Source organism: Acinetobacter sp. (assembly GCF_039596015.1).
In the GTDB taxonomy this organism is placed as follows: Bacteria; Pseudomonadota; Gammaproteobacteria; order Pseudomonadales; family Moraxellaceae; genus Acinetobacter.
In genome coordinates, this window is sequence record NZ_JBCNKN010000013.1 from 1 (window position 1) to 57,671 (window position 57,671).

At 40.8% G+C, this 57,671-nt stretch carries 52 protein-coding genes (1 of these 52 running past the window's edge); 37 read left to right on the top strand and 15 right to left on the bottom strand.

Annotation, left to right across the window (positions count from 1 at the left end; all coding sequences use genetic code 11):
• Positions 1-269 precede the first annotated feature (269 nt).
• Positions 270-794 (bottom strand): peptide deformylase, encoded by a 525-nt coding sequence (gene def / locus ABDV70_RS11285; protein WP_343597825.1) that lies wholly within the window; start codon positions 792-794, stop codon positions 270-272.
• Between the two features lie 128 nt (positions 795-922).
• On the opposite strand from def, the gene ABDV70_RS11290 reads away from it, so the two are divergent.
• The 3 genes from ABDV70_RS11290 to ABDV70_RS11300 are packed head-to-tail and all read left to right on the top strand — an operon-like array spanning position 923 to position 3,802.
• Positions 923-2,071, top strand: coding sequence for a LysM peptidoglycan-binding domain-containing protein (locus tag ABDV70_RS11290; RefSeq protein ID WP_343597827.1), 1,149 nt, complete (start codon positions 923-925; stop codon positions 2,069-2,071).
• A 9-nt stretch (positions 2,072-2,080) separates the two neighbouring features.
• Positions 2,081-3,208 carry a DNA-processing protein DprA gene (gene dprA / locus ABDV70_RS11295; RefSeq protein ID WP_343597828.1) on the top strand — a complete coding sequence of 376 codons (1,128 nt, stop codon included), beginning with the start codon at positions 2,081-2,083 and terminating at the stop codon, positions 3,206-3,208.
• 24 nt (positions 3,209-3,232) lie between these two features.
• Positions 3,233-3,802, top strand: coding sequence for a Sua5/YciO/YrdC/YwlC family protein (locus ABDV70_RS11300; RefSeq protein ID WP_343597829.1), 570 nt, complete (start codon positions 3,233-3,235; stop codon positions 3,800-3,802).
• Positions 3,803-4,184: 382 nt separating this feature from the next.
• Here ABDV70_RS11300 and ABDV70_RS11305 read toward each other — a convergent pair whose 3' ends face one another.
• The 3 genes from ABDV70_RS11305 to gshA all read right to left on the bottom strand — a co-directional run bounded on the left by ABDV70_RS11305 (position 4,185) and on the right by gshA (position 7,451).
• On the bottom strand, positions 4,185-5,168 hold the full coding sequence (locus tag ABDV70_RS11305) for an aliphatic sulfonate ABC transporter substrate-binding protein (RefSeq protein ID WP_343597890.1): 984 nt from the start codon (positions 5,166-5,168) through the stop codon (positions 4,185-4,187).
• A gap of 197 nt (positions 5,169-5,365) precedes the next feature.
• On the bottom strand, positions 5,366-5,857 hold the full coding sequence (locus ABDV70_RS11310) for a disulfide bond formation protein B (protein WP_343597830.1): 492 nt from the start codon (positions 5,855-5,857) through the stop codon (positions 5,366-5,368).
• 19 nt (positions 5,858-5,876) lie between these two features.
• Positions 5,877-7,451 (bottom strand): glutamate--cysteine ligase, encoded by a 1,575-nt coding sequence (gshA, locus tag ABDV70_RS11315; protein WP_343597831.1) that lies wholly within the window; start codon positions 7,449-7,451, stop codon positions 5,877-5,879.
• A 370-nt stretch (positions 7,452-7,821) separates the two neighbouring features.
• Here gshA and ABDV70_RS11320 point away from each other — a divergent pair, with 370 nt between their 5' ends.
• The 8 genes from ABDV70_RS11320 to ABDV70_RS11355 all read left to right on the top strand — a co-directional run bounded on the left by ABDV70_RS11320 (position 7,822) and on the right by ABDV70_RS11355 (position 16,045).
• A complete protein-coding gene (locus ABDV70_RS11320; RefSeq protein ID WP_343597832.1) occupies positions 7,822-8,397 on the top strand; it encodes a hypothetical protein in 576 nt (191 codons plus the stop codon).
• On the top strand, positions 8,394-9,701 hold the full coding sequence (locus ABDV70_RS11325; protein ID WP_343597833.1) for a DUF445 domain-containing protein: 1,308 nt from the start codon (positions 8,394-8,396) through the stop codon (positions 9,699-9,701). Before ABDV70_RS11320 ends, ABDV70_RS11325 begins: the two co-directional genes overlap by 4 nt.
• 165 nt (positions 9,702-9,866) lie before the next feature.
• A complete protein-coding gene (locus tag ABDV70_RS11330) occupies positions 9,867-11,021 on the top strand; it encodes a methionine aminotransferase (RefSeq protein ID WP_343597834.1) in 1,155 nt (384 codons plus the stop codon).
• A 78-nt stretch (positions 11,022-11,099) separates the two neighbouring features.
• Positions 11,100-12,464 (top strand): MATE family efflux transporter, encoded by a 1,365-nt coding sequence (locus ABDV70_RS11335; RefSeq protein ID WP_343597835.1) that lies wholly within the window; start codon positions 11,100-11,102, stop codon positions 12,462-12,464.
• Positions 12,465-12,636: 172 nt separating this feature from the next.
• Complete coding sequence (gene phoB / locus ABDV70_RS11340; RefSeq protein ID WP_343597837.1) at positions 12,637-13,341, top strand: phosphate regulon transcriptional regulator PhoB; 705 nt, start codon at positions 12,637-12,639, stop codon at positions 13,339-13,341.
• A gap of 14 nt (positions 13,342-13,355) precedes the next feature.
• On the top strand, positions 13,356-14,720 hold the full coding sequence (gene phoR / locus ABDV70_RS11345) for a phosphate regulon sensor histidine kinase PhoR (protein WP_343597838.1): 1,365 nt from the start codon (positions 13,356-13,358) through the stop codon (positions 14,718-14,720).
• An 80-nt stretch (positions 14,721-14,800) separates the two neighbouring features.
• The gene (locus ABDV70_RS11350; RefSeq protein WP_343597839.1) at positions 14,801-15,151 is read left to right on the top strand and encodes a hypothetical protein; all 351 of its coding nucleotides are present in this window, start codon (positions 14,801-14,803) and stop codon (positions 15,149-15,151) included.
• A 456-nt stretch (positions 15,152-15,607) separates the two neighbouring features.
• Positions 15,608-16,045, top strand: coding sequence for an Ivy family c-type lysozyme inhibitor (locus ABDV70_RS11355; RefSeq protein ID WP_343597840.1), 438 nt, complete (start codon positions 15,608-15,610; stop codon positions 16,043-16,045).
• A 159-nt stretch (positions 16,046-16,204) separates the two neighbouring features.
• Here ABDV70_RS11355 and asd read toward each other — a convergent pair whose 3' ends face one another.
• The 3 genes from asd to pncB all read right to left on the bottom strand — a co-directional run bounded on the left by asd (position 16,205) and on the right by pncB (position 19,264).
• Complete coding sequence (asd, locus tag ABDV70_RS11360) at positions 16,205-17,056, bottom strand: archaetidylserine decarboxylase (protein WP_343597842.1); 852 nt, start codon at positions 17,054-17,056, stop codon at positions 16,205-16,207.
• Complete coding sequence (locus ABDV70_RS11365) at positions 17,053-17,901, bottom strand: rhodanese-like domain-containing protein (RefSeq protein WP_343597844.1); 849 nt, start codon at positions 17,899-17,901, stop codon at positions 17,053-17,055. The genes asd and ABDV70_RS11365 overlap by 4 nt, the downstream gene beginning before the upstream one ends.
• 136 nt (positions 17,902-18,037) lie before the next feature.
• On the bottom strand, positions 18,038-19,264 hold the full coding sequence (pncB, locus tag ABDV70_RS11370) for a nicotinate phosphoribosyltransferase (RefSeq protein WP_343597846.1): 1,227 nt from the start codon (positions 19,262-19,264) through the stop codon (positions 18,038-18,040).
• Between the two features lie 204 nt (positions 19,265-19,468).
• Here pncB and dtd point away from each other — a divergent pair, with 204 nt between their 5' ends.
• Complete coding sequence (gene dtd, locus ABDV70_RS11375; RefSeq protein WP_343597848.1) at positions 19,469-19,909, top strand: D-aminoacyl-tRNA deacylase; 441 nt, start codon at positions 19,469-19,471, stop codon at positions 19,907-19,909.
• Positions 19,910-19,963: 54 nt separating this feature from the next.
• On the opposite strand, the gene ABDV70_RS11380 is transcribed toward dtd, so the two are convergent.
• From ABDV70_RS11380 to serB, 3 genes are all read right to left on the bottom strand, one after another.
• A complete protein-coding gene (locus ABDV70_RS11380) occupies positions 19,964-20,443 on the bottom strand; it encodes an SCP-2 sterol transfer family protein (RefSeq protein WP_343597849.1) in 480 nt (159 codons plus the stop codon).
• A gap of 151 nt (positions 20,444-20,594) precedes the next feature.
• Positions 20,595-20,912 carry an AciT family ciprofloxacin tolerance protein gene (gene aciT / locus ABDV70_RS11385; RefSeq protein WP_343597850.1) on the bottom strand — a complete coding sequence of 106 codons (318 nt, stop codon included), beginning with the start codon at positions 20,910-20,912 and terminating at the stop codon, positions 20,595-20,597.
• Between the two features lie 413 nt (positions 20,913-21,325).
• Positions 21,326-22,549, bottom strand: a complete 1,224-nt coding sequence (gene serB / locus ABDV70_RS11390) for a phosphoserine phosphatase SerB (RefSeq protein WP_343597851.1) — start codon at positions 22,547-22,549, stop codon at positions 21,326-21,328.
• A 77-nt stretch (positions 22,550-22,626) separates the two neighbouring features.
• Here serB and ABDV70_RS11395 point away from each other — a divergent pair, with 77 nt between their 5' ends.
• From ABDV70_RS11395 to glmS, 8 genes are all read left to right on the top strand, one after another.
• Positions 22,627-23,892 carry a hypothetical protein gene (locus tag ABDV70_RS11395; RefSeq protein WP_343597852.1) on the top strand — a complete coding sequence of 422 codons (1,266 nt, stop codon included), beginning with the start codon at positions 22,627-22,629 and terminating at the stop codon, positions 23,890-23,892.
• A gap of 280 nt (positions 23,893-24,172) precedes the next feature.
• The gene (gene ribBA / locus ABDV70_RS11400; RefSeq protein ID WP_343597853.1) at positions 24,173-25,294 is read left to right on the top strand and encodes a bifunctional 3,4-dihydroxy-2-butanone-4-phosphate synthase/GTP cyclohydrolase II; all 1,122 of its coding nucleotides are present in this window, start codon (positions 24,173-24,175) and stop codon (positions 25,292-25,294) included.
• An 11-nt stretch (positions 25,295-25,305) separates the two neighbouring features.
• Entirely contained in the window at positions 25,306-25,776 is a 471-nt protein-coding gene (ribE, locus tag ABDV70_RS11405) for a 6,7-dimethyl-8-ribityllumazine synthase (RefSeq protein ID WP_343597855.1), read from the top strand.
• Between the two features lie 3 nt (positions 25,777-25,779).
• The gene (nusB, locus tag ABDV70_RS11410) at positions 25,780-26,223 is read left to right on the top strand and encodes a transcription antitermination factor NusB (protein WP_343597857.1); all 444 of its coding nucleotides are present in this window, start codon (positions 25,780-25,782) and stop codon (positions 26,221-26,223) included.
• Between the two features lie 14 nt (positions 26,224-26,237).
• Positions 26,238-27,164 (top strand): thiamine-phosphate kinase, encoded by a 927-nt coding sequence (thiL, locus tag ABDV70_RS11415; protein WP_343597858.1) that lies wholly within the window; start codon positions 26,238-26,240, stop codon positions 27,162-27,164.
• A gap of 22 nt (positions 27,165-27,186) precedes the next feature.
• Positions 27,187-27,678 (top strand): phosphatidylglycerophosphatase A, encoded by a 492-nt coding sequence (locus tag ABDV70_RS11420; protein WP_343597892.1) that lies wholly within the window; start codon positions 27,187-27,189, stop codon positions 27,676-27,678.
• Between the two features lie 6 nt (positions 27,679-27,684).
• Positions 27,685-29,049: a bifunctional UDP-N-acetylglucosamine diphosphorylase/glucosamine-1-phosphate N-acetyltransferase GlmU gene (gene glmU, locus ABDV70_RS11425; RefSeq protein WP_343597859.1), complete on the top strand. Its 1,365-nt coding sequence runs from the start codon at positions 27,685-27,687 to the stop codon at positions 29,047-29,049.
• 12 nt (positions 29,050-29,061) lie between these two features.
• Positions 29,062-30,903: a glutamine--fructose-6-phosphate transaminase (isomerizing) gene (gene glmS / locus ABDV70_RS11430; RefSeq protein ID WP_343597860.1), complete on the top strand. Its 1,842-nt coding sequence runs from the start codon at positions 29,062-29,064 to the stop codon at positions 30,901-30,903.
• Between the two features lie 188 nt (positions 30,904-31,091).
• Here glmS and ABDV70_RS11435 read toward each other — a convergent pair whose 3' ends face one another.
• Both ABDV70_RS11435 and ABDV70_RS11440 read right to left on the bottom strand, forming a co-directional pair.
• Positions 31,092-31,985 (bottom strand): LysR family transcriptional regulator, encoded by an 894-nt coding sequence (locus tag ABDV70_RS11435; RefSeq protein ID WP_343597861.1) that lies wholly within the window; start codon positions 31,983-31,985, stop codon positions 31,092-31,094.
• Positions 31,986-32,636: 651 nt separating this feature from the next.
• Positions 32,637-33,827, bottom strand: coding sequence for an MFS transporter (locus ABDV70_RS11440; RefSeq protein ID WP_343597862.1), 1,191 nt, complete (start codon positions 33,825-33,827; stop codon positions 32,637-32,639).
• A gap of 329 nt (positions 33,828-34,156) precedes the next feature.
• Here ABDV70_RS11440 and ABDV70_RS11445 point away from each other — a divergent pair, with 329 nt between their 5' ends.
• The 8 genes from ABDV70_RS11445 (at position 34,157) to ABDV70_RS11480 (ending at position 43,813) form a co-directional block, all read left to right on the top strand.
• Complete coding sequence (locus ABDV70_RS11445; RefSeq protein ID WP_343597863.1) at positions 34,157-35,221, top strand: alpha/beta hydrolase; 1,065 nt, start codon at positions 34,157-34,159, stop codon at positions 35,219-35,221.
• 475 nt (positions 35,222-35,696) lie between these two features.
• Positions 35,697-36,626: a LysR family transcriptional regulator gene (locus ABDV70_RS11450; RefSeq protein WP_343597865.1), complete on the top strand. Its 930-nt coding sequence runs from the start codon at positions 35,697-35,699 to the stop codon at positions 36,624-36,626.
• 269 nt (positions 36,627-36,895) lie between these two features.
• On the top strand, positions 36,896-38,209 hold the full coding sequence (locus tag ABDV70_RS11455; protein ID WP_343597866.1) for an MFS transporter: 1,314 nt from the start codon (positions 36,896-36,898) through the stop codon (positions 38,207-38,209).
• An 86-nt stretch (positions 38,210-38,295) separates the two neighbouring features.
• Positions 38,296-39,090, top strand: coding sequence for a substrate-binding domain-containing protein (locus ABDV70_RS11460; protein ID WP_343597868.1), 795 nt, complete (start codon positions 38,296-38,298; stop codon positions 39,088-39,090).
• 131 nt (positions 39,091-39,221) lie between these two features.
• Positions 39,222-40,151, top strand: coding sequence for a LysR substrate-binding domain-containing protein (locus ABDV70_RS11465; RefSeq protein WP_343597870.1), 930 nt, complete (start codon positions 39,222-39,224; stop codon positions 40,149-40,151).
• A 103-nt stretch (positions 40,152-40,254) separates the two neighbouring features.
• A complete protein-coding gene (tcuA, locus tag ABDV70_RS11470; protein ID WP_250374756.1) occupies positions 40,255-41,661 on the top strand; it encodes an FAD-dependent tricarballylate dehydrogenase TcuA in 1,407 nt (468 codons plus the stop codon).
• Positions 41,651-42,781, top strand: a complete 1,131-nt coding sequence (tcuB, locus tag ABDV70_RS11475) for a tricarballylate utilization 4Fe-4S protein TcuB (protein ID WP_343597873.1) — start codon at positions 41,651-41,653, stop codon at positions 42,779-42,781. The genes tcuA and tcuB overlap by 11 nt, the downstream gene beginning before the upstream one ends.
• A 363-nt stretch (positions 42,782-43,144) precedes the next feature.
• A complete protein-coding gene (locus tag ABDV70_RS11480) occupies positions 43,145-43,813 on the top strand; it encodes a DUF6585 family protein (protein ID WP_343597875.1) in 669 nt (222 codons plus the stop codon).
• Between the two features lie 321 nt (positions 43,814-44,134).
• Here the strand turns inward: ABDV70_RS11480 and ABDV70_RS11485 are convergent, their stop codons facing one another.
• Positions 44,135-45,832, bottom strand: a complete 1,698-nt coding sequence (locus ABDV70_RS11485) for an NAD-dependent malic enzyme (protein ID WP_343597877.1) — start codon at positions 45,830-45,832, stop codon at positions 44,135-44,137.
• Positions 45,833-46,026: 194 nt separating this feature from the next.
• Complete coding sequence (locus ABDV70_RS11490) at positions 46,027-46,284, bottom strand: type B 50S ribosomal protein L31 (protein ID WP_343597878.1); 258 nt, start codon at positions 46,282-46,284, stop codon at positions 46,027-46,029.
• Positions 46,285-46,492: 208 nt separating this feature from the next.
• Here ABDV70_RS11490 and argS point away from each other — a divergent pair, with 208 nt between their 5' ends.
• From argS to ABDV70_RS11505, 3 genes are all read left to right on the top strand, one after another.
• Positions 46,493-48,283, top strand: coding sequence for an arginine--tRNA ligase (gene argS, locus ABDV70_RS11495; protein ID WP_343597879.1), 1,791 nt, complete (start codon positions 46,493-46,495; stop codon positions 48,281-48,283).
• A gap of 79 nt (positions 48,284-48,362) precedes the next feature.
• A complete protein-coding gene (locus ABDV70_RS11500) occupies positions 48,363-48,953 on the top strand; it encodes an SPOR domain-containing protein (protein ID WP_343597880.1) in 591 nt (196 codons plus the stop codon).
• 323 nt (positions 48,954-49,276) lie between these two features.
• Complete coding sequence (locus tag ABDV70_RS11505; RefSeq protein WP_343597894.1) at positions 49,277-50,281, top strand: linear amide C-N hydrolase; 1,005 nt, start codon at positions 49,277-49,279, stop codon at positions 50,279-50,281.
• Between the two features lie 250 nt (positions 50,282-50,531).
• Here ABDV70_RS11505 and ABDV70_RS11510 read toward each other — a convergent pair whose 3' ends face one another.
• Complete coding sequence (locus tag ABDV70_RS11510; RefSeq protein ID WP_343597895.1) at positions 50,532-51,473, bottom strand: DMT family transporter; 942 nt, start codon at positions 51,471-51,473, stop codon at positions 50,532-50,534.
• A gap of 168 nt (positions 51,474-51,641) precedes the next feature.
• On the opposite strand from ABDV70_RS11510, the gene ABDV70_RS11515 reads away from it, so the two are divergent.
• The 6 genes from ABDV70_RS11515 to ABDV70_RS11540 form a co-directional block, all read left to right on the top strand.
• Positions 51,642-52,514, top strand: a complete 873-nt coding sequence (locus tag ABDV70_RS11515; protein ID WP_343597882.1) for an AraC family transcriptional regulator — start codon at positions 51,642-51,644, stop codon at positions 52,512-52,514.
• A gap of 65 nt (positions 52,515-52,579) precedes the next feature.
• Positions 52,580-53,965 carry a multidrug transporter subunit MdtD gene (mdtD, locus tag ABDV70_RS11520; protein ID WP_343597883.1) on the top strand — a complete coding sequence of 462 codons (1,386 nt, stop codon included), beginning with the start codon at positions 52,580-52,582 and terminating at the stop codon, positions 53,963-53,965.
• A gap of 123 nt (positions 53,966-54,088) precedes the next feature.
• Positions 54,089-54,787, top strand: a complete 699-nt coding sequence (locus ABDV70_RS11525; RefSeq protein ID WP_343597896.1) for a GH25 family lysozyme — start codon at positions 54,089-54,091, stop codon at positions 54,785-54,787.
• Positions 54,788-54,796: 9 nt separating this feature from the next.
• Complete coding sequence (dinB, locus tag ABDV70_RS11530) at positions 54,797-55,858, top strand: DNA polymerase IV (RefSeq protein ID WP_343597886.1); 1,062 nt, start codon at positions 54,797-54,799, stop codon at positions 55,856-55,858.
• A gap of 379 nt (positions 55,859-56,237) precedes the next feature.
• Positions 56,238-57,536: a shikimate transporter gene (gene shiA / locus ABDV70_RS11535; protein ID WP_343597887.1), complete on the top strand. Its 1,299-nt coding sequence runs from the start codon at positions 56,238-56,240 to the stop codon at positions 57,534-57,536.
• A gap of 19 nt (positions 57,537-57,555) precedes the next feature.
• Positions 57,556-57,671 carry the 5' portion of a RidA family protein gene (locus ABDV70_RS11540; protein ID WP_343597888.1) on the top strand. The gene runs 238 nt beyond the window's last position, so the window shows 116 of its 354 coding nt (coding positions 1-116); the start codon lies at positions 57,556-57,558; its stop codon lies off the right edge, out of view.

Below are 57,671 nucleotides of genomic sequence, written 5' to 3' on the forward strand. Positions count from 1 at the left end.
ATTTTTTAAAACTCATCCAATCAATCTAAAAATTTAACTATCAAGCTAAATCCTTGTTAATCAACAAGTTTTTATCTGCATCACCGCCGATGGATGTGCATTCTACAGTATTCTCATCCCAATACAAGCTTTTTATAAATTTTATTTTATCGTCTGATCTTTTTTAATACAGATATTTATTAAGTTTATGTTTTTTATATTGTTTTATTTTTACATTTTTGCACTGAATAATTGGGTATTATTTCAGTGCATCATGTATTTGTTCTGTTTTAGCGCTTTACAGCTACTTTTTCTCGTTGACGCACAACTTTTTCTACTTTTTCTCGTGCACGTTGACGTTTTAGGGGAGATAGGTAGTCTACAAAGAGTTTGCCATTTAAGTGATCCATTTCGTGTTGGATACATACGGCAAGTAAACCTTCTGCATCTATCTCTATTTTTTCACCCGACAAATTCAATGCTTCGATTTTGACACGTGACGGGCGTTCAACTTTGTCGTATATTTGTGGAACAGATAGACAACCTTCTTCATAAGGCTGTTTTTCTTCTGTTAATGGGGTAAGTTTGGGGTTAATAAAAACAAGAGGCTGATCTTTATTTTCAGAGATATCCATAACGATAAGCTGAATATGTTGATCAACCTGTGTTGCAGCTAGGCCAATGCCTGGAGCTTGATACATAGTTTCAAACATATCTGCAACGAGTTGACGAATTTCATCCGTGATTTCTTTCACAGGTTGTGCAATGGTGCGTAGACGTGGGTCTGGGAAACTTAAAATGGGTAATAAGGCCATAATGCCCTCCTCTACAGATTTCTTTCATTTACAGCTGATGAAGAACTAGGAACGATGCTTCATAGAAAAATGCTATATAAGTTCGTTATTATAGCGCAATTACAAATATCCATTTAGGAAATATGATAATGAAAAAGGTTTTATTGGGGAAAAACCATTTCTCGGGTTTAAGCGTAAAAAGGCACTTGGCTGCTTTAATGTTAGGGGTGAGTTTAAGTACTGCTTTTATTCATCTTTCACATGCTTCTCCCAATATTACGCCAACGGTATTAAGGGCAAATGCGCCGCATGTTTATGTAGTGCGTAAGGGCGATACCTTATGGGAAATTGCTGGAAAGTTTCTGAAAAATCCTTGGCGCTGGCCACAAATCTGGGCCAATAATCGCCATATTAAGAATCCACACTGGATTTATCCTGGTGATCGTCTTTTGCTTTGTTCATATCAAGGGCGTCCTTTGATTGGTAAAGATGAAGGCGATGGTTGTGAAGGGATTATTCGTCGTCATTTAGGTGCAGTGAATTTAAAACCTCAAGTTCGTGTTGAGTCGCCCAATGATGCGATTTCGGTTATACCATTAAAAAATATTGAAGTTTGGTTAAAACGCGCGACGATTTTGACACCTGATTCGCTGCAAAGTACACCTTATATTGTTGGTGCTGCTGACGAGCGATTACTCGCTGGGGCTGGCCAAACTATTTATGCGAAAGGGAATGGTTTAGTTGTTGGTCAGCGTTATGGTGTTTATCGTGAAACAACACCATATACATCTGTTGATGCCAATGGAAAAACCAATACCATTGCAATTGAGCTTTTAGAAGTTGCGCGTGGTGTTTCAACGAATCAAGATGGTCAGATTACCACACTAGAACTTGATAAGTCTTATGATAAAGAAGTTCGACGTGGTGATGTTGTCTTACCTGAACTTGAAGCTGATTTACCAAGTTATTTTTATACCAGTGCGCCAAATCAGGTTACAGCAGGTGGAAAAATTATTCGGGTACTTGATAACCTTGATTCTGCCACAAAGCACAGTGTTGTCACCATTGACCGTGGTCGCTTAGATGGGGCTCAATCGGGTCAGGTGTTTAATGTTTACCAACAAGGCAGCACCGTATCTGATGTAAAAACAGGTGAAAAAATTACGCTTCCAAAAGAGCAGGCAGGCACGATTATGATTTTACGTAGCTTTGATCATTTAAGTTATGCCTATGTTCTAGAAAGTGCTTTGCCAATTAAGATGGGTGCATCTATTGCTCCACCTACTGCATCTGAATAAGGGTTGGTTATGTTGAATCAACTATCAGTCGAACATTTATCTTGTATAAAACTCTGGTATTTGGTTCAACATTCAATCGTGGCTTATCGGAAACTTATTCAATATTTTGGGCATGCAGAAAATGCAACATCATCGCAAAATTTATTGCGATGGTCTGAGCTAAATATTCATAAAAATCATATTGATCGGGCAAAGAATTTTTCTTCTCCCCAAGAACAACACCTTTTTGCAACCATTATTGCTTCCATACAGCAGCATTGTGATTTTATTTGTACATCTCAGGATGAAAGCTATCCCTCTCAGTTACTGCCTTATGATGACCACCCTCCTATTTTATTTGGACAGGGAAATGTGTTTCATTTAAGTCAGCCTCAGGTTGCTATTGTTGGTAGTCGAAAAGCATCTTCGCATGGTTTACAGATTGCCTATGATTTTGCTTATTATCTGGCTGAAAAAGGATTTTATATTACCAGTGGTCTGGCATTGGGAATTGATGAAGCAGCGCATTCTGGTGGTTTGCAACATAGTAGAACCATTGCGGTGATGGGGACAGGCATAGACCAAACCTATCCGCCTTCACATGTGTCTTTGCGTCAAAAAATTTTGGCCCAAGGTGGCACTATTATTACGGAATTTCTACCTCAGACGCCGCCGCTTGCAAGGTATTTTCCCCGTAGAAACCGTATTGTCAGTGGTTTGAGTTTAGGGGTTATTGTGGCTGAAGCTGCATTAAAGAGTGGTTCAATTTCTACCGCACAATCTGCCGCAGCGCAAGGTAAAGTTATTTTTGCAATTCCTGGACATATTTATCAGGATCAAAACCGAGGTTGCCATCAATTGATTCGCGAAGGGGCGATTTTAATTGATCATCCTGAACAGGTCATTGAAGATTTGGCATTACCCACGCAATGGCAGATGCAACAACAGCAACCCTCTGCTGCCCCTGAACAACATGTGCCTGAGCATTTGGTTGCTATCTATCAGCAACTGGATTGGGTCGGCACCGATCTGGATCAACTTGCGGTTCGTTTAAAGCGCCCTGCACATCAGCTTTCTGCACATTTAATGGAGCTTGAACTCTTGGGCTTGTGTTTACAGCAAGCGGGGCGTTATAGTCGCTGTCACCCATCCATGTAAATCCATTCTCAGTAGTAAAAAGACATGATTACCTCATCGGTTGCTCAGGCAGCTCAACTTTTAAAACAAGGTCAGGTTTTAGCTTATCCAACTGAAGCCGTTTGGGGATTAGGTTGTGATCCGTTCAATGAAGATGCCTTTTCTCAAATTTTGGCCTTAAAGCAACGCCCGATTGAAAAAGGGGTGATTTTACTGGCCAGTTCAATTGCTCAAATAGAACAATTACTGAGCCCTTTAGATGCGGCGATGCAGCAACGTATTATTGAAAGTTGGCGTAACCGTAAAGAACAAGATCAGGGTATCACGTGGTTATTGCCTAGTCAGGCAAGTATTCCGCACTGGATTACAGGTCAGCATCCAAGTGTTGCAGTTCGGGTAACACAACATCCTTTATGTCAGGAACTCTGTAATCAGTTAGGACATTTTATTGTGTCAACCAGTGCAAATCCTGCTGGTTTGGAGCCTGCACGTAGCCGACAACAAGCTCAGGATTATTTTGCAAATCAAATCTCGTATTTAGAAGGTCATTTAGGTTCGAGTGCGCAGCCAAGTAAGATTATTGACGCACTGACAGGTAAGGTAATTCGCGAATAATGTAGACAAAAAAAAGCTCAGTCAAAAGAGGTTGCGACTGAGCGAAACTGAGTCCGAGGTATCATAAGTTTACAGCCAATTATGATAGCTTTTACGACCTTAGTCTTAGAAAGGCAGCCATTATGGATAAATTATTTTAAATTTAAAAATAGTTTTTACGTCTTAATAAAACTTAATAAAATAGCCAGAACACTATAAATTACAACCATTGTTAAAAATCAATATGTTACATAATTTCTATTAATTTAAAAATGTATTTATTTTACATTTTTCACCGAAAATATTTTTTCTTAAGGGGCTTATTCACATTTTATATCAAAAAAAGAACCTTTCTTTTTGGGAAAAGTTCTTCGATTTGGCGTCATTTTGAAAGTATAGAAAATTATTTACCCGACCAAACAGCTTTTTGTACATTGACAGAGTTTGGAATAATTTTCAGTTCAGAAAAACGATTTGCCAAAACCTGTTGGTACTGAACCACTTGTTGATTGAGTGGTGCAGCATTGGATGGTTTTGGACGGCGCTGTATAAATGCCAAACTTACATTGGGTTTTAAACCAATGCTGGTCGCAAATGCATCTGCTGTTGCCTTTTGGTGATATTGAACCCATTTATCTGCAAGATTGATTTGTTCAATCAATTCTTTGACTGCTTTGGGATTTTGTTTCGTAAACTGTGGTGAGGCCAAATAAAAAGTGTAGTTTGGACTTAAGCCATTTCCTGTGGTGAGCACACGGGCACGGTCTTCGAGTTGTGCTGAAGCATAGTAAGGATCCCAAATCGCCCATGCATCAACTGCACCCTTTTGAAAAGCTGCTCGTGCATCGGCTGGGGCTAACCAAATCGGTTGTATATCGCTCCAGTTCAGTCCAGCTTTTTTCACAGCCTGCACCAATAAATAATGCGAGCTAGAGCCTTTTTGTAAAGCAATACGTTTACCTTTTAAGTCTTTGATCTGACGAATATTTGAATGATTTGGAACCAATATGGCAGAGGCAAATGGCTTTGCAGCTTCATACGCAATGTAATAAAACGGTTTGTTGACTGCTTGAGCATAGACTGGTGGTGTATCACCTGTTACCCCAACATCAATCGCACCAACGGCCAAAGCTTCTAGAATTTGCGGCCCTGCTGGAAATTCATTCCAAGTAATTTTTGCATTTGGAAACTCTTTTTCAAGTAGCTTTTGTTGTTTGGCAATTGCGAAATTCACCGAACTTTTCTGGAACCCGATACGCAGTTGTTTAAGGTTCGGATCCACCGCCCATGCCGTATTAACTACGGCTATTGCCAAAATGCTAGTGACTGTGAGTTGTAAGCAACGAGAACCGATTTTTATTTTTAAATGTAATTGTTTTTGAAGCAGATTCAACCTATTAGAATTATTTGAATAGGTCTTATTTTAAACATGAGTCTGATCAGAAATAAATAATAAAAATTGATTTCAATGTATTCAGAAAAGATAATTTTATATGTTGAATCAATATAGTTATGCGAGAAAGAGATAATGGTCTAAAAGAAATAAGAAACCATCTGATGATGGCTTCTTGAATAGCGAATTTTTTAATAACGGCGGAAAATTTGCCAAATGGACACCAAAAGTAATCCACTAAAGAAGGCTAAAGACCACACAGGTAGCGATTGCCCTAGAAATGACCAGTTAATTTTGGCACATTCACCTGAACCTGTAAGCACTTGAGAAAGCACTTCTTTCCACGGTAATACATCAACCAAATAGTTTAAACCCGGCCCACAGCTTGGAACCTGATCGGGTGGAAGATGCTGAATCCAAACATGACGTGTAGCAACCCCTGCTGACCACAATATCCCTAGACCCGCCAGTGCCGCATAAATTCGTTTCATTACATTCGATGCTGGATTATGAATGAGGGCAATGAGTGCGAATAGCCCCATTGCCATCAAACCAACACGCTGAAAAATACACAAAGGACAAGGTTCTAAGCCTTTGTAATGTTCAAGATACAAAGCAAAAGACATACCGATAATACTGCACAGCAGTAAAATGGCATTCACAAGGCGATAACTCAATTGCAAGGTTCTACCCCTCTTTCGTTTAACGAAATTGTTTTAAATATTCCAGAAAATTCTGTTGTGTTTGTTGCTCTAACTGTTGTTGCGTCTGAATCGACTGCCGAGCCAGTTCGGTAAAATAATGCTGTTTTTCAACTGAAAGTCCATGTTGTTCAAAGTTTTTCGAATGCGCTTTTGCAAAATAGCTGCCCATATTCCATGTTCCACCCAAATTCAGCATATCCTCAATGACCCGTGCTGAAAGGGTTTCACTCTGGTCTTTAGCCCGAACAAACATCAAATCTAACGCTTCTGTATACAATGTTGTTTGATAACTGGCATCAAATAATGTCGCAATCGATTGCATTGCTTTTAACTGTTCATTGAGCCACTCTGCAATAGGATAATTTGCCTGAGCAATTTTAATTGTTGCATTTGGCGCACGTCCACGCTCTACAACTTCAGCCTGATTTTGCTCAATTTGTGTTTGTTCTTCATCCGTGATTTCTGGGCTGTCCTGTAATAAACAATACAGCGCCAAGATCTCTAAAAATGCAGCACTTTTTTCATCTATCCCAATTGGACTATATGGATTAACATCAACTGCACGTAATTCGACATAGGCAACGCCACGCTTTTGAAGTGCCTGTGACGGTGTTTCATTGCCTTGTGGCACTTGTTTTGGTCGAACCAAACTGTAGTATTCATTTTCAATTTGCAGCACATGGTCATTGATTTGAATTGGCTCGCCTTCGGCATCTTCCAAACCTAAACGAGTAAATTCAGGATATGGCGTTTTGACTGCGCGCTGTAAACCCTCTAAATAACCATGTAAATTGTTATAGTGAATGCCCAGTTGTTTCTGAGTCGAGTTTTGATAGCCGTGTTTCCCCATACGCAAAGCCGTTGCATATGGTAAATGTAACGTCCCACCTGTTAATGGCAATAAATGATGCTCTCGGCCAATCAAAAAGCTTCGACAGACCGCTGGGCTTGCACCTAACAGATACATCACCATTGGGGTTAAACGAATAAAATTGCGAATCATGCCAAAGTAACGATGGCTACGATAATCCTGCAAACTCAGTTGTTTAAGCTGTTCATCGCTTTCATGTTGTTGTAGTTCGACAAACAGATGGTCAGGGAAGGAAATATTATAATGCACCCCTGCGATGGTTTGCATACGACGTCCATAGCGCACCCCTAAACCATGTCGGTAGAGCGTTTTAAACAGACCAATATTGGATGAGCCATACTGCGCCAATGGAATCTGATCTTCGTCCTGATCGAGCATACACGGCATCGACATCGGCCATAATTTTTCACCTTCAGCCAAATGCTGGTTTACCACAGCGTGGATGTCAGTTAAATACGCCAGTGCCGACTGAATAGAGTCTTGTGGTGGTGTAATAAATTCGAGTAAAGCTTCTGAATAATCTGTCGTAATATGCGGATGTGTTAATGCTGAACCCAGTGTTTTTGGATGAGGTAATTGCGACAAATAGCCGTCTTGCTGCATGCGTAGACTTTCACGCTCAATCCCACGCAATGTTCCTTGTAAAAAGGATGCGTCTACCCAAGTTGGTACTACAAAAGATTGGGCATTGAGTTGACTCATACAGATATACTCACTTGAATTTTAAGGGTTAGATCTTATCCATTGTCTGCCCAAACTGATCAGACAAACGCATCTAGCTTACAACTTCCTGCCAGTTGCGCAAGATTGTAACCATAATTATTCAGGATAAAATATCTTAATTTTGTGCTTTTATAAAAATAATCGCTGAAAGATCACCACAATCCATGAAAATAGAAGCTCAAAATCCAGCTTTTTGATACCTTCAAAATTGCTCTGGATTCTTTCAGATCATTCCTACTTTAATTACCTTATTTTTCTACAAAATTACAACGCGATACTAATTATTGAATGATCTTTTTTTATTAGAAAATATAGAAAGAACCGACATCTTTTTTGTCAGGAGTTAATCATGAAAAAGCCTGTGCTTTGTATCGCTTTTGCTATGGCAATGACCCTTTCTGCCTGTAGTACGCTGCCCACTAAACCACGTACGTTCGACCAGCTTGGTCAATTTACCAGTTACCCCTTAAATACACACAGTTTCCGCATCGGCTTTAAAACCAATTTGGATATAAGTTATGGTACTGCTGAAGAAATCACTTTGGTTAAAGCCGCACAGACAACGGTTAAACAAGGTTTCCGTTACTTTAAAGTCCTGAATGACCCAAGTAACCAAACCCAACGCCCACCGCGTCAAGCCGTTGTTTACCCTGCACCTGCACCGATGTTCTATCCGTATGGTCCATATCGTCATGGTGGTTTCTGGAACGATCCTTTTTATAATATGCCACAGGTCGTCACTCTTGACCCAACTGAGGTGTCTTATACCATCGAGTGCTTTAAGGATCAGCAAAAAATACCTGCCGATGCTTTCGATGCAACCCTGATTTTGAAATCATTAGGTGCTAAATATGGCTTAACGCCTTTTGGTGATATTCTACTGCCTCAAGCACCGACCACAACTCAACCTAGGACGGCACAATGAGTTTAAACACTCAAACTGATTCCCCTAATTTACAACGCAGTAAACGCTTTGCCACCATTGCACTCATTATTGCGGTGATCATTTGGCTTGGTCTGATTATCTCTGCCAAATTTTTCCCGCATGACACGCAGCTCATTCATATTTTAATGTTAGGTGCGGAGGCAGGCGTGGTCGGTGGACTCGCCGATTGGTATGCGATCACCGTATTATTTCGCAATCCTTTTGGCAAAATGCCAATTCCACGTTTTTTACGTGACCACACCGAGATTATTCCGCGAAATAAAGCTCGTATTGCCGAATCTATGGGACGTTTTGTTCAAGAAAATTTTCTATCTCCACAGATTGTCCAAAAAAGCCTGCAACAAATCGATATCAGCATGAGTATTGGTCGTTGGTTAGCATCCTCGCAAAATAGTCAGCAAGTTACGTTAATGATGCAACAGACCTTACCCAAGGTTTTTGACTTTGTTGGCCAAGAGCAAATTGCCAGTTTTATTCAAAGTAACAGTGTGCAATGGGTACGCAATACGCAAATTAATACCCTCGCCAGTGAAATGTTACGTGCTGTTTTAGAAAATGATTTCCATCAGGACATGTTGCAGCATGGACTAGATGTCGCGCATGAATGGGTGTTGACGCACCCTGAGCAAATGCGTGAAGTGACTGAAAAATTATTTAAAGAACTTGGGGTTGGTAAACTTGCCAAAGGCTTTCACTGGATTGGGATCGATATGCAACAGCGTACCATCGACAGTCTGCTGGAAAAAGTTGAAGCCATGCTGGCCGATCCAGAACATCCGTGGCGACAACATGTAGAAACCTATGGGCACAACCTGATGCGGGCATTGGCTGATACCAACAGCTCCGCCAGTATCCGTCTCAATGCCACTAAAAATGCATTGCTTGAAAGCCCTCAAATGTTGAACTTTATTAGTGGTGCAGTAGTAATTTTATGCCAAGCTATTAAACAGGATTTACAAAAAACGCATTCTGGCATTGCGATGAATGTACGTGCTGCGATTGAATTATTGGGGCAAAACCTGATGGAAAATTCCGAAGTCCGTCAACTACTTAACCAGCGTTTAAGTAGTGCAGCAATTCAATTGAGCGATCAATATAGCGATAAAGTGATTCGCTTTATCAGTCAACGGATTCATGAATGGGACTCTACCGAAATGATTGCCAAAATTGAAAATGAAGTTGGCGGTGATTTACACATGATTCGAGTGAATGGTGTCGTGGTTGGGGCATGTATTGGACTTATTCTGGGTGTGATTCGAGCGAGCATAGAAGTTTTGTTGTAACGCATGATTTTAACAAGTAAAAAAATAAAAACTGTTGCAGTACGCTCCTGTAACGGTTACAGGAAAAACCCGACACCCATTGCAAAAAATACGCATTGTGCGCAAATCTGAACGTGTTATTTTAAATATTAATTTCTAAACAACCGATCATAGCAGAGTTGTCTCATGCTGAACTTCCCGTCCAAACTGCCACAACAAGGCATCACAATTTTTAGTCAAATGTCTGCTTTGGCACAACAACTGAATGCACTTAACCTGTCACAAGGGTTTCCTGATTTTCCAGCACCCACAGCGCTGATTGAACATTTGGCAGAAGCAACCCGAGCAGGATTTAACCAGTACGCAGCAGGTGATGGATGGTTGGCTCTCAGAGAACAAGTAGCACAACTGTTTCAGCAACGTGATGGGATTACACTCGACCCGATTCATGAAATAACCATTACCCCGGGGGCAACCATTGGACTTTATGCCTCTATTCAGGCGTTGATCCGTGCGGGTGATGAAGTCATTATTTTTGACCCAAGCTATGACAGTTATGCACCTGCGGTACAGCTTGCTGAAGGAAAATCAATACACATCCCTCTACTTGCACCTGATTTTAAAGTGGATTGGCAACGTGTTGCCGAACAGATTTCTGAACGTACACGCATGATTATCGTCAATACCCCACACAACCCGACAGGAACGATTTGGGGAAAACAGGATTGGCTCAATCTCATTGCACTCATTCAAGATAAAAATATTGTCGTCCTTTCAGACGAAGTCTATGAGCATCTTATTTTTGATGGTCAGCGCCACTACTCTGCCTTATCGTTTCCAGAATTACGTGACCGCAGCATTGTCGTTGGTTCGTTTGGGAAAACTTTCCATGTCACAGGCTGGAAAACTGGTTATTGTGCGGCCTCACCAATGCTGATGAAACTGTTCCGACAAGTGTACCAGTTTGCCAATTTTTGTGGTGTTACGCCATGTCAGGTGGCACTCACACATTATATGCAGCAGCACCCTGAACATATTCAGCAACTTTCCAACTTTTACCAAAGCAAACGCGACCAGTTCATCACGGGCTTACAACAGTCTGCGTTTCGCTTTACCCCCGCACAGGGAACCTACTTTCAAACAGTCGATTATCAGGATATTCGACCCGATTTAAACGATATCGAAATGTGCCAGTTTCTTGCCGAACAACATAAAATTGTTGCAATTCCAATTTCTGTGTTCTATCAGCAAACTCCTCAAAACCTACGCATGCTCCGCTTCTGTTTTGCAAAAACGGAACAGACCCTGACCCATGCCTGTGAAATTTTAGCGGACGTCTAACTTTTATTTACATCAATCACACTGGTGTAAATTTAAACAACCTGTAGAATACCGCCTCACTCTGATATTGGGTCATTTATGAAACAGCGTTTGGTTTTTTCTGAAGAACATTTATGGAAGACTTTTTTCGTATTTTTACTTCCTTTAGTGGCAACCAATATTTTGCAAAACCTGTCTGGAACCATTAATACTGTCTTTGTGGGACAGTTTCTTGGGGTCGATGCCATTGCCGCTGTTTCTGTTTTTTTCCCAATTTTATTTTGTCTGATGGCCTTTGTCATTGGTCTATCCGCAGGTACGACTATTTTGGTTGGGCAGGCTTGGGGCGCTCAAGATATCGAAAGAGTACAACAGGCGGTGGGAACAACACTCTTTATGACGTTCTTTGGTGGCTGCTGTATTGCTGCTTTTGGAATTGCATTTGCCCCGCATCTATTAGCACTGCTTGGAACAGATAGTAAAATTCTACATCTTGCCGTTCCTTATGTTCGCAGTATGCTTGCGGGTAGTCCATTACTGTTTGTTTATATCATCTATACCTCAGTACTTCGTGGTGTTGGTGACAGCATCACACCATTAATTGCACTGTCCATGACCAGCTTACTCGGCTTGGTAATTACTCCCGCCTTTATTGAAGGCTATTGGGGATTACCCAAACTGGGGATTGTGGCACCTGCAATTGCGGCAATTGTCGGAAATATCAGTGTTCTGATTTTTCTCACTATTTATCTCAACCTGAAAAAACATCCACTGCGCCCCAACCGACAGTTAATTGCCCATTTTCATTTTAAACCCGAACTCAGCAGAACGATTTTAAAATTAGGGATTCCAACAGGTATCCAAATGGTCACAACTTCACTTGCTGGCCTTGTGGTGGTCAGTCTGGTCAATCATTATGGCGCACATGCCACCGCCGCGTATGGCGCAGTCAATCAGGTATTAAACTATATTCAGTTTCCAGCCCTTTCAATTGCGATTGCGGCTTCAATCTTTGCAGCTCAGGCTATTGGTGCGGGGAAAGCAAATTTGCTTTCTAAAGTCATGCGTACCGCAATGGGGATGAATCTGGTCATTACAGGTAGTTTAATTGTGTTGGCCTATTTATTTTCACGACATTTAATGACTTTATTTATCACAGACCCTAATGTCATTATTTTAGGACAAAAATTATTATTTATTGTTTTATGGGCGATTTTATTTTTTGGTGCAAATGCCATTTTTGCCTCAATCATGCGCGCGAGTGGTACAGTTACTCTGCCAATGCTCATTAATATCGGTTCTATTTTATTGATTGAAGTCCCATGTGCTTGTTTATTCAGTCATTTGTGGGGACTAACAGGTATCTGGATGGCATATGCTTTGGCATTTGTCAGTTTATGTCTTTTACAGGGCAGTTATTATCATTTTATCTGGAAGAAAAAAACCATTCATCGCTTGGTTTAAAATAGGCACACGATATAATTTTCATTATTTTGTCATATCATGATCAAGATTTTGTCACAAATATTTTTTAAAATCGCTGCCTGTCGCAATCATTGAAATGATATTGTCATAATTAAGCTTTGTAATAACCAACATCACACCATTAAAAGCATTCAAACAGGATAGGAAATTTGTGAAAGAGGATTATATTTTAATTGTTGACGACGAATTACCGATTCGCGAAATGATCCATACTTCACTTGATATGGCAGGATTTCAATGTCTTCAGGCTGAAGATGCGAAACAAGCACATCAAATGATTGTCGATCAACGTCCTGCACTTATTTTACTGGACTGGATGCTGCCTGGTGGAACCAGTGGTGTAGATTTATGCCGACGTTTAAAACGCGATGAAAACCTCTCCGAAATTCCTGTCATCATGTTAACTGCACGTGGCGAAGAAGATCATAAGGTACAAGGGCTTGATGCTGGTGCCGATGATTATATGACCAAGCCTTTTTCAACACGTGAACTGGTTTCTCGTATTAAAGCTGTTTTACGACGCTCAAATGCCTTAAGTGGCGAAAAAACCATTGATGCAAACGGTTTAATGCTTGACCCTGTAAGCCAACGTGTTAGTTTCTCCGACACAATATTGGACATGGGGCCAACCGAATACCGTTTACTGGCATTCTTTATGACCCATCCAGAACGTGCTTATACACGCGCACAACTGCTTGATCAGGTCTGGGGCGGCAATGTTTATATTGAAGATCGTACTATTGATGTTCACATTCGTCGATTACGCAAAGTTCTGGAACCTTATGGTGTCGACCGTTTCGTACAAACGGTGCGAGGAACAGGCTACCGTTTTTCGACCCGTGCAGATGTCTGCTAGGATAAATTTGTTGTATGTATGAACCCTATCCAACCCCTGAACTGAGCCATGAACACAAAAACTATCGTTATAGCAGTTTATGGCACTATGCAAAACAGGATGTAAGACAGTTCCTTTTCTTTATCTTGGTTGCAGTTTTGGTTGGTGCTGGCATTGGCTATATTTGGGTATGCATCGCAATTGCCTGTTTTATTTTTTTTAGTCTACAACTTTATTCACTGTACCTCGTCAACGACTGGATTGCACACCGCCCCTACGATACCCCACCCAATTTAGAGGGAATATGGGGGGCGTTATTGTTTAATATCTATCGTTCACAACGTCAGGAACGTGTGGTGCAAGCAGAAATGGTCGGGCTGATTGACCGTGCCCAGTCCTCCTTGGTCGCACTTGCCGAAGCGGTTGTCTTAACCGATGAATTACAACAAATTGAATGGTGGAACCCTGCCGCAGCACGCTTACTGGGTATTCAGGAATTAGATCGTGGACGCAACATTCTCAGTATTTTGCGCCAACCTGCCTTTGTAGAATATTTTCATAATTTAGAACAACAACCTGATGGCATTAAATTAAAACTTTCCTTACAAGAAGAACGCTACGTCCAAGTCAAACTGACCCGTTTTGGCATGGAAAGTCGACTACTGGTTGCCTATGACGTGACCCGTGTACATAATTTAGAACAAATGCGAAAAGACTTTGTCGATAACATTTCTCATGAGTTACGCACACCACTGACCGTTCTGAGTGGTTATCTGGAAATGTTTACCGATCAGGATGATTTTAATCCTCGCTGGAAACGCCCTTTTGAACAAATGCAGGCACAAACCAAACGCATGAATGCTTTGGTCAACGACTTACTGCTGTTATCCCGTCTGGAAAATGATAAGACCATTGCCAAAAACCAGATTGTGGATATGCCAAGTTTAATGAATCAGCTATTTGATGATGCGCAAGCCTACAACGCAGACTATGGTCATATCCTGAATCTGGATATTGATAGCCACTGTGACCTCATTGGCTCGGATATTGAACTGGCAAGTGCCTTTGGTAATTTGATTACCAACGCCATTAAATATACGCCAAAAGAAGGTGGGGTCATTACTATTGGCTGGCATGATGACCATGACCACGGATATTTTACCGTTCAAGATAATGGAATAGGCATTGACCCGAATCATCTCCCACGTTTAACTGAACGCTTTTATCGGGTAGATACGGCACGTAGCCGCCAGACAGGGGGGACAGGCTTAGGGCTGGCAATCGTGAAGCATGTTTTGATGCAACACAATGCTCATTTGGAAATTGAATCTCGCCCAAATCAAGGCTCTTGTTTTAAAGCAGTTTTTCCGAAAGAACGACTCTATCAGGCTGACAATTAAATGTCTGATTGTACTTTACCTGATGGTAGAAACTAGAATTTCTCTTGATTTTTAACCATCAAACCCACTATTGTGTCGCCATGAAAAAATTGTCTATCTTTTTGGGTCTATGTGCGCTTGTTCTTGTCATATTTACCAACATCAAAATCCAGCAACCATCTCAAAATGAGATTGAACACTATCAGGCATTGCTATGCTTTATTGTACGCCAACCCAATCCTCCTCAGGATGATGCACATTTCATGCAAGAAATGGAAAAGTACCAGCAAGGCAGTATTTCTGATTATGCAGTACAACATCCCGACTTTCGTAAAGAACTTGCAAAAGAGTGGATTGACCGTTACAACAGTTTGAGCCCTGAGCAAAAGCAGCACGCGAGACAAGACTACAAACCTTGTATTGATGCCTTAAAGAAAACCAAAACTTCATAATGGTTAAAACATATCTGCCACAGTCATAAAAAGCCATTCTGGTCGGTGTATTGCTAGAACGGCTTCCACTTCTACTCTCTCGACATCTCATATTTGAGTTGCATTGTTCGTAAAACAATTGAAAGACATACTCGACCCAAATAACATCCCGCGAAAGTGCCCATACGCAAACGTATGTCTTTCACCGCAAATCATATGCAACCAATCCTTTATCGTGCTGCAAAGATTAAGGCGAATAAAAAAACATCAATTTTTTTATTTACAATCAAATTAAATCAATTATTATATATAAATATATTTTATTAATTTAATAAACATATCACTACAAATCAATGATGAAACATGACTTAATTCACAATTTTTAAATAATCAGAAACAAATTACATATAATTTTTATCTATATCGACGTTTCATCAATATCTATAATCCTTCTATAAAATACAAAAAGGTGATTTTATGAAAAAAGTAATATTTTTAGGTGCACTCTCTCTTATTTGTGCCGCTACTGTAAACGCAGCACAACCACGAGAAATTTCCTCAGATAAAGTTGCTCAAGCCGAATTTAAAAAGATGACTTTAAATAAAAATTTACCTGCGTGGGTAAAACAAGGCGGAACAACTTCTGAAACCAAGTCAGTCACAATTGCAGGTAAGCAATATCTGGTTTTCAGTTCATGCAAACCACATGATTGTGCAAGTGAACAGATTGCAACATTGTATTCACCGACAACGAAGGCAATGTCGTCCGTCTATTCTGTCGTCAACGACAAAACAGCGACGCAACAATTAAAATGGATGACAAACCAACCTGAAATTTCTATTGCAGGGAAAACCGTTTTATTGGCGGCATTGACAGGTGCTTTAGAGAACTATCCACAAAAATTTAATTTCTAACCCATCTTTCAAATGGTTTTAGGGTTTGTTGGCTTTTCACGAATGTCTGCTGAAATGCTGACAAACCCACATAAAAAAACAGCTCACTTGAACTGTTTTTTTATTGATTGCTAAAAATGAATCACTTCATGGAAGGTCATTTTCCTCGCAACAGAAAAACTAACCTATCACGCCTAAACGCTCACCCATGTTCACCACAGATTCAGCTTTAAATTGTGCATCCCAATGCATGGCATTCGGTTCAAATAAAACGATAGCAGTTGAACCTAAATAAAAACGACCAAGTTCATCACCTTTCGCCAAAGCCAACTGGTGCTTTTGAAGTTCTAAACGTCCTGTAGGCTTCACTTTGCCTGTCGCGACTGTTTCAATCCCCGCCACAATCATTGCACCGACCAACACCACCGCCATACGACCAATTTCGGTGTCGAATAAACACACCATACGTTCATTTCGTGCAAATAAACTTGGTACGTTTTCTGCGGTAACCTGATTTACCGAAAACAGCTCGCCCGGTACATAAAGTGTTTCCGTAAGCGTTCCTGCAAATGGCATATGCACACGGTGATAATCTTTTGGAGACAGATAAACCGTTGCAAACTGTCCATTACGAAATGGTTCTGCAAGTTGAGGGTCAGCAACCAACTGCTCTACAGAAAAATGCTGTCCTTTGGCTTGAAAAACCTCACCTTCTACAATGTTTCCGATCTGTGAAATCATACCATCTGCAGGACTCACAATACTGTGCACATTGGCATCGACTTCACGGACGCCTTGCTGCAAACCACGCGTAAAGAACTCATTAAACGATTTATACGCCAACGCATTTTTTTGTTGAGCAATCGATAAATCAATTTGATATTTCGATTTAAATGCCTGAATTGCAATATTTTTAACAATTGGATTTTCACTTGCAGCAACCTTACCCACAACACGGCTAAGTTGATGTTGCGGCACAATACGCTGAGCCTGTAAAAAAAGCTGTTTCTTTAATTGATCTGTGAGGCTCAAAATGGATTCTCTCCCGTAACAATTGGACTGTCGGGGCGATTTCCCCACTCACTCCACGCGCCATCATATGCTCGAATCTGCCAGTTCAATAAACGCCCTACAATATAAGCCAAACCTGAACGGTGATGTGACTGGCAATACACCACAACAGGTTGTTCCAAATCAAAACCTATCTGGTGTAATCGTTGCTGTATGCGCTCGAAGTCGTGTAATTTTAAATGATTTTGCCGATTTAGGGCAGTACTCCATTCATAATGCAATGCACCAGGAATATGTCCACCACGGCGAGCCGCCAGTCGGAGTCCTGTATATTCATCTAGCGTTCGGCAATCCCAAAGCTGTACAGAACCTGCTTGTACCTCGGCACATAAATCTTGATATTCCACCCGAACAGCCTTTGCATGTAGGGTATCCACTTGCAATAGCGGTGAAGAAGAAATGGGTTGAGGGATTTCTATCGAAGTCGGGTATTTCGCTGCAATCCACGCATGAATACCACCATTTAATAAACTGGTTCGATAAAAACCAAGGCAGTGTAAATTCCAAATGAAACGCCCTGCCCAACCACCACCTTCATCGTCATAAACCACGACATGTTGTTCAGGTGTGAGTTGAAGTGTTTCAATCAGTTGTTGTAATTGCTGTTCATCAGGCAATAACCCTGATGTCAGCCCTTGCTGTCTGACCAGTTGTTGTGGTTTGACATGAATGGCATGCGGAATATGCAACTGCTCATAAACCGAAGCTCGACTTAAATCGATGATCTTTAGATGTGGATTGCCCAAATGTGGCACAAGCTCTTCAGCTTCGATCAATAAGCCAAAGTTAAATTCAGATATAGCCATAGAGTTTTTGAAATCTCAATTCTGCCAAGTTTGATCTTAGCATAGCCAATTTATTCACTATTCTGATTTTTTGTACTACTCATCACAAAATTTCAGATTTAAGCGTTTCTATTGATGTACAAGTTTTATGCCTATCCTAAGCCCGTTCTAACCCGACCTGTTCAGGCTCGTCAATGTCAAACACCTGACGCAAATAAGCCAAAAAGGTATTGTTATCGGTCATGGTTTTGCCTGGACTATCTGAAATTTTTGCCACAGACTGACCATTGCATTCCACCAGTTTGAGTACAATATTTAAAGGTTTTAAGCCCATATCATTGGTCAGATTCGTCCCAATCCCGAAGCTGACTTTAAAACGGTCTTTAAAGTATTGATGTAAATCCCATGCACGGTTTAAATCTAACCCATCACTAAAAGTGAGCATTTTGGTTTTACTGTCAATTTTTAACTTTTGATAATGTGCGTAGGCTTTATCGCCCCATTCATACGGATCACCACTGTCATGACGCAAACCGTCGAATAATTTGGCAAAATACAAATCGAAGTCACGCAAGAACGCATCCATTCCGACCACATCGGTCAATGCGATGCCCAAATCTCCACGGTACTCTTGTACCCACGCCTCTAAAGCCGCTTTCTGGAAATTGCGTAACCGTACATCCAGTGCCTGAAATGCCTGTAAAAATTCATGCGCCATTGTCCCAATTGGAGTAATCCCCATTTCCTTGGCCAACATGACATTACTGGTTCCACGGAAAATATTCGGTGCAGTACGATGAAATTCTTCAACAATATGTTGATGCCATGCCAAACTATAGCGACGGCGTGTGCCAAAGTCTGACACTAAAAATGGATTATTTTGTGGTTGCTGCTGCTGTCCTAATTGTTTTAACAACGCCAGTTTGGCTTGTAAACGACGTTCGCCTTCGGCAAGCACAGCGTCTGAATGAATCCGTTTAAAATACAACTCATTGACGATAGACAACACAAAAATTTCAAACATTAATGCCTGAACCATTGGCCCTTCGATATGAATATCTAAACGTCCTTGGCGATCAATACTGGCATGAATAAAGCGGCGTTTCAGTTGGAATAATTCTAGATAATCAACAAAATCACTTTTAATAAAGCGCAAATTACGCAAGTAAAGTAATTCATCGTCCTGAAAGCGTAAATTACAAAGATGGTCTAATTGTTCATTTAAGTCGTCTAAAATATCGCTCAGTGGATAAACAGTATCTTCGAGGTTACGACAACGAAATTGGTAGACACTGTGCGTCTGAGGAAATTTGTGTAACACCACCTGTAACATGGTGAATTTATATAAATCCGTATCGAGTAGAGATCGTATTATTGGTTCCATATTGAATATAGATCTTTCTTAACTCAGGGCATTAAACCATATTTTTAGATTGAAACACCCTAGATTTCGTAAATTCCCTCTAAAAATTCATCTTAAAATCCTTTTATTTCATCGTAAAGTCATCCATTTCAGGCAGTGATTTCATTTTCAAAAAGCCATGTCTGCTTTATAGTGCTTATATTTTTCAGAAATAACCTGTTCATTATGCGTGCTTTATTACAACGTGTACAACAAGCCAAAGTCGTGGTCGATGACCAGATTACAGGCGAAATTGGCACTGGTTTATTGGTATTCCTTGGAATCGCCAAAGAAGATAATTTAGACATTGGGAAAAAACTGCTCGATAAAATTTTTAAATATCGAATTTTTGATGATGAGCAAGGCAAAATGGGCTGGAATGTCGCTCAGGCACAAGGCGGTGTTTTACTGGTTTCCCAATTCACCCTCATGGCGCAAACACAAAAAGGTTTACGTCCCGATTTTGGCCCAGCCATGCCACCAAACGAAGCGAAAGCACTTTATGAGCAACTCGTTGAGTATGCCAAAAGCCAATATCCACAGGTTGAAACGGGGATTTTTGCCGCCGATATGAAAGTTCATCTGGTCAACGATGGGCCAGTTACTTTTAATCTGGAAGTAAATTAACCCATAAAAAAAGCCCTCGTCATTTTACGAAGGCTTTTTCATTTCATGCCAAGATTATTTACCAAACTTATGGCGAACAAACTCACGTGCATGTTGTACTTTTTCTTCTACAGGTTTCGGAAGTTTTGGTGGCAATAAACGTGCAACCTTATTAAACCAAACCAATAAAGTGAAATCGCCATCTGCTTTAATGCTACCGTCCTGAATACCAGTCATAAACGCAGCAGGACTCCCTTTTAACAAGGTTTTAACTGCCTGATCACTGTTTGCAAACTGCAAAGAAAAATCAGCAGGTTGTTCTGAACCAGCGACTGTTTCAACTTGCCCTTGATTTACGATAATTTGTCGAGCAAATCCCGCTTCAGTTGAAATTTGAATACGTAACTGACGATCATGGATGAGTTCAATAAATTTAGGATTGGTTTTCGCCAACTGCTTCATCCGCAGGGCAACCCCGACCAACAATAAATCGAGTGGATCTGTACTTACATTTACTAAAGGTAATTTTACGACAGGAATCGCAGAAAGCTTCATGTGCATTTAGCCTATTGTCATTTTGTCTTGATTTGAGTCATCGTATCATAACTTAATCGGGCTGCTACATTGCTTTGTATGATAATTTTTAAGAAAAAAAAGAAGGTGTATTTTTCAATACACCCGAGTTGAGTAAGCGCGAATCTTATTATTATTGTTCGTCATCATACACAGGGGTATGTTCAATCAGTTGGCGACGTGCCATTGCCTTTTGAGCCAATCGATCTGCTCTGAGTAAAACCAGTGTAATCACTGCCATTGCACAGCTTAATGCCGTTAAATAACTGTATGTCATTGGCCAATGAAATAGATGCTGCACACCAAAACGCACGATTTCGATCATGCCCCAAAACGCCATACCTGCAAACATAAACCCAAGCCAATGACGAAAGGGCGAAAAGAAAACAGCAACCAGTGCAATTAGAATCAAGCCAAGCCCCACAAAGCTGGCAAAATTTGCTGTTATCATAAAACCTCCGTCTATCACGCTCATGATGTGAGTGAAACGCTCAAAGCTATTTGCTGCTCAGTCGTTATTTGCATTTTGAATCGGACTTTTAAAAATGACCTTTGATTGCATTATGCAAAGTTTTTTCTAAAAAAAAAGGGGAATTTATCTCTTAAGCGACACATATTGTCGCAACATTATTTTGTCATTACAAAATTTTAGACCACAAAAATAAGCCAACGAAAGCATTTATCGCTGTTCGCGTGTCATTACAATTCATGACAGCATTTTGAAGATGATTTTTGAATTTTTTTCGCGGCTTTGAACCAAAAATATGTCTAAATTTTTCAGGCTTAAATCTTTCATTTTTATTAAAATAATATGACAAAAGTGCAATCCTGAAATTGCACTTTTATTTAGGCTTACAGCGTCAATTAAAGTTGCTGAATTTCCTGATCATGCATCCCCAAAAGATACAACACACCATCTAAACCAACATTAGAAATTGCATGGTCTGCTGTTTGGCGAACCAATGGCTTCGCTTTAAATGCTACGCCCAAACCAGCCAAAGCCAGCATCGGTAAGTCATTGGCACCATCACCAACCGCAATGGTTTGTGCCAAAGAAATGCCGAGTTTCTCTGACAATTCTTGAAGTAGTTCTGCTTTACGGGCAGCATCCACAATCTGACCTGAAACTTCACCTGTGACTTTGCCATCAACAATATCGAGATGGTTGGCATGTACTTCATCAATGCCCAGTTTTTGTTGCAGATATTCTGCAAAATACTGGAACCCACCCGAAAAAATAGCCGTGTGATAGCCCAATGCTTTTAAGGTTGAAATGAGTCGTTGTGCGCCTTCATTGATGGTCAGACGTTCTGCAATTTCTGGCAAAATAGCAGCATCTAAGCCTTTTAATAAGGCAACACGGGCACGGAAACTTTGTTGGAAATCAAGTTCTCCTTGCATTGCACGTTCAGTGATTTCTGCGACTTGTTCACCAACACCCGCTTCACGAGCCAACTCATCAATCACTTCCTGACCAATCAGGGTAGAGTCCATATCAAAGCAGATCAGACGACGATTGGTGCGGTACACATCGTTTTCCTGAACTGCAACATCGATATTGAGTGTGTTTGACAAGTTCAAGTATGCCTTACGCATTGCTTGAAGATCTGACACCTGCCCTTTTACTTTAAACTCGATACATGCACGTGCAGGAACCTGTGTTTGTTCAGCATCGCGATGTAGACGTGATGAAAGTCGGGTCACGGTTTCTACATTTAAACCTTGTTTTGCGACTTCTTCAGTCAAGGCATGTAGATCGGATGCGGTCAATTCTGGCGCGAATGTCGTCACAATATAACGGCGCTGCCCACCTTCACTTACCCATTGATCATATTCTGCGTTGGAGATTGGTTTCAAACGCACAGTTAAACCAATTTCATGTGCTAAAATAAGCAGTTCTTTCATTGCCAGTGCAGTTTTGGCAGGGTCATCGGATGCGGTGACAAAACCCAAGGAAAGCTGGTTATAAATCACCGCTTGGTTAATATCCAGGATTTGCAATGAATGATGGGATAAAATGTGTATCAATCGATTGAGTAAGTTCGGTTGATCAGGTCCTAAAAATGATATAAGGGTGATTTCTCGCATGGATTGACTCTAGTCTGAGCTACAATTATTGTTGGAATCATAATCGAATTTGAACTGAATTGCCTTGGAAGTTTATCTTGAATGCACCTAGACAAGGGCTATTTGCTAGCCTATTAATTGTAAGCTTTGCATTGCAAACCATTTTGTTGGTGATTGCGACCACACATCAACTCAAAGAAAACCGTGCCAATCAGGGACAACTGGTTACATCGCAACTGGTCACAGATAGCTTACATGAAATGGATCCGCCAAATCGTGTGTCTTTGGCATTACTGGTTGATCGTTATAAAACCAATCCAAGCATTGCCTCTATTCGCATTTTAGATGCCAACAGCCAAGTACTTGCAACGGATGGTTTATACAAAACCCGTTCAGGTGAAGTCTTCACCCGCGATGCCCTGCAAAATGAAAAGAAAGTCGGAAGCGTTGAAGTTACACTCATCAAGCCAAGCATTGGGGAAATTTTACGTAGCGAATGGCTCGCCATCTTTTTATCGCTACTGCTGCATGCCTTACTCTGGGTTGCTTATCGTGCCATTGCTCGTCCAAGTCGTAGTGAATACTTGGCACGCATTAACAATGAAATGCGTCTTAAACATGAAATTCAAGAATTAACTCAGGCACTTGAACAAGAAAAACATCAAACAGCGATTGCAATCGCACAGGTACAACAACAACCGAAAAAACAAACCTTACATCATCCTGCCTTACAACCAACACAGGATATGAACGAACATCAAATTGCGCTCAATATTCAATTCTATGATCCAAAACAACTGCTCGATACGGTTAGCCAATCTGTTTCTATTCCATACTTCAATCTTTGCCAATTATTTTTAAAGAAAAGTACCGAACTTTGCGCCAAACACTATCAACTTAATAGTGCCGACTTTAAAGTTGAACAAGAATTTGATCATGAGGGCGCAACGCTAAGCACCACCACACAGCATCCAAAAGCCACCGAATGTTTACTGATGATTGGAACTGTATTCCAGTTATTGTCAGAGGTACTCTACAAGCGTTACCGTGAAGAAAAGCGTTTCGTTTTACAAACCCGTTCTGCTGTCGCGGGCATGGTGGAAGATATGCAGCTTGACGCAGCTCAGGCAGCGACCCGTTTGGCGCATCATCTTACTGCAAAAGAAAGCGCACTTTACCTCAGCAATGACCTGCTTAAAAAAGTCAGTGACTGCTATCAACTGGTGGCCTTGCCAAATCCAAGCAATGTCCTCACGCGCCATGCATTTATGATTAACGGCATGAATGCTGAATGTGCTGAACTGGCACAAAGTTTACGTACCGAAATTTTAAAAGGTAAAAAGCAGATTTCAACCGAAGCTTAATCCCCTTCTGCTCGTTCCAGTTAAACCCGTGCTTTGATCTGATCATTCGCACGGGTTTTTCATTTTCTGGAAATAAATAACAATATTCAAAATTCGACTGAAAGAGATTTCAAGCTACAGTTGATTTTATGCAACTTGCCATTATTAACAATTAGATATCCATGTTTGCGACACTGCGTCACATAGATAAACATAGGCAAATGCAATTAAAAGTTGCTAATATAAGTTTCATATAATGACAGGCACAGCATGTGTGCAAACTAAATTAAGGTGAAAATGGATGGCGCTCAATACGGTTGAAGAGCTAGTCGAGGATGTCCGCGCTGGTAAGATGGTCATCTTAATGGATGATGAAGATCGTGAAAATGAAGGTGATTTAATTATGGCTGCGGCACATGTTCGTGCTGAAGACATTAACTTTATGATCACCCACGCCCGTGGTCTGGTATGTTTAACTTTGAGTAAGGAACGCTGCGCCCAGCTCAACTTACCCCTCATGGTTGACCAAAATGGCGCACAGCACGGCACAAACTTCACCCTCTCCATTGAAGCTGCCGATGGCATTACCACAGGTATTTCTGCCGCAGAGCGTGCGCATACTATTCGTACTGCCGTTGCTGCTACAGCGAAACCAAGCGATATTGTTCAACCAGGTCACATTTTCCCACTTATGGCACAACCCGGTGGTGTATTGCACCGTGCAGGACACACCGAAGCAGGTTCGGATTTAGCCCGTTTAGCTGGTTTAGAACCCGCTTCTGTCATTTGCGAAATCATCAAAGAAGACGGCACAATGGCTCGTCGTCCAGATTTAGAAATATTTGCCGAGAAACATGGCTTAAAAATTGGTACAATTGCCGATCTCATCCACTATCGGATGACCAACGAACAAACCGTTGAACGATTAAGCAAAGAAACCATTGATACCGATTATGGAGAATTCCAGTTATATCGTTATCAAGAACAAGGCAGTCCAGATATCCATCTGGCATTTGTCAAAGGTGAACCGAAAGAAGGTGTATCAACAGTCCGTGTTCACGGTTTTAACCCAACACGTGATTTGTTAAAACTGAAGAAACAGTCTGGTGAACCGGCTTGGAGTTTTGACCGTGCCTTACAAACCATTGCAAACAGCGAACGCGGTGTTTTGGTTTGGATTGGTCAGAAAAACTTGCCAGATTTAGGTGCAGCTTTAGATGCGCTTCACCATCCTCAAACAGGAAAATCAAATGCTGCCCTGTCACATCAATATCAAACCATTGGTGTAGGTGCACAGATTTTACGTGATTTGGGTGTGGAGAAAATGAATCTGCTCAGTTCGCCTTTACGTTTTAATGCCCTTTCAGGTTTTAATTTAGAAGTGGTGGAATATATTTCTGCCGAAGATGCCACTGGAAAATAATCGAGGTTGCTATGGCGATTCGCCGTATTGAAGGTTTATTACATCTCGCAAGCGAAGGCCGCTATGCGATTTTAGTTGCTCGTTTCAACAGTTTTGTCGTTGAACATCTTTTAGAAGGGGCAATTGATACTCTAAAACGCCATGGTGTTGCTGAAGAAAACATCACGGTGATTCATGCTCCTGGTGCTTGGGAATTGCCTGTCGTTGCAAAAAAATTAGCAAATTCAGTACAGTTCGATGCCATTATTGCCTTAGGTGCAGTCATTCGTGGTAGTACACCACACTTTGACTTCGTGGCAGGCGAATGTGCCAAAGGATTAGGAGTTGTTGGTTTAGATGCAGGCCTACCTGTGATTAACGGTGTTCTGACAACAGACAGCATCGAGCAGGCGATTGAACGTTCAGGCACCAAAGCTGGCAATAAAGGTAGCGAAGCTGCTTTAACGGCCATTGAAATGGTGAACTTGCTAAAGGCTATTTAATTCATGTCGCAAACATTACAAGCAATTTATGCAGCAAAACGTAAAGCACGTCGTTTTGCTGTACAAGGAATCTACGAGTGGCAAATGAGCCACAACCCTGTTCATGAAATTGAAGCGCGTACACGTGCCGAAAATGCCATGCACAAAGTAGACTTAAACTATTACCATGAGTTACTCACTCAAGTGATTGCAGACCACGAAGCACTTGATGCATTACTTATTCCTGTTCTTGATCGGGAAGTAGACGCATTAGATGGTGTTGAACTGGCAACTTTACGTTTAGGCGCTTATGAACTTCGTAACCACATGGAAATTCCATACCGTGTTGTGTTAGATGAAGCAATTGAACTTGCAAAACACTTTGGTGGCGCAGACAGTCATAAATACATCAATGGTGTACTTGACCGCCTAGCACAAAGCTTACGTGAAGCTGAAAAACAAGCTTAATCAGGCGAAACTACATGGCCGAATTCTCAATTATTGACCGTTATTTCAAAACACAGCGCCCCCTATCTACAGCGGGAACTGAACTGGGTATCGGAGATGATTCGGCTGTGGTCACGCCTCCCCACGGACATCAACTGGTGATCTGTACAGATACGCTGGTTGCTGGTCGACATTTTCCGCTTTCGACTTCTGCCCATGCCATTGGCTGGAAAAGTGTTGCCGTCAACTTATCTGACTTGGCAGCCATGGGTGCAACACCCCACAGCATCTTACTCGCGCTCAGCTTGCCTGAGGTCGATGAAACATGGCTCAGTGACTTCTCACAAGGCCTATTCGATTGCTGCGCTCCTCATCAGGTTCAACTGATTGGCGGAGATACCACTCAAAGCCCACATTTAACCATCAGTGTTACTGCTTTGGGCTGGATTCCACAGGGACAAGCCATTACTCGTCAAGGCGCAAAGGTTGATGACTACATTGTGGTTAGCGGTCAAATTGGCGATGCTGCTTTTGCGCTACATCATTTAGGGCATTCATTACAACAACGTCTTGACTACCCGACACCACGCTGTGAATTAGGCCTGCAATTACGCAACTTTGCCTCAAGCATGATTGATCTGTCCGATGGGCTGATTCAGGATCTTGGGCATATCCTTCAAGGTTCACAGGTCGGTGCGATTTTAAATTTAGAAGATTTACCGATTGATTCCTCATTGTCACATTTACCTCTGCCCCAACAATGGCAATATGCACTTGCAGGAGGCGATGACTATGAGCTCTGTTTCACCATTTCACCACAAAAATATGCAGAACTCTCATTAAAAGAAATTGATGTTCCTCTTAAAATTATTGGACAAATTCAAGCATCACCTCGCTTAGAACTCCAATATCAGGGTGAAATACAACATTTAGATCTACACGGATATCAACACTTTGCATAAACCATCTATCAACTTTCAAGCCATGTCTTGGGCACAGCGTTTGGTTGTCTTTTGTGGTGTTGGCTTTGGTTCAGGTTTAACCCCCAAAGCACCCGGCACATTTGGATCAGCATTTGCATTGTTGTTTATTCCACTGTGGCTCTCACTTGGGTTTTCAGGTTCAGTCTTTGTCATCATCATCATGTCGCTTGTCGGTATCTGGATTTGCGGAAAAACAGCCGAAATCATACAAGTACACGATGATGGTCGTATTGTTTGGGATGAATTTGCAGGGCAATCTATTAGTTTACTCCCTTTAATCTATTTTAATCTAATCGAGTTAAAATGGATTCTAATTGGATTTGCCCTGTTTCGCCTATTTGATGTTTGGAAACCGTGGCCTATCCGCATTGCCGATCAAAAGGTGGCTGGTGGCTTCGGAATTATGCTCGACGACATTATTGCAGGCCTTTGGGCGGCAATATGTATTCTCATCTATTTATTGCTTTCTGGTGCTTCAGCACCATTTAAGTAGGTTATTATGTCAACTACCGTGATTATTCTTGCTGCAGGTAAAGGCACTCGCATGCGTTCGCAGCTGCCTAAAGTTCTTCAACCTTTGGCAGGACAACCCTTGCTCGGTCATGTCATCCATACCGCAAAACAATTACAGGCTAAAAACATTATTACTATTTTTGGTCATGGCGGTGATTTGGTTCAGCAAGCGTTTAAGAATGAACAAATTGAATGGGTTGAACAAGCCGAACAGCTCGGAACAGGACATGCAGTACAAATGACCCTGCCCGTTCTTCCTCAACACGGTACATCGCTGATTTTATACGGTGATGTTCCTTTGGTTCATCAAGAAACACTTGAAAAATTGTTACATGCCACTGCACAAACAGGAATCGGTATGATTACCCTGAATGTGACCGACCCAACAGGTTACGGGCGCATTGTACGGGAAAATGGTAAAATTCAAGCTATTGTCGAACATAAAGATGCCACCGATGCACAACGTCAGATTCAGGAAATTAATACTGGAATCTATTGTGTTAGCAATGCCAAATTACATAAATGGTTACCTCGTCTATCCAATAACAATGCACAAGGCGAATATTACCTAACAGATATTGTTGCTATGGCCGTAGCCGATGGACTTGAAATTGCCTCGATTCACCCCGAATTAGCATTTGAAGTTGAAGGCGTAAATGACCGTATCCAACTTGCAGCACTTGAACGCGAATATCAGGCACAGCAAGCACTTGAACTGATGCGCCAAGGCGTTACATTCAGCGATCCAAAACGCTTTGATTTGCGTGGTTCACTTAAAGTCGGTCAGGATGTCCGTATCGACATCAATGTCATTATTGAAGGCGACTGTGAACTGGGTAACAACGTTGAGATTGGTGCAGGATGTATTCTCAAAAATACCAAAATTGCAGCTGGCACAAAAGTTCAGCCATATAGTATTTTTGATAGTGCCGTTGTCGGTGAAAACACGCAAATTGGCCCATTTGCCCGTCTACGTCCAGGCGCAAAATTAGCGAACGATGTGCATATTGGTAACTTTGTTGAAGTTAAAAACTCATCGATTGGTTTAGGTTCAAAAGCAAATCACTTTACCTATTTGGGTGATGCCGAAGTCGGTGCAGGCTCAAATATTGGTGCGGGTACCATTACCTGTAATTATGATGGTGTCAATAAGCATAAAACCATTATTGGTGATGCTGCTTTTATTGGCTCGAACAGTTCACTGGTTGCACCTATCCAGATTGGCAATGGGGCAACTGTAGGTGCGGGTTCAGTGATTACACGTGATGTACCTGAGAACACGCTGGCATTTGAACGTGCTCAGCAAATTGAAAAAGCAAATTATCAACGTCCCCAAAAGACTAAGAAATAAGAGGAATATATTATGTGTGGTATTGTTGGTGGCGTTGCAGAACGTAATATTAGTGAAGTACTCATTGAAGGGTTAAAGCGTCTGGAATATCGTGGTTACGACTCTGCTGGTCTAGCCCTCGTTCATCATCATCAAGTCCTTCGCGAACGTCGTGTAGGGAAAGTGGTGAATCTCGAAGAAGCCGTTCAAGAACAACATTTGCTTGGTTCATTGGGAATTGCACATACACGTTGGGCAACTCACGGTAAACCAACTGAGGTGAATGCTCACCCGCATATTTCAGGTAAAGTTGCTGTTGTTCACAATGGTATTATCGAGAACTATGCTGAACTAAAAGTAGAGCTACAAGGCTTGGGTTATGTGTTTACCTCGCAAACAGATACTGAAGTTGTTGCGCACCTCGTTGCTGAATCATTAAAAACACATTCTAGCCTTTTGAATGCCGTACAGCACATTGTGCCGCGCCTTAAAGGTGCGTATGCACTGGGTATCGTCCATGCAGATTTTCCAGATGAACTCATCACGGTTCGTGAAGGTTCTCCACTGGTGATTGGTGTGGGAATTGGTGAAAACTTTATTGGTTCAGACCAACTTGCTCTTTTACCGATTACAAACCGCTTTATTTACCTTGAAGAAGGCGATATTGCCCGCCTAACACGTACTTCAATTGAAATTTTTGCGCACGGGACTCAATCTATTGATCGTCCTGTTAAAGAACTTGATGCGACAGTAAGCAATGTTTCTAAAGGCGAATATAAACATTTCATGTTGAAAGAAATTTATGAACAGCCTGAAGCATTACAACAAACCATTTCTCAAGCGTTAAATGGCAATGGTTTACGTGAAGATTTCTTAAAAAATGCTGAATCTGATTTTGAGAAAATCGAACAGATTCAAATGATTGCATGTGGTACCAGTTACCATGCAGGTATGATTGCAAAATACTGGGCAGAGCAACTGATTGACATTCCATGTCAGGTTGAAATTGCCAGTGAATTCCGTTATCGCTCCCCTGTAATTATCAATCGTACATTGTATATCTGTATTTCGCAGTCAGGCGAAACAGCAGATACCCTTGCAGCATTACGTGACACACAAAAACGTGCCGCAGAAAAAGGGTTAGACATTGCAACGCTCGCAATCTGTAATGTTCCAACTTCTTCAATGATTCGTGAAACAAATCATTCTTTACTTACACTTGCAGGACCTGAAATTGGTGTTGCTTCGACCAAAGCCTTCACAACGCAGCTTGCAGCATTAATGCTCCTTGTTTTGAAAATTGGGCACGTCAAACAGCGTATTTCAGCACAGCAAATGGATGAAATTACGCGTGAATTATGGCATTGTCCAAAAGTGATTCTGGATACCTTACAACACAATGCAGAAATTTTACGTCTTTCTGAACTGTTTGTTGAAAAACAGCATTGCTTATTCTTAGGGCGTGGAACCAATTTTCCAATTGCGCTTGAAGGTGCATTGAAATTGAAAGAAATTTCATATATTCATGCGGAAGGTTATGCTGCTGGTGAATTAAAACATGGCCCATTGGCATTGGTTGATACTGAAATGCCTGTTGTTATCCTCGCACCGAACGATGACATGCTCGATAAATTAAAATCAAATATGGAAGAAGTACAGGCACGTGGTGGTGAACTTTTTGTTTTTGCCGATGAAAACAGCAATATCAAAGAAAAAGATCGCCAACATGTAGTCAACATTCCAAGTGTCAATCCTTGGTTAGCACCAATTATTTATAGTATCCCAGTACAGTTGTTGTCTTACCATGTTGCGGTTTTACGTGGTACAGATGTCGACCAACCACGTAACTTGGCAAAATCGGTTACGGTTGAATAAGCTAGGGCTGAAAATGGCAAGAGTTGTATGAGAGTACTTTTAATGTACTCTCATACAATAGAAAAAAGCTTTGAACCTAAACAGATGAACAAAGTGATGAAAACCTCAAAAGATAAGTAAAATAGAATTTGTAGGATCTACTCAACACTCAATCCATGTGTTTCATTTTCGTCTATCACCCCATCTTTTTAATTAAATCTTAAAGCATCAATAACTAACTTCAAAGCTGGAGACTGTTGATGTCGATGTGGGTAATATAAATGGTAACCTTGAAACTGGATACTATAGGGCTCAAGTACTTTAATTAAACGCCCACTTAACAGGTCATCTTCAACCATATCTTCAGGAATATAAGCAACACCTAAGCCTAAACGCACAGCATCCACACTATGGTAAGACTCATTAAAGATCCATTGTCCACTGATTTTAATTTTGACTTCCAGCCCATCATGTTTAAACTCCCAAGCATATATTCCTCCCTGAGTCATTAATCTAAAACCAATACACGAATGCTGATATAAATCTTGAGGAGTCTGCGGTACGCCATTTTTTTCAAAATACTCAGGGGTGGCGACAACGGCCATATTAACATCTGGACCAATTCGAACAGCGATCATTCCCTCAGCAACCCGACTACCAAACCGAACACCTGCATCAAAGCGTTCTGCCACGATATCAACCATACCGCTATTCGCTGTCAACTCGATATTGATGTCTGGATAAAGTTGGGTCAACTGCTGTAATTTAGGTAATAAAATTTGACGAATCGCATGACTACTGGCATTAATCCTTATCGTTCCCGCAGGACTGTCCCTCAGTTTGGTCAGTAATGAAAGTTCATTATCAATATAGTCAAAGCTAGAACTAATCGTTTGCCGTAATCGTTCCCCTGCTTCTGTAGGCGATACACTTCGGGTCGTTCTAGTAAGCAGCAACATCCCTAAACGCTTCTCCAACCCACGGATAGTATGACTTAAAGCTGACTGGGAAACCCCTAGTTTCCCTGCTGCCTTAGTAAAACTTCCCTCTCGAGTTACCATCAGGAAAGCATAGAGGTCGTTGTAATTTTCTTTTGTAATCACAATGCTTGTATCCCTGTTTGAAATTGCGCTTGAAATCAGTATAGAACTTATTAATTAGTTTTTTTCATGATTCCATTCAATTTTAAGTCCTTAATCATTTATTTTCCCATTCTTATACTCGTAACAATATAAATTTAATGGATAAAGTTGAAATGAAAAAAAGTGATCTTGATAGATGCAAATGGTCTTACAACACAATAGGTCATTTCATGATGGATCAAACAACCTAATGTACAATTAAGTTTATTTTTTCGTCAGAAAAGTAAACTCCATATTGTCCATAATGATAAACAGATCGACATATTTGAAGGAGATGCCATTCAGCGGCAGGATATTGTAATCAGTACCTTGGGAGGTATGGATTTGGATGCCAAAACCGAAAATATTGTCAAAGTTATGCAGGAAATGGGCGTCAAACATTGACTAATTTAAGAACCGCAGAGGGGATTGAACATCCTCCTCTGGAATATACCATTTTACGCCCTGTATGGCTTAGGGACAAATCAAACATCTGAACGGTTATCGTTCATTGATGAATTTTAATCATAATACCATGTTGATTTTTGGGCTTTATCTATCTGCCTTAAAATTTTCATAATGGTTTATAGGAATATCTTAAAGAGAATGTTTTATATTCATATTTAAGTTTCCTTAATTTTTTTGCTTCGTGCTAAGACGTGAAGTTAAAATCGCAGAAATCACTAAAATAATGGCACTCACCCCAAAAGTCGCCTGATAACCACTATGGTCAAATAACATACCACCGAGTGTTGAACCCAATGCAATTGCGAGCTGGACAACTGCCACCATTAAACCACCACCAGCTTCAGCATCATTAGGCAAGGTACGGGCCAACCAGCTCCACCATCCTACAGGGGCCGCCGTTCCCAAAAATCCCCATATACCCAGCAACACAGCGACCACAATTGGCCATGTCCCAAAAAAGATTAAGCTGATTGCAATGACCGCCATCATGATTGGGATCATCATTAAGGTTGTATAAAACCCACGTTTCAGGAAAGTATTAATGACGCTGGTGCCAATAAATCCCATCACTCCAATTCCAAGCAGAATCAGGGACAAGGTCGAAATATTAACCTGGGTGATGGTTTCCAGAAATGGTCTGACATAGGTATAAAGTGAGAATTGCCCCATAAAAAATAAGCTGACCGCCAGCATACCAATCATCACCACAGGATTACCTAATAACCCCACAATTGATGAACGTTTTTCTGCTGACTCAGATGTAACCTGCATGGATGGCAGGCTGATCCACTGCCAAATAAGTGCGAGTATGGCAACAGGAACCAAACTAAAAAATGAACCGCGCCAACCAATGATTGATCCCAAATAACTGCCTAAAGGTGCAGCAATCACCATTGCCAAGGCATTACCACTATTAAAGATCGCCAATGCGCGAGGAACTTGGGCACTTGGCACTAAACGCATTGCCATTGCTGCTGACATTGACCAAAAGCCACCGATGACCATACCAATCAGTGCTCGTCCAATCATGTAGATTGTATAGCTTTGTGCAAGTGCGACAATTGCACCTGACACTGCCATGATAGCAGTTAAAATTAATAATAAGGTTTTGCGGTTGATGCTTCCTGCCAAGCGAGAGATTGTCAAACTTGTAATGACAGCAAAAGTGCCTGAAATAGCAATTCCTTGTCCTGCCAGCCCTTCTGTAATATGAAGATCCGCGGCAATTGGAGTAAGTAAACTGACTGGCATAAATTCAGAGGCAATCAATGCAAAAATGCATAAGCTCATTGCAAAAACACCACTCCAATATGCAGGTGGTTCCACATGCTCTTGTTCTTCTAGAGGACTTGACATTGTTATTCCTGACATAAGATTGAGATGCTAATTATAAAAATAAGAACCGTTGGGAATAAGCAGGGTTAAAAGAATAGAGTTATGTATATAATTCATGAATCGATCTCTACAGTCATGAGATCATTGGTCACCACAGCAGATTCATTTCACTGCAAATTTTGCCCTTAACTTAATGAATATCCAAAAATTAAAAGATTTTGCTTGTAAATTAATGAATATTTATCATAAGTCTATGCCGTTTTTTTAGACTAATCCTGAACACCCAAAGTAGCTAGACTTTCTTCCATACCTAAACTTGTTAAAACACATCTGATATGGGAGCTGAGATCATGCAAACTCGGATGAAAAAATTTCGTAATGTGGCCTTAACCGCTGCTCTGGCAACTACAGTCAGTTTATTTTCTTCAACCTCAACGATGGCGGCAGATATGTCAAACGGCGCAAATAACTTTTATCAAAGCAGTCAGGTCACCATCCAAAAGGTAACTTTTAAAAACCAGTACAACATGAATATTGTGGGTAATCTGGTCATCCCTAAACATCTCAAGAAAAATACCAAATCCCCTGCAATTGTCATTGGACACCCGATGGGCGCTGTCAAAGAACAAAGCTCCATGCTGTATGCCCAAAAGTTGGCAGAACAAGGGTTTGTGACGCTTGCAATTGATCAGTCATTTTGGGGGGAAAGTGATGGTCAACCCCGTAATGTGGTCGCTCCCGATATCTATGCTGAAGCCTTTAGTGCAGCAGTAGATTATCTGGGAACCCGTGATTTTATTGACCGTAACCGTATTGGTGCTTTAGGGATTTGTGGTAGTGGCAGCTTTGTGATTAGTGCAGCGAAAATTGATCCACGGATGAAAGCTATAGCAACAGTCAGCATGTACGATATGGGTTCTGCTGCTCGTAATGCATTGAACCATTCTCAAACCTTAGCGCAAAGAAAACAGATCATTGCAAATGCAGCTCAACAGCGTTATGTGGAATTTACTGGGGGTAAAACAGAGTATACCAGTGGTACAGTACATGAACTCACTGCCGATACCCATCCTATTCAACGTGAATTTTATGACTTTTACCGTACGCCACGTGGTGAATTTACACCTAAAGGCTCAAGCCCAGAGTTGACTACACATCCAACTTTGACGAGTAATATCAAGTTTATGAACTTCTATCCATTTAATGACATAGAAACCATCTCACCTCGTCCAATGCTATTTATTACTGGTGATCAGGCACATTCAAAGGAGTTCAGTGAAGATGCTTATAAGCGTGCAGGTGAACCTAAAGAGCTGTATTACGTCAAAGGTGCTGGACACGTTGATCTTTATGACCGTGTTGATTTAATCCCTTTCGATAAATTAGCTGACTTCTTTACTAAAAACTTAAAGTAAGCCCATCATTTAGCCAAGTTGAATAGACTCAAGTCAGCTTGGCTTTTTTTAATTGAAAGGCCACGTTATTGTTCAGTCATGATGACAAAACATACCGTTATCTTTATTCTGATTGTAGTAGGTTATAAGTATATTATTCACAACCTATAGTACTTTGAATGATCCGAAAAGTAGGAAATAACCCAAACGTATACTCAGAACAGATCAAGTAAAGCCTGTAAGAGAGCAAAAATACCAATATCTACACCTAAAATTGATCAGCCAATTAATCTAGATACACAAAAAATGGAGTTCCAATGTGATGGGAGAATTAAAATATCTTCCCCTGATTCTAATCTTGTTATTCACGATTGATACCCAAATGAAACATCCATATACGACTTAAGATGGATAGAAAAGAAAACATTCAACGCTATTTTCAAATATTGAATAAACTTACACTTCACGAATGACTAAAATCTAGTTGAGATAAAATGTGGAAATAAAACAAATAAAGTATTTTTTGACCGTTGTTGAAGCGGGTAGTATCGGAAAAGCAGCTCAAAAACTTGATATTGGTGCGTCAGCCATTAGTCAGCAAATTAGTAAACTAGAACAAGAGTTAAGCATTCGCTTATTACAACGTAATGCTTTTGGTGTTACACCGACCCCAGCAGGCTTGGCATTTTTAAAACATTCTCAACTGATTTTACGTCAAGTGAACTTTGCGATAGATGCTGCGCATTCGGCACGGCTTTCTGGTCATGTCAGCCTTGGTTTTCCACCAACCATTAGTGCTTTGCTTGGTATACCTTTAATGAAATTAATGTCTGAACGCTATCCCGATATTCGCTTAGAAGTGATTGAAACACTCTCGGACAACCTGATTCAAGCAATTAACTCGCGTCAGCTTGATATCGCGATTATTTTTACCAATGAAATTGATAAACAGTGGTCGATACAACCTTTGGTACGTGAACAAATGTATTTAATGGCGCGCAAAGAAGTGCTCGAAAAATACGGTCTTGCCGACTGTATCAAAAGTGGAATTATTCAGTCGCAGCAAATTGGTGATATCCCGTTAGTATTACCACGTCAACGCCATAGCTTAAGAAAATTACTTGAGCATAAGATTGGTAAACTGAATGTTGTCTATGAAATTGATGGTCTACATTTACTGATGAATAGTCTAATTCACCTTGACCTTGCAAGTGTTCGCCCTGGAAGTGCTTGTCTTAATGAATATAAACACCAATTACAGCTTCTAAAAGTAATTTCCCCCGAAATTGAACGTATTAACTACTTAGTCAGTTTCTCTGAGGATGAGTTATCTCCTGCTGCACTGGCTGCAAAATCAGCAATTAAAGCCTGTATAAAAGAATTAATTCAAAATCAAATCTGGCCATGTTCTGAAATGATTCTATAAAGAGTCATTAATTTTATTAAATACCTAATTAATTTTGTCCCCTTACTCCTGACTGCTTTTTAGGATTACATTTCACTTTGAATAGGATTTCTACTTAATAGAAATATGAATATGTAACTTGAACTGGAAACAAGGCGTCACATCTTCTTTACTAAGGATATCTGTAAAGCCCTCTGCCCCATTCTTCTTTTAGGTCTTTTCGAGCGAATTAGTTTATATCCAAGAATAATGTTGAATGTTTCCATTCTGTCAGACCAAGGAGGTCTCCAATGGATAATAGTAGGAATAAACGTAGTGCTACGTTTAAAAAAATATTAAATGTAACGAGTGGCAACTTTTTAGAACAGTACGATTTTTTTCTTTTTGGTTTCTATGCTACTTATATCGCAGCAAAATTTTTCCACTCTGAGAATGAATATGTCTCTTTAATGATGACATTTACCGTGTTTGCAGCGGGCTTTCTTATGCGTCCCCTCGGTGCTATTTTCTTGGGGGCTTATGTCGATAAAGTCGGACGACGTAAAGGGCTTATTGTGACTTTAAGCCTCATGGCCATCGGCACCATCTTAATTACCTTTGTACCAGGTTATGAAACCATTGGTATTATTGCGCCAATTTTGGTGGTGATTGGGCGTCTGTTACAGGGCTTCTCAGCAGGTGTTGAATCTGGTGGTGTATCGATTTATCTAGCTGAAATTGCAACAGATAAAAACCGTGGATTTATCACAAGCTGGCAATCTGGCAGCCAACAAATTGCGGTGGTATTCGCAGCATTACTTGGCTACTGGCTCAACACCATTTTAACTCATGCTCAAGTGGGTGAATGGGGCTGGCGTATTCCGTTTTTCATTGGCTGTTTGATTATTCCTTTAATCTTCTTATTCCGCCGTACCTTAGAAGAAACTGAAGACTTTAAAGCGCAAAAATCGCATCCTACTTCAAAAGAAATTTTCAGCACGCTTGCGAGCAACTGGCGCATTGTACTTGCAGGTATGATGATGAGTGCCATGACCACAACCACGTTCTATTTCATTACGGTTTACACCACTGTGTATGCAAAACGTACTCTAGAAATGTCGGTCACAGACAGCCTTTTAGCAACCGTGTTTGTAGGTTTATCCAATTTCTTCTGGTTACCAATGGGTGGTTTGCTTTCAGACAAAATTGGTCGTCGTCCAGTGTTAGTCGGCATTACAACCCTTGCCATCTTTACAACTTATCCAGTGTTAAGCTGGTTAGTGAGTGACATTAGTTTTACCAATCTAATTATTACGCTTGCTTACTTCTCATTTTTCTTTGGTATGTACAACGGCACCATGGTCGCAACACTTGCCGAAGTAATGCCAAAACGTGTTCGTACAGTTGGCTTCTCTTTAGCGTTCAGCCTTGCAGCCGCTATTTTTGGTGGTATGACGCCAATGGCATGTACTTACCTTGTCGAAAACACAGGCAATGCCAGCACACCAGCATTCTGGCTGATGTTAGCAGCGGTATGTAGTCTCATCTCAAGCTTGTATTTATGTCGCGGTTCTAAGCAGAACAAATCTGACGCGATTGCTGAACCTGCAAAGGTTGGCCCTTAAAACAATGACTTAACCTGAAATTTTAATGAACAGTACGGCGCATGTTGCAGCCGTACTGTGCTCTCCTGTCATTAACGTGAGATACTATGAAAAAGTCCCCTATCTTCATGACCATTTGCCTAGCTGGTGCAGGCTTAGGCTCAACGCTTGCTAACGCAGATACACTCGAAGTGATTAGTTCAGGCGGTTTCTATTCATCTATGGAAAAACTCATTCCAATATTTGAAAAGCAAACTGGTCACACGGTTCACCTTTCGTCTGGTTCATCAATGGGCGCTTCGCCAACTGCAATCCCAAACCGACTCGATCGTGGTGAACGTTTTGACATGGTGGTCTTAGCTGCTCCTGAACTGAACAAGCTTGCAGAAAAAGGCTATGTAGACCCAAACTCACAAAGTCCTTTAGTGAATTCGAGCATTGGCATGGCTGTGCCTAAAGGCGCGCCAAAACCAGACATTAGCTCTGCGGCAAAATTTGAAAAAGTTTTATTAAATGCTAAGCACATTGGTTATTCAGCAAGTGCGAGCGGTACACATCTTGAAAAAGATGTTTTCCCAAGCTTCCCACCTGTCGAGTACAAAGTGATTGCTGGTAAAGCAGAAAAAGTAGTCGGTGATCGCGTTGCAAAACGTATTGCTGAAGGCCAGTTTGATATTGGGTTCCAGCAAATTAGTGAAATCAAACCTTTTACTGGCCAATATGGTCAAGTTGATTTAGTCGGCCCAATTCCTGCTCCTTATCAAAAAGTCACTGTATTTGCAGCAGGCATTGGTAAAAACTCTGAACATGCAAAAGTCGCAAAAGAACTTATTCAATTTGTGAAATCGCCTCAAGCGACACAAATTATTGAAGAACAGGGTCTTGAGCAGGTTAAACAATAAAAGCTCTAAAAGGCAGCATTTTGAGAGGATGTTGCCTTTACTCTTTAGACGGTTTACGTAGCGTAATAGAACAAAATGCAGAGCGATAAACCAGTGTAGAATAATGAACAAAGGACAATGTAGTATTTGCCGTGGAACTCAAACAATTAAAGTATTTTATTGCAGTGATCGAGTCTGGAAGCTTAGGTAAAGCTGCAAAAAATCTCGATATTGGAACTTCTGCATTAAGTCAGCAAATCTCAAAATTAGAAAGCGAGCTTTCTATTCGCCTTTTACAACGTACTGCTTTAGGTACCGTTCCCACCCCTGCGGGTTTAGCTTTTTTTCAACAGGTTCAACTGGCGCTTAGACACTTAGACCATGCCGTAGACTCTGCACATTCTTCACGTTTAAGCGGTCATGTCACCGTCGGTTTTTCACCAAGTGTCGCGTCGGTTATAGGCACGCACTTTTTAAAACTCATGAGAAATCGTTATCCCGACATTAAAGTCCGTTTAATTGAAGGCTTGTCGGGTGATCTCAAAGCCTTAGTGAATGCAAGGCAGCTCGATGTGGCGATCATCTTTAGTGACGATGTCGACCCACAGTGGGCCATACAGCCTTTAGTCAAAGAGCAAATGTTTTTAATCTCGCCTAAAGAAGTGCTGAGTCAGTACCATCTTGAAAGTTGTATCGACACTCAAACCATTACCCATTCACAGCTTAAAGAACTTCCCCTGATTTTACCGAGTCAACGACATGGACTGCGCTTGTTGCTCGAACAGAAAATTCATCAGCTTAAAGTGGCCTATGAAATTGATGGGCTGCATTTGTTAATGGAAAGCATTAGCCAACTCGAAATGGCAACCATCCAGCCTGCGGGTGCATCGTTAAACTCACGGCAAGACCTCTGTTTACTGCGCATTGTAGAACCTGCCATTGAGCGTATTAACTATTTAATTAGTCTGTCTGAAGAAGAACTCTCGCCTGCTACTCTAGCCACCAAAGTGGTGATTCGTGCTTGTGTGACTAACCTGATTAATGAAAAGCGTTGGCCTGGTGCTGAACTCGTAAACACTTAAGCGCTTAGTGTTCACTTTTACTAAATACCCATTCAAGCTTAGCCTCTCACTTCACCTTCCCTTTTAAAGCTACATTAGCCTTAGCTGAGAAAGGGAGAAATCCATGCATGATGTGATTGTAATTGGTGGTGGGAATGCCGCACTGTGTGCCGCGCTCACGGCAAAAGAAAGTGGCGCATCTGTGCTTGTCATAGAAGCAGCACCTAAAGAATGGCGTGGTGGTAACTCACAACACACTCGTAACCTCCGTTGCATGCATGATGCTCCTCAAGATGTATTGGTCGATGCCTATCCTGAAGAAGAATATTGGCAAGACCTACTTAAAGTGACTGCGGGCAAAACCAATGAGCACTTAGCCCGTCTGGTTATTCGTAGCACGGCAACATGTCGCGACTGGATGCGTAAACATGGTGTTAATTTTCAGCCGCCACTATCGGGTGCTTTGCATGTTGCTCGTACCAATGCCTTTTTTATGGGTGGTGGTAAAGCCCTCATTAATGCGTACTACCGTAGTGCTCAAGAACTTGGCATTGAGATTTTATACAACACAAAAATTAAAGACCTAAAGTTAACTCAAGGACATTTTGAAGCCGCAATTGCTGAAGATGGTCGTGTATTTAAAGCGAAAAGCTGTGTATTGGCCGCAGGTGGTTTTGAGTCAAATCTGGAATGGTTAAGAGAAGCATGGGGACAAAATGAAAATGGCGAATGGCCTGCCGATAATTTCATTATTCGCGGAACCCGCTTTAATCAAGGCAACTTGCTCAAATTTATGATAGATCAAGGCGCCGATATTATTGGTGATCCATCACAATCGCATTGCGTCGCTGTAGATGCAAGAGCACCGTTATATGATGGCGGCATCTGCACCCGTATTGACTGCGTTTCACTGGGTATTGTGGTCAATAACAAAGCCGAACGTTTTTACGATGAGGGCGAAGACTTCTGGCCAAAACGTTATGCGATTTGGGGCCGCCTTGTTGCCAAACAACCTCAGCAAATTGCCTATTCGATTATTGATTCAAAAGCCATTGGTCGCTTTATGCCACCTGTGTTTGCGGGGGTAAAAGCAAATAGCATTCAAGAACTGGCCGAAAAAATCGGGCTAGATGCAAAAACCTTCTGTCACACCGTAGAAGAATTTAATCAAGCCTGTGTGCAAGGCACCTTTAACCACACAGTTTTAGATGACTGCACCACCCAAAATATTGTTCCCAACAAGACCCACTGGGCAGTTCCTCTCGATCGCCCACCCTTCTATGCCTATGCGCTTAAACCCGGCATTACCTTTACCTATTTAGGCTTAAAAGTCGAAGACGATGCTGCGGTGCGTTTTAACAATAAAGCCAGCCGCAACCTGTTTGTCGCAGGTGAAATGATGGCAGGTAACGTACTTGGTCAGGGTTATACCGCTGGCGTTGGTATGTCGATTGGCACAACGTTTGGACGCATTGCCGGAAAAAATGCAGCCCACTATGCACTTTCACAAGGAGTTGAACATGAATGCTAGTACTAAAGCCCTAATTCCAGTTGTTCAGCTCTCTGACCATGAGCAGGAAGTTCAAAGAGCCCTACAAATTTGTAATGCTTGTCGCTACTGTGAGTCATTTTGTGCTGTATTTGCGGCGATGACCAAGCGTCTTGAGTTTAATCAAGCCGATATTCATTACCTCGCAAACCTGTGCCATAACTGTGGTGCTTGTTTACACGCTTGCCAATATGCCCCGCCGCATGAGTTTGGTGTAAACATTCCAAAAGCAATGGCACAAGTACGTTTGGAAACTTACCAAGAGTTTGCGACACCTCAGCCTTTAGGCCGACTTTATAAGTCTGTGGGAATTCCTTTTGTTTCGGCGCTATCAGTTATTTTCTTTTTATGCATGTTAGCTGTGGTGTGGCACAAAGGCATTGACCTGTTTGCAGGCTATCAAGGTAATTTCTATGCGATTTTCCCGCATAACTTTTTAGCGCTACTGTTTGGAGCGACCTTTACAGTTGCGATTGTTTTGCTCGGCATTGGGATTAGTAAATTTTGGCGACAAACATCTAAAGTTATTCACGGCAAAGTTGAAAAACCAGATCTAGTTCAAGCTACCCAAAATGTATTAACGCTTAAATATTTAGATGGTGGACATGGCAAAGGCTGTAATGAGCAAGATGACCGTTACACACAAATCCGCCGCGTGTTCCATCACCTCACCTTTTATGGCTTTATGCTTTGCTTTGCAGCCACAGGTGTAGCGACTTTATATCACTATTTCCTTAACCTACATGCGCCGTACCCTATCTTTAGCTTGCCTGTTATTTTGGGTACTTTGGGTGGGTTTGGCTTAGTGATTGGACCATCTGGCTTGCTCTATTTAAACCTTAAACGCCACCCATTACATGGTGACCGCGAGCAAAAACCTGTAGATCGAGGCTTTATTTTCCTTTTAATTTTAGTCAGTGCTTCAGGCTTAGCTCTCATGGCATTTCGTAATTCTCCATACATGGCACTTTTACTGATTTTCCATTTAGCTACGGTCATGACATTCTTTATTACCATGCCATTTGGAAAGTTCGCACACGGTTTTTACCGCAGTGCTTCTTTACTAAAATTTGCCATCGAAGAAAGAAAATCTAAATCATAACCCCTTATAAATAGAATATAAAGCCGGTATAAACGCCTTATATTCAATGTAAAAACCATCGCCTACTATTCTTCATATTGAGCATAGCAGGCGATTTTTTCTAACAACAAACCATAATAAAAATTATTTATAGGTTCATTACTCAAATTTTAACAGTCTCTTTGCTGTAAATAAGTCAGTACTATAGTCGATAAAAACCCTTATTTTTCATGTTTTAATCTACAAATAAATATATTAAAATACGCATCTTTTTATTCCTTATGTCAAACTCAAATTACTTGCTCATCCTGTTCTTTGAAAAGAATTATCGCTTAAAGACATAAGCAATATCATAGAAATGAAAATTAAAAATATGGGGAAAATATGAGTAGAAGAAAAATTTCTGAATATAGACAGACATTTATTCTAAGGATTATGGCAACAGCCATTCTATTATTTATTGCATTTTTAAGTACTGAAATCAAAATGATTGTCATACTATGCTTTATATTTCTGATTTTTGTTTGGATTTGGGGATTTAAAGAAAAAATTATTTTGTCTCCAAATCAGCTAACAAAACAAAGTTTATTTGGAACCAGAACAGTGCTGTTAAATGCAAAAACTGAGTATTTTTATAAGTTTGTACAAGTACGCGTACAAGGTATCAATACAGGTCAACATACATATATTACAGTCAAAAATGGTCATCAACAGATCAAAGCAAACAGTAATATCAAAGATATAGATAAATTACGTGAACAATTAATTCAGCTTGAAATTCAAAATTTACAACCACAGATTCAAAAGGCATTACAGGAAAAAAGTAGTTTAAATTTTGGTGTCATGAAAGTATCAGCCACAGGTCTTGCATATAAAAATAAAATGCTAATGTATTCTGAAATAGCTGACTTTGGTATTCAAAATGGCTTTTTCTTTGTTCAGAAACAAGGGGGCAAAGGAAACTTCTTTAAAATTTCGGTATCAGATATTCCTAATATGACAACTTTCTTTGGATTATTAGACTATTATCTTCAGGAAAAACTAGTGGCTTAGATGAACATCATCTTCCTAATTTAAATTCAATCAGAGATCTATTCATTTATGGCTGATTTCACCATATCAGCCATATGGCTCAATCACTCAGAATTTATAATCGAAACGAATACTATATCTATAATAACAACCTGAGCCTTGACGATATTCATTTTTCTTTATGTATTCTTCTTATTATCAGTAATACCACTTCAATTCTGGTTGTTCTAAATCATTCATTAAACCAACCTATCTACTCTTGGCTTCAATCAGCATTTTATGATGCAAAAAAACACCCCGAATTAGTCGGGGTGTTTTTTTACTCTTTCACACGCTAAATATTTAGAATGGAATACGTTTATATTGACGATATTCAGGTTTCCAGAAATTTTTCTCGATGTTTTCAAGTAAAATTTCATCCGACACAATCGGGGCAACGCCTGCTTCCATCGCAGCTTTAGCGACTTTAAAGGCAATCAAACGCGATACTTTCTGAATTTCATTAATATCAGGCAATAAATCCGCTTCAGGGTTTTGAAGCATTGGTGAACAATCCGCCAATGCTGTACTTGAAGCGACCAACATGCTCTCGGTTACTCGAGTCGCAGATGCTGCCAAAATACCTAAACCAATACCCGGGAAAATATAAGAGTTATTACATTGAGGAATGTTATATAACTTGCCTTTATAATTGACAGGTGCAAATGGGCTACCTGTTGCAATCAATGCTCGGCCTTCTGTCCACTGAAGAACATCTGCTGGCACAGCTTCAACACGCGATGTCGGGTTCGACAACGGTAGAACAATTGGACGTTCACAATTTTGTGCCAAAGTTTTAATCACTTCTTCACTAAAGAGCCCCGGCTGACCTGAAACACCAATCAATACTGTCGGTTTGGCATTTTTTACGACATCCAATAATGAAATCACGTCTTCAACATTTGCCCAATGCGCAACTGATTCAGGTTTTTGTGCTAATTTACGTTGGAAATCCAATAAATTTGGCTGATTTTCAGTAATCAAACCAAAGCGGTCAACCATAAATACGCGTTTACGTGCTTCTGCATCGGTTAAACCTTCAGCAACCATTTGCGTTATGATTTGCTCAGCAATACCACAACCTGCCGAACCAGCACCCAAGAAAGTAATGGTTTGGTCTCTGAGTTGTTTGCCCGCTGCACGACTTGCCGCAATCAAGCATCCTACTGAAACAGCCGCAGTTCCTTGAATATCATCGTTAAAACAGCAAATTTGATCACGATATTTTTCCAAAAGTGGCATCGCATTTTTCTGTGCAAAGTCTTCAAACTGAACCAATGCTTTTGGCCAACGGCGATGAATGGCTTTAATCACATCATCTACGAAGTCATAATATTCATCACCACTGATACGTGGTTGACGCCATCCCATATAAATCGGATCATTTAATAGCTGTTGACTATTGGTACCAACATCAATAGTAATTGGCAATGTATACGCTGGGCTAATCCCACCACAAGCGGTATACAATGAGAGTTTACCGATTGGAATCCCCATCCCGCCAATACCCTGATCGCCAAGTCCTAAAATACGTTCACCATCAGTGATCACAATCACTTTGACATTCTTTTTATTTACATTCTGTAAGATATCATCAATGTGTTCGCGGTCAGGATAAGAAATAAATACCCCACGATGACGGCGATAAATATCAGAAAAACGCTGACAAGCCTCACCCACAGTTGGTGTATAAATAATCGGCATCATTTCTGCCAAATGATCTTCTAATACACGAAAGAACAATGTTTCATTGGTATCTTGAATATTACGCAAATAAATATGCTTATTAATCGCATCATGAAATGCAGAATACTGCTGATAGGCGCGCTGACTTTGCTCATCGATTGTTTCAACAACGTGTGGAATCAAGCCATGCAAATTAAAACGTGTCCTTTCTTCCTCGCTAAATGCTGAACCTTTGTTCAACAACGGGAGTTCCAATAAGGTATTTCCTGCATAAGGAATATAAAGGGGATGTTTGGTTTGCGTCATTGCTGTCATGTCCTGTCTGTTTTTTTATAAGTTAGCAAATTTACTAACTTATATTCCAATTAACCTTACTAAGCTTAATTCTTTTTTGAGTAAAAGGGGTATTTCTTATATTTATAGTAGCAATAGGAATATTTTTAAGATTAATTACATAATCCACGTTGAGCAGTTATCGCCCAAGTGGATCTTTTTTATTTTAAAATAATTTATGCTTTTTGTTTGGTAAAACGTGCAAATTTACGATTAAAGTTCGCAACTCGGCCTTCATTGCTTGCCTGACGTACTTCACCAGTATAAAACGGGTGCGATGCACTTGAAATATCTAGTGTCACATAAGGATAGACTTGCCCTTGATATTCTCTAGTTTGCTTTGGTTTTAGCGTTGAACCAATCAAAAAATAGGTATTGGCATTGGTGTCATGAAATAACACCTGCTGATAGTCAGGATGGATATTCGATCTCATTTTTCGCCTCAATTATTGTTACATTATAACATAACAATAATACTCAATCCTACCGCTAAATTCAAACCTAACTTTCACCATCCTTTTTAGCTTCCGTTTAATTCGTTCTTCTTTTGTAGAATCTACACTGTAAATAGAAATGCCTTTTCCTAAATCGCACAAAATTTGCTATATTTGCACTCTTTCTGTGACAAGTTTTCTATAGATTATGAATACGGCAATACAAGCAGCTCTCGAACACGCAATCCAATCGCTTCAACAGCAAGGTGTACTTCCACAAGACTGGAAAAATAGCAGTACATTAACGCGTACTAAAGACCGAAGCCACGGTGATTTTGCTTCGAATGTTGCCATGATTGCCGCTAAACCAGCAGGCATGAAGCCACGCGATATTGCAGAAAAAATCCTTGAAAATTTGCCAGAAGTTGCAGATATCACCAAAGCTGAAATCGCAGGGCCTGGCTTTATCAACTTCTTCTTAAATGCCGATCAGCGTTTTGCCATTTTAGATCAAATTCAAGCACAACAAGCCGAGTTTGGTCGTACTCAAAGCAATGCGGATAAAAAAATACAGGTTGAGTTTGTTTCTGCTAACCCGACTTCAAGTTTGCATGTTGGACATGGTCGTGGTGCGGCATACGGTATGACCGTTGCCAGCTTATTAGAAGCTACAGGCGCGCATGTTGACCGTGAATACTACGTCAATGACGCAGGTCGTCAAATGGACATTTTGGCAACTTCAACCTATTTACGTTACCTTGAACTTTTAGGGCAAAAACTTGTTTTCCCTAAAAATGCCTACCAAGGTGATTACGTTAAAGAAATCGCACAAAGCATTATCGACAAAGACGGCGATAAATACGTTCGTGATGTTGCTGCTGTATATGACAATGTCCCTGAAGATGTTCAATTTGCTGATGAACTTGATGCCGATGGCAACAAAGTCGTACTTTCAGGCGATAAAGAAAAACACATTGATGGCCTCATTGCCAATTCGCAAAACTTGCTCGCAAACGGCTACCGTGTTTTCCATCAAGCAGCTTTAAAAGCCATTTTAGATGACATTAAAGATGACTTAGGTGAATTTGGCGTAACTTTTAATCAATGGTTCAGCGAAGCAAGCCTGACTGAAAAAATTGATGAAGCTCTTGAAACATTAGAACAACGTGGCTTCTTGTATGAACAAGATGGCAACATCTGGTTTAAATCGACTGAATTTGGCGATGAAAAAGACCGCGTTGTCAAACGTCGTAACGGTCAAACCACTTATTTCGCATCAGACATTGCGTATCACTTAAATAAATTACAACGTGGTTATACGCACATTATTGATATTTGGGGTTCAGACCACCACGGCTATATTGCACGTGTTAAAGCCGCGATTGATGCGCTAGGTTATGACTCATCTAAATTAACTGTGCTTTTGGTTCAGTTCGTCAGCTTATGGCGTGGCGGTGAGATGGTACAAATGTCATCTCGTTCAGGTCAGTTCGTAACGTTGCGTGATCTTCGCAAAGAAGTTGGTAACGATGCTGCACGTTTTTATTACGTGATGCGTAAAAGCGAACAACACATCGACTTCGACCTTGACTTGGCTGTATCTCAAAGCAAAGACAATGCGGTGTACTATATTCAATATGCCCATGCACGTATTTGCCGTATGCTTGAAAAAGCCAAAGATACAGGCATCGCATTTGATGCAACACAAGCTCGTCAGTTTGCTGACCAGTTAAGCTTAGAAGCTGAGGCCGAAATTTTGGCAAAACTTGCTGCATATCCAGAAATTGTGAGCCGTGCTGCAAATGCCTATGAACCGCATCAGATTGGTAACTATTTGAAAGAATTGGCTGCTTTGTTCCACGGTTGGTACAACGAACACAAAGTATTGAGCGATGATGAGAAACTCACTCAAGCACGTTTATTGCTTTCTGTGAATGTACGCCAAGTTTTACGCAATGGCTTAGGATTATTGGGTGTTTCTGCACCTGAAATGATGTAATCAGCAACGCAATACTTTTGCACATCATCGCAAGACGATGTGCAAAGCCCAAGTGATTGTAAATAAAGAGGGTTCTCACGTGTTTGGAAAAACGCAACGTGGTGTTTCAGAACGACCTAAGCAGCCAAAACAACCATGGATACCGAAATGGTTCGTGACGCTTTTGGTTATTCTTATTATTTTAAGTGGCGCTGTTGCCTTTCTGCTGTGGAAACCGTGGGCACCCGTACAACCTCGTACCGAGGTCACGGCGGGACAAGATCAGGAAGAGACCAATAAGGACTATCGATTTTACGATCAGTTACCGAAACAACAGGTCACTCCTATCCCTGAACAAGCCGTACCTGATACTCAGCCTAAAAATGTCGGTGTGATTGTAGAAGCACCATCTCAACCGACTGAAGCAAATACGGCTTCTGATGCGGTTGAAACACCTGTAGCTACAAGCTATATTTTACAGATCAAGAGCTTTACCGACCCTGATAGTGCGGATGCAAAGCGTTCTGAAATTATCATGAATAAACTGCCAGCAGATGTGATTACCAGCCATGAAGGCGGGAAAACTTGGTATCGTGTCATTTCAGGCCCGTTTACCACTCAAGACTCAGCACTGGCTGCTCAGCAAACCTTACAAAACAGTGGTATCGACTCGATTGTCGTGAAACACTAAAAAGTAGAGCGACCATGTGGTCGCTCTTTTTCTATCTGCTTTCATTGTATGTTGTATGGATGATTGCCTCATCAAAATACTAAACCAGATATCACTCCAAACACCAAATGATTTAAAGCAAAAGAAAATAGATTAACGACTCAGTCAAAAAGGCACATCTCCCTGTCGCAAAAACAGATTAAATCAAAGAACGTAGCTTTGGGAGGTTTCAATGCTGTAAAGTAGAATTATCTATTCTTCTTTATACGCAAAACAACCCACATAATATTCAAAACAAATATTATATTGATGTTTATTATTATTCGTATGATATATGAATATAAATTAAAATAGGTATTCAAATCATGTGTACAAGAGTGCTTTATCTGGGTGAAAATCAGAATGTAATAACAGCCAGATCGATGGATTGGAAAACAGATATTCATACCAATTTGTGGATTTTGCCACGCAATATAAAACGAAGTGGAATGGCAGACCCTCAAGCGATTCAATGGACATCAAAATATGGCAGCGTAATTGCAACAGGATATGATATTTCAACGACTGACGGCGTGAATGAAAAGGGGTTAGTTGCAAATTTACTTTGGTTGATTGAGTCCGAATACCCAAATCCAGATATTGTGAAGAAATCGCCTTTAAGTATTTCACTCTGGGCACAATATGTTTTAGACAACTATGCAACCGTAGACGAAGCGGTAACAGCACTTGAGCAAGAACATTTTACAGTGATCACAGACACCATTCCCGGTGAAGAACGCCTCGCAACGGTACATTTGTCTATTTCAGATGCATCAGGTGATAGTGCGATTATTGAATATATTAATGGCAAACAGGTCATTCACCACAGCCGTAAATATCAGGTCATGACCAACTCGCCAACATTTGACCAACAGTTAGCCTTAAATGCGTATTGGCAACAAATTGGCGGGACTGTGATGTTACCGGGAACAAACCGCGCATCAGACCGTTTTGCGCGTGCATCGTTTTATATCAATGCCATTCCTCAAAATGCCAATCATCGTGACACACTGTCCAGTGTCTTTAGTGTCATTCGTAATGCCTCTGTCCCATTTGGCTTGACCACTGAAAATGAACCCAATATTTCATCCACACGTTGGCGTACAGTGATTGACCATAAAAATAGTTTGTATTTTTTTGAATCGGCCATTTCACCCAATATTTTCTGGGTTGATTTAAAAGAGATTAATTTTGCCAGTGGTGAAACTCAAAAATTAGATCTTGGCCCGAACCAAGAAAATATCTATTCAGGTAAAGCCAATGCTGAATTTAAAATTGCTGAACCATTTCGGTTTTTAGGTACATATTAAGCATTTAGAAGTACTGAAATGCATTAAAGTGACAGTTCAACTTGGGAAATCTGATCTATACATCGTTTATGTTTAGGCATAAACCTATTTAATAAGATGTTTGATGCACGATAAACATCATTGCGCTGATTATGTAGTTTCAGAAAATCATGTTTATCTGATGATGGAGGGATAGGCGGATATTGAAGGCCAGCTTTCTGGACAACACCCCACCTATCCCTTATCTCTTTTATAAGATGATGCACTCAACCTAATCTGGTTTATGACAACAGTCTTTGAGTTCTAGTTCAGATGGTGAAGGTGCTTCTTTTGCTAATTTCTTTGTGGGTAATTTGGCAAAGAAAATAAAATTGCCTACTAAAATAAGAACAACACCTAATATCGCACTCGTATTCCACACATATCCTTCCCAAAACGTTGAGATACTCAAGGCAATTAATGGAAACAATAAAGTGCTATAAGCCGCCTGCCCTGCACCAATACGCCCAACTAATAAGAAATAAGCAGAAAATCCAACCACAGAACCAAAGATCGCCAGATACAACACTGCCGTAACAAACTTCGGCTCAAATGCAGGCATAAAATGATGACCTTGTATAATTGCCAAAAGTGCCATAAAGATTACACCATAGCTCATTCCATAGGCATTGGTGGTAAAAACATCTAAACCTTTACGTTGGTGGCGAGTGCTGACCATATTGCCAAACGAAAAACCTAATGTTCCCAAAACACACAGCCCTATGCCAAAGAAGGTCTCCGTTTGTAATGTTGTCGCGCTAATATCCTGCCAGAATAATGCAATCATGCCCGCAAAACCCAAAATCGCTGCGGGATAAAATCTGCGTGAAATAGGCGTAGCAAAGAAAAGTCGACTATTGATGGCATTAAACAACACAGCCATTGAGAAAATAACCGACTCTAAACCGCTGTTGACATAAGCCACTGCCGTGTAAAAACACAGGAAGTTCAGCCCGAACACACACATGCCTTGCAACATACAAAACATATGGTCTTGCCATGTCAGATGATGCCGTTTGCCTTTGTATAACAATGCTATCCACAAGATGACAGCCGCAATCAGGAAGCGCCAGAAAATTGAAACCTCAGGGCTTACAACGCCTTGCTGGGCAGTAATTGCAATCCATGTTGTCCCCCAAATCAAGACAACCAACATATACAGAAAGGCATTCACCATGACAGACTCCTCTAGATCAACACAACAATTCAGAAGAATTATTTCAAAATTCAATCTGTCTGACTTGCATAATCTTGCGGTTTTTACCAACTGTATGACCTCAATCAGGATAAAAACCGTTACACTGGTTTAAACCACAGTGCATCATCACGTTGTATCTAGAGCATGTCTTATCAGATCCTCGAACAATTGCAGCAGCATAAAACCAAGCTCCTCAACAGTGTCGAATTAGGACAAGGGATGCAGCTTGCCGCATGGTTTAATCAGCATGATCTAGTACATGTATGTAGTGACCATCATACCTTGAGTTTATATACGCAAGGGGGATATGAAAGCTACCAAAAGACAGCTCAGGGTTGGCGCAATGGCGGTGGGCCAGATCGTTTTTGTTTAATGCCGCAAGCCCAAGAGTCGATATGGGACTTACGTGGTGAATTGTTCTTTGTGCATCTGTATTATACCGATACCCATTTACGCCAAATGGCGACTAAAATATGGGACAAAGAGCCAAACATCATTCAACTTGATGAAAAAGCTTTTGTGAATGACCCTTATATTACCCAGCTTTATCGTCAATTTTTGCTCAGCTATAACTGGCAACAAAATGATCATCTATTACAATTAAGTAGTGCAGCAATGCAACTGTTAACGCATGTTTTGCAAAATTACAGCAACCTGCACTGGCGTTTACCAGAAATAAAAGGTGGTCTTGCGCCCTTCACTTTGCGTTATGTAAAAGACTGGATTGAGCAACACTTACATCTTCCACTCACCATTGCCGACTTAGCAGCACAGGCGAATTTAAGTGAGTACCACTTTGCACATATGTTCCGTCGTTCAACCCACATGACACCTCATCAATATGTCATGCAACGACGTTTACAGACCGCTTATTTATATCTACGGACACATTTGCATTTGAACCTGACTGAAATCGCCATACTCTGTGGTTTTAGTTCAGCCAGTCATTTCAGTCGCTGCTTCCGACAGTACTATGGTTATCAGCCTTCTTTGCTTCGACTACAAATCGATTATTGATCATCTGCTTGAAATCGTATAAATATTTTCCTATAAAACCACTTTAAAGTAATGACTACCCCTGCATGAGCCAAGATAACGCCCCCAATTATCAACCCTTACAACCTCAATATCGTTTACTCGTTTTACTGGTTTCAATTGGTTTCTTCATGCAGGCGCTAGACACAACGATTGTCAATACAGCCTTGCCCGCTATGGCAAAAAGTCTAGCTCAAAACCCACTCAAAATGCATGGCGTCATTGTGGCATATGTTCTCTCTGTTGCGAGCTGTATTCCTTTAAGTGGCTGGCTGGCAGATCGTTTTGGTTTAAGAAATATATATCTCTTTGCAATTTTTCTATTTACCATCGCCTCTTTAGGTTGTGGTTTCTCTAATTCATTTAACGAGTTAATCATTTTTCGGGTGTTACAAGGAATCGGCGGTGCACTACTCTTACCTGTAGGGCGACTTTCCTTACTCAAAATTATCCCACGTGAACAATTTCTAGCAGCCATGAGCCTGATGAGTCTTGCTGGGTTAATTGGCCCTTTAATTGGCCCCACTCTCGGTGGCTGGCTGGTTGAATCTTTCAGTTGGCACTGGATTTTTCTCATCAATCTGCCGATGGGACTTTTGGGGATAGCCGTTACCCTGAAGGCACTTCCCAATATTCAAACCCCTGTTCAACCTTTTGACACATGGGGAATTATTCTCCTCATTATGGCAATGATTGGGCTTACCCTCGGCATTGACAGCTTTTCGGAGCAACACTCAGGTCTGCTGAGTGCCGTTCTCATTGCAATGGGTATATTTGGAAGTCTCGCTTATGCGTATTATGCACATTTGAGTCGTAAGGCATTATTTAGAAGTGATTTATTTAAAAACCGTGGATTTACCGTCGGAATTTTGGGGAACTTTTTTGCCCGTTTTGCAGGAAACTCAATTCCCTTTTTACTGCCATTGATGCTACAGGTTGTATTCCACTTTGAACCATTTATGACGGGTTTAATGCTGATTCCACTGGTATTGGGTTCATTGGTTTCTAAACCCATCGTTCGCCCTCTGATTCAACATTTAGGTTATCGCAATGTACTGGTTGCCAATACTGCCATTTCGGGGCTATGTATTATTGGTTTTGCGCTACATCATGCCACCACACCAGAATGGCTCAGAGCAAGCCATTTCTTTATTTTTGGTATCTTGAACTCAATCCAATTTGTTTCAATGAATACCTACACCTTAAAAGACTTACCCAAACAATATGCCAGTAGCGGTAATAGTTTTTTATCCATGATCATGATGCTCTCCATGAGTATTGCCATTGCCATCGCAGGAAGCCTAATTACGATTTATTCTCTGCCATCACTCCACTTCACCATAGAACAAGTCTTCCATTACACACTAATGACGCTGGGGCTATTCAACATATTCACTCTCTGTATTTTCCTAAAAATACCAAAGGGTCAATAACAAATTACAATGGGTTTGGGCATCCACTTGCTTTAAAATAATTACATAAATGATCAGCCTTATCCGTGCATGAAAACGCTCTCCAAAAAGACCAAATTGGTATTCCAGACCATCTCTACAGGGATGGGTTTGGGGCTTGCTGGTTTTGCCCTATTTCTACTGATGCATAACACACCTGCCGCAGCACAGGATTATCCTATTCAGGGTTTTGATGTGTCACATCATCAAGGCAAAATTAATTGGAAACTGATTTCACCGAAGCAATATCATTTTGTCTATATCAAAGCTACCGAAGGCGGAGATTACCAAGACCCAAGCTTTCAGGACAACTGGTTGCAAGCACGAGAACAAGGACTTCATGTCGGGGCATATCATTATTATCGACTCTGCCGCGATGCCAAAATTCAGGCAGAAAACTTTATTGCCACTGTTCCCAAAAAATGGGATGCTCTGGCACCTGTCATTGACCTCGAATATGACGCGCAATGTTTAGCACAATCCACACAACAACAACTGATTCAACAAATTCAATTAATGCGATTCCTATTACAACAACATTATGGAAAAGCACCCATTTTCTATGTTTCCAAACCGTTCTATCATGTTGTTCTTATGGGACATTTTAATAAAACACAACTTTGGATTCGTGACTATGATGAACCCGATCCAATACTCAAAGACAAACGTGGCTGGTTCTTTTGGCAATACAGCAAACAGGGAAAAATTGCAGGTATTTCGCAACCAGTCGACTTAGATGTCTATGCAGGTTCAGAACAACAATGGCAAAGTTATCTTCGCTATATTGGCATTCAGAAAAAATAGGCAGAATCTATGCGTAAAATTATTCATATTGATATGGATGCGTTTTATGCTTCAGTCGAACTACGCGAGCGACCAGACCTACAGCAAGTTCCTGTCATCATCGCACATGATCACCCACGAGCAGTGGTCACCACAGCATCTTATCCTGCCAGAAAATTCGGTTTACGCTCTGCGATGTCGGTTACGCAAGCAAAAAAACTCTGTCCACATGTGGTCATTTTAGAACCCCATTTCGAGCTTTACCGTGCCGTATCGCTAGAAATCCAGCAAATTTTCCAACAATACACCCCCATCATCGAACCCCTTTCACTTGATGAAGCCTATTTGGATGTAACTGAAAATCTAAAACAACTTCCAAGCGCAACCGAAGTCGCCCGACACATTCAGCAAGACATTTGGCATACAACACAACTCACGGCCTCGGCAGGCGTGGCTCCGAACAAATTTCTCGCCAAAATCGCATCCGACTGGAACAAACCGCAAGGTCTTTGTGTAATTAAACCGCATCAGGTTCAGGCTTTTATTCAAAATCTAGCTTTAGATAAAATTCCAGGGGTTGGTCGTGTCACACAGGCAAAGCTTTCTGCACTCAACTTATTTACACTCGGTGATCTACAACATATTTCTGAATCCCTCCTGATTCAGCATTTTGGGAAATATGGTCAACAGCTTTTTTTATATGCCCAAGGCATTGATCATCGCCCCGTTGTAGCAAGCCGTATTCGCCAGCAAATCTCAAAAGAAATCACCTTTGATACAGATCTCAATCTCAGCCAATGTCAGTCTTATTGGGAACAACTTGCCACTCAGGTTTGGCAGAGTTTGGAAAAACGAAATCTAACCGCCTATGGCATCTCGATCAAACTCAAATATCCCGACTTTAAAGTGTTACAACACAGCAAACGCTTTGATCAGGCATTACAACATCAACAACAATTACAACAGGCAGTCGCTCAACTTATTCATGAAGCTCATATTCCCCACGAAGATAAATTCCGCCTGATGGGTATTGGTGTTTATCAACTGATTGCACAACAAGAAATCAATCAACTTTCGCTCTGGAATGAATAAATCGGGCTTATTGGTGATAAATAGTGCTCTTTTTTCAGAAAAAATCGAATCAACCACAGACAAATCCACTATTCAAATTTTCTGACCCAGTTGAAAACTATTTTAACCTCTCTACAAAACAGGGGATTTTTACTGCCACGACATGAGCAAATTTTCATTCAAAATGAATAAATTTCAACTTCTATATTTTATCGTTCCAAAACTGGGAATCCTCGCCATAAACATCGATGGATTGCCCACAGATGCTCAACTTAATCTCGCCATTGACTCTCATTTCGATTAAGCTATTGCGCTTCATCTGTAACCAATGTTTTCAAGCAATTACAGATGAGGAATGGATTTCCCTAGACTTTCAATACACCGATTTGGACTTTTTCGCATGACCGCAATGCCTTCCGTTTCTTTAGAAAAACGTGCCCGTCAGGCCGCATTTAGCAGTTTTATTGGTGCTGTTGTCGACTGGTATGATTTTTTACTGTATGGCATTGTTGCAGCATTGGTTTTTAAAACCCAATTTTTTCCAAGCGTTAGTCCAACTATGGGGACGCTGGCAGCCTTTGCAACATTTGGGGTGGGCTTTCTCTTTCGCCCTTTAGGTGGCATTGTTTTTGGACATTTTGGTGACAAAATTGGTCGTCAGAAAATGCTCTTCCTTACCGTATTCTTCATGGGAATGGCCACTGTTTGTATCGGGTTGCTCCCTAATTTTGAGCAAATTGGCTGGTGGGCACCTATTTTGCTCGTAACTTTACGCGCCTTACAAGGATTTGCCGTTGGAGGAGAATGGGGCGGTGCTGCACTCATGGCGGTTGAAAATGCACCCGAACACAAAAAAGCGTTCTACAGCAGTGGTGTACAAATTGGCTATGGTGTTGGGCTGATGCTTGCATCAGGCTGCGTTTCTCTTGTAATCCTATGCCTTGGGCAAGAAGCTTTTAGCGAATGGGCTTGGCGTATTCCATTTCTCATCAGCATCATTCTCGTTGGATTTGCCGTTTGGGTTCGCTTACAACAACACGAATCACCTGATTTTATTCCCCAAAAACATAAAGCAACACACACAGCTCAAAGATTTCCAATTATTCAAGCGATCAAAGAAAGTCCACGTGGCTTTTTCTACATTATCGCACTACGTTTGGCAGAATTACTGACCATGTATTTAGTGACGACATTTGCACTGAACTACTCTACTCAAAATTTGCATATGTCCTCACAGCTATTCCTGAATATTTCCTTATTGGTTGGTGCAATTAGTTGTTTTAGCATACCTTTTTTCGCCCATATGGCAGACCGTTTTGGTCGACGACGCATGTGCATTATCGGTGGAATTATTGGTGCACTGGCAGCATTCCCCTTCTTTTTTGCGTTGCAACACGGCTCTGTTTTTTGGATTATCATCCTCTCTATCCTACTTGCAAACTTAGCGCATGACATGGTTGTGAGCGTACACCAACCTATTTTTACAGAACTCTTTGGTTCTCAATATCGCTATAGTGGTGCAGGGGTCGGTTATCAACTTGCCAGTATCATCGGGGGTGGTTTTACACCATTTATTGCCACAGCATTAATTGCATGTGCAAATGGACACTGGATTTTGGTGGCAATTTATCTCAGCGTTGGCTGTTTACTTACCGCAATAGTTGCAGCATCCATGAAGGCTAAAGTATCATCAAAATAAAGAATTCAAGGTAATTTTTATGACCGTTCAGCGCTTACATCCAACATCACGTTTTTGCGAAGTTGCAATTTCTGGCAATCTTGTACATTTGGCTGGTCAACTTGCAGATGATACGACTCAAGACATTCGCTCTCA

Bases quoted from the DNA above. Each gene is read 5' to 3' on its own strand.
- def (WP_343597825.1), bottom strand. From the start codon at position 794: ATGGCCTTATTACCCATTTTAAGTTTCCCAGACCCACGTCTACGCACC.
- ABDV70_RS11490 (WP_343597878.1), bottom strand. From the start codon at position 46,284: ATGAGATCGAATATCCATCCTGACTATCAGCAGGTGTTATTTCATGAC.
- ABDV70_RS11485 (WP_343597877.1), bottom strand. From the start codon at position 45,832: ATGACAGCAATGACGCAAACCAAACATCCCCTTTATATTCCTTATGCA.
- ABDV70_RS11335 (WP_343597835.1), top strand. From the start codon at position 11,100: ATGAAACAGCGTTTGGTTTTTTCTGAAGAACATTTATGGAAGACTTTT.
- argS (WP_343597879.1), top strand. From the start codon at position 46,493: ATGAATACGGCAATACAAGCAGCTCTCGAACACGCAATCCAATCGCTT.
- ABDV70_RS11525 (WP_343597896.1), top strand. From the start codon at position 54,089: ATGGGTTTGGGGCTTGCTGGTTTTGCCCTATTTCTACTGATGCATAAC.
- glmU (WP_343597859.1), top strand. From the start codon at position 27,685: ATGTCAACTACCGTGATTATTCTTGCTGCAGGTAAAGGCACTCGCATG.
- ribE (WP_343597855.1), top strand. From the start codon at position 25,306: ATGGCGATTCGCCGTATTGAAGGTTTATTACATCTCGCAAGCGAAGGC.
- ABDV70_RS11330 (WP_343597834.1), top strand. From the start codon at position 9,867: ATGCTGAACTTCCCGTCCAAACTGCCACAACAAGGCATCACAATTTTT.
- ABDV70_RS11420 (WP_343597892.1), top strand. From the start codon at position 27,187: ATGTCTTGGGCACAGCGTTTGGTTGTCTTTTGTGGTGTTGGCTTTGGT.
- ABDV70_RS11440 (WP_343597862.1), bottom strand. From the start codon at position 33,827: ATGTCAAGTCCTCTAGAAGAACAAGAGCATGTGGAACCACCTGCATAT.
- ABDV70_RS11460 (WP_343597868.1), top strand. From the start codon at position 38,296: ATGAAAAAGTCCCCTATCTTCATGACCATTTGCCTAGCTGGTGCAGGC.
- tcuA (WP_250374756.1), top strand. From the start codon at position 40,255: ATGCATGATGTGATTGTAATTGGTGGTGGGAATGCCGCACTGTGTGCC.
- ABDV70_RS11320 (WP_343597832.1), top strand. From the start codon at position 7,822: ATGAAAAAGCCTGTGCTTTGTATCGCTTTTGCTATGGCAATGACCCTT.
- ABDV70_RS11455 (WP_343597866.1), top strand. From the start codon at position 36,896: ATGGATAATAGTAGGAATAAACGTAGTGCTACGTTTAAAAAAATATTA.
- ABDV70_RS11365 (WP_343597844.1), bottom strand. From the start codon at position 17,901: ATGGCTATATCTGAATTTAACTTTGGCTTATTGATCGAAGCTGAAGAG.
- dtd (WP_343597848.1), top strand. From the start codon at position 19,469: ATGCGTGCTTTATTACAACGTGTACAACAAGCCAAAGTCGTGGTCGAT.
- ABDV70_RS11325 (WP_343597833.1), top strand. From the start codon at position 8,394: ATGAGTTTAAACACTCAAACTGATTCCCCTAATTTACAACGCAGTAAA.
- pncB (WP_343597846.1), bottom strand. From the start codon at position 19,264: ATGGAACCAATAATACGATCTCTACTCGATACGGATTTATATAAATTC.
- serB (WP_343597851.1), bottom strand. From the start codon at position 22,549: ATGCGAGAAATCACCCTTATATCATTTTTAGGACCTGATCAACCGAAC.
- ABDV70_RS11290 (WP_343597827.1), top strand. From the start codon at position 923: ATGAAAAAGGTTTTATTGGGGAAAAACCATTTCTCGGGTTTAAGCGTA.
- ABDV70_RS11515 (WP_343597882.1), top strand. From the start codon at position 51,642: ATGTCTTATCAGATCCTCGAACAATTGCAGCAGCATAAAACCAAGCTC.
- gshA (WP_343597831.1), bottom strand. From the start codon at position 7,451: ATGAGTCAACTCAATGCCCAATCTTTTGTAGTACCAACTTGGGTAGAC.
- ABDV70_RS11445 (WP_343597863.1), top strand. From the start codon at position 34,157: ATGCAAACTCGGATGAAAAAATTTCGTAATGTGGCCTTAACCGCTGCT.
- ribBA (WP_343597853.1), top strand. From the start codon at position 24,173: ATGGCGCTCAATACGGTTGAAGAGCTAGTCGAGGATGTCCGCGCTGGT.
- ABDV70_RS11300 (WP_343597829.1), top strand. From the start codon at position 3,233: ATGATTACCTCATCGGTTGCTCAGGCAGCTCAACTTTTAAAACAAGGT.
- dprA (WP_343597828.1), top strand. From the start codon at position 2,081: ATGTTGAATCAACTATCAGTCGAACATTTATCTTGTATAAAACTCTGG.
- ABDV70_RS11380 (WP_343597849.1), bottom strand. From the start codon at position 20,443: ATGAAGCTTTCTGCGATTCCTGTCGTAAAATTACCTTTAGTAAATGTA.
- tcuB (WP_343597873.1), top strand. From the start codon at position 41,651: ATGAATGCTAGTACTAAAGCCCTAATTCCAGTTGTTCAGCTCTCTGAC.
- aciT (WP_343597850.1), bottom strand. From the start codon at position 20,912: ATGATAACAGCAAATTTTGCCAGCTTTGTGGGGCTTGGCTTGATTCTA.
- thiL (WP_343597858.1), top strand. From the start codon at position 26,238: ATGGCCGAATTCTCAATTATTGACCGTTATTTCAAAACACAGCGCCCC.
- phoR (WP_343597838.1), top strand. From the start codon at position 13,356: ATGTATGAACCCTATCCAACCCCTGAACTGAGCCATGAACACAAAAAC.
- ABDV70_RS11480 (WP_343597875.1), top strand. From the start codon at position 43,145: ATGAGTAGAAGAAAAATTTCTGAATATAGACAGACATTTATTCTAAGG.
- ABDV70_RS11350 (WP_343597839.1), top strand. From the start codon at position 14,801: ATGAAAAAATTGTCTATCTTTTTGGGTCTATGTGCGCTTGTTCTTGTC.
- ABDV70_RS11355 (WP_343597840.1), top strand. From the start codon at position 15,608: ATGAAAAAAGTAATATTTTTAGGTGCACTCTCTCTTATTTGTGCCGCT.
- shiA (WP_343597887.1), top strand. From the start codon at position 56,238: ATGACCGCAATGCCTTCCGTTTCTTTAGAAAAACGTGCCCGTCAGGCC.
- dinB (WP_343597886.1), top strand. From the start codon at position 54,797: ATGCGTAAAATTATTCATATTGATATGGATGCGTTTTATGCTTCAGTC.
- glmS (WP_343597860.1), top strand. From the start codon at position 29,062: ATGTGTGGTATTGTTGGTGGCGTTGCAGAACGTAATATTAGTGAAGTA.
- mdtD (WP_343597883.1), top strand. From the start codon at position 52,580: ATGAGCCAAGATAACGCCCCCAATTATCAACCCTTACAACCTCAATAT.
- nusB (WP_343597857.1), top strand. From the start codon at position 25,780: ATGTCGCAAACATTACAAGCAATTTATGCAGCAAAACGTAAAGCACGT.